Below are 57,671 nucleotides of genomic sequence, written 5' to 3'. Positions count from 1 at the left end.
TACGGTATATTATCAAGGTCATCAAGAGAGGCTACACTATCTTTTTGATTTGATACGTAAAATGAATGTTTAATAATATTACCGGTAAGTATTTCGGAAATTGCTTCTCTAGTTACTTTATCCATCTTTTTAACTTTTTGTAGAAGTGAAAAATCTTTTACATAATTTTCCGGTCTTAATAAAATCTTCTCTAAAGGATCAAGATAATCAACAAAATTTAAGTTTGCTTTTTCTACGAATTCATATAACTCAGGAACGGAATAGGCTCTATCCTGTTTGTGCAGGAACATATCATAAACTCCGACGTCACCGTAATTTTGGTAATCTGAAAATAACTCCCAACCTCTTTTATACCAGTTAGTAGCAGGCAAATTATCTAGAATTAGCTTCCCGTTCATTACTTCTTCGACACGGCTTTTAGTATCTTTATTTATCATTTTCATTAAATCCTGAATTTGATAAACACCGGTACGTCCGTATTTAGCATATACCATTAAACCCATACCGCCGGTCGGCTTTAAAGAATCTTTTAGATTTTTTAAACCTTCATCAGGATTTGCTAAATGATGAAGCACGCCGGTACAATTTATATAATCAAATTTTCCAAGTTTTAGATTAGGTATATTTAATATTGAATCATTAATCCATTTAATATTTTTAAAACCTCGTACTTCTGCACGTTTTTGTGCTACTTCCATGCTAGGTTTGCTGAAATCTAGATATATTATTTCGGCATTTTTATCTTTTAACTGCTCGGCAAGATAAATAGTCGAATCACCGGTGCCGCCGCCTGCTATTAAGCATCTAAAATTATTATTAAAATTTTCTTTTCCTTGATATAGAAAATGGTTTAATTCTCCTAAGGACTCACCGCACGTTGCAAGTAAACGTTCTTTTTCTTGATTTGGGTCTCTGAAAGGATAAGGATAATCTTGATAATGCTCTTGTACTTCTGCTAAGTCTTTAGAAATTGTAGTATTTTTTGTTTTCTTTAAATTGCTCATAAATTATTATTCACAAATTATTATTTTTTAAGTTGTTATTATATATACTTGTCTATCTACTCTTTTAGAAGTATATCTTTTATAATTAATTGAATAGTATAATTATCTTGCCAATTATTAGTTTTTAACGTTCCTATTGCGGCAATATTTTTTGCTTTAGGGCTTAATAAAACATCTTCAAATGCAGTTCCTACCGAATTAAAAGCAATAGCAGATAAGGCTTTATTACCAAAGCCTCGCTTATTTGGAACAAGCATACATTTAATATGCTTACTTCCAACGATATCCGCTTTTAATACAAATAAATCATCGAATTTAAATATAGGCTCATGATTTCCTTGACCGAAAGGCTCTAAAGTGTTTAATTCCTCCATTAAAGGGAAATTCACACTATTAACCGTTAAATCAATATCATATTCCGCATGCTTATAATTTTCTAGTTTATTTATACTAATTCTAAAAGCATTATTAAAAAAATTCTGCAATGCTTGTAATTTTTCAGCAGTTACGGTAAAACCTGCCGCCATAGCATGACCTCCGCCTGCTATTAGCAAATCTTTGCTTTTAGCATTGATAATTTCAGCACCAAAATCAATACCTAAAATAGAACGGCATGAAGCTTTACCAATCCCGTCATTTAAAGCTATAACTGCCACCGGCTTATCAAATTTTTCTTTTAATTTGCCGGCAACGATTCCTATAACGCCTGGATGCCATCCTTCTTTTACGATAAATAATAAACTACTATCTTGTTGTGTCAAAGCAATTTCCATCGCTTCTTCTATCATTAATAACTCAATTACTTTACGCTCATTATTATGTTTTTCAAGTTCTTTAGCTAATTTATTTGCCTCATTAGAACAATTAGTAGATAGGAGATTAGCCCCTAAACTTGACTTTCCTACTCTACCGCCCGCATTGATACGCGGACCTAGAATAAACCCTAAATGATAACATTTTGGTATTTCATTAAGCCCTGCCATATCATATAATGTTTTAATCCCTATATTGTGCCTTTGTTGCATTACTTTCAATCCGCTTGCAACAAATGCACGATTTAAGCCTGTTAATTTCATCATATCGCAAACAGTACCAAGAGCCACTAAATCTAGATACTTCATGAGATTAGGCTGAAGCATTGTTTGCGTGAAATAATTTTGCTTCTTTAAAGTCGATAATATTGCAGTTGCAAATAAGAAAGCAACTCCTACGGCTGCCAAATGTTTATATTCGCTTTTTTCATCAATACGATTTGGATTTACTATAGCTACTGCATCCGGTAATATTTCCGTAGCTATATGATGATCGATTACTATAACATCAAGGTTAACATCTTTTGCGTATTTTAGGGCTTCATGTGCCATAGCACCGCAATCAACCGTAATTAATAATTCTGTGCCGTTATCTTTAATTTTTTGCATAGCAAAAGGAGTTGGACCGTATCCTTCAGCTATACGATCGGGAACATAAATATCACATAGTATATTTAAATCTCTAAAAATATTTTTAAGTAAAGCGGCTGAAGTAGCACCGTCTACATCATAATCGGCAAAGATACATATTTTTTGGTTATTTAAAATAGCTGTAACGGTTCTATCTACAGCCTTTTCCATATCAAGTAGATGAAAAGGATCAGGTAATAAATTTTTGATTTTCGGTATCAAAAAATTTTCTACTTCCTCTAGATCATTTACTCTTAATGATACTATCCTAGCAAGTAAATCACTAATTTTGAAACTACGACATAACTCGGTGACTATATCTTCGTTAATCAGTTTTTGCTGCCAGATTTTACCGCTTATAGATGCTTGTGGTTTCATTTGTTTATTAGGCTGTATTTTTGCTGTATATCTCCAAAAGTTTTTGAGCTTCATCATCCGCAATTAAAGCTTCAACAAACTCATCTAATTGTCCGTTTTTAACTACTTCGTCTATCTTATGAAGTGTTAAGTTTATTCTATGGTCGGATACTCTTCCCTGTGGGAAATTATAAGTACGTATCCGCTCCGAACGATCTCCCGAACCTACCTGCCCTCTTCTGCTATCGGCTCTTTCTTGTTCCTTTTTACGTCGTTCTTCTTCATAAATTCTAGCACGTAGAATTTTTAACGCCTTTGCTTTATTTTTATGCTGTGACTTCTCATCTTGCAATGCTACGGTAATACCGGTAGGGATATGAGTTATACGTACGGCAGAATCGGTAGTATTAACGTGCTGTCCACCAGCCCCTGAAGCTCTATAAGTATCGATTCTTAAGTCTTTATCTTCAATTTTAATATCAACCTCTTCAGCCTCAGGAAGTACTGCAACCGTTGCTGCCGAAGTATGAATACGTCCTTGTGATTCCGTTTCCGGTACTCTCTGTACTCTATGAACGCCTGACTCAAATTTGAGCTTAGAGAACACATCTTTGCCTTTTATTGACGCTGATGCTTCTTTATAACCGCCTATTCCCGTATCGGAAATTGCTAATATCTCAAAACGCCATCCTTTTAACTCAGCATATCTTTGATACATATTAAAAAGTACGGCAGCAAAAAGTGCAGCTTCTTCTCCGCCGCTTCCTGCTCTAACTTCAATAATAGCACTTTTACTATCCGCATCATCTTTCGGTAATAAAGCAATTTTTACGGCTCTTTCAAGTTTTGGTAACGAATTTTCAAGAGTGTGTATTTCGTCTTTAATCATTTCTAAAGTGGCATTATCAAGTCCCACTTCTAGCTTAAAATTATTTGCTTCTTCAAGGTCAGATTTAGCCTTATTATATTTTTTAATTTTTGCTACAACATCTTCAAGTTCTGCATATTCTTTAGATGCCTTAACAAACGCGTCTCCCATAATGCCGGAAGATAGTTTGTTGCCTAAATTTTCGTATTTATCTAAAATTTTTGCTAAATTATCTGAAAAACGCATGTTATTTTATTGTGATTTGTTTATGGATGAAATTTCAACGTTATTGCGAGAAGAAACTGAAAGTTTCGACGAAGCAATCTCAGAGATTGCCACGCAGCCTATGGCTGCTCGCAATGACGACTTATATCAACATCAAAGCGGGACGCTCTATAAACTTTTTAAATGCTCCCAAGAACTCAGCACCGACTGCTCCGTCTACTACTCGGTGATCGGCAGAAAGAGTTACGTCCATAATTGTTGCTATAGTTATTTGATCATGCTTGACTATAGCACGTTTTGCACTAGCTCCGACGCCCATTATACAACTTTGCGGTGGGTTAATTATAGCATTGAAATTCTTAATACCGTACATACCGAGGTTAGAAATGGTAAACCCTCCGCCCTGAAATTCTTCAGGGGTTAATTTATTATCTTTTGCTTTCTTTATTAATTCTTTCATTTCACGAGATAGTTCTAGAATATTTTTTTGATTGGCATTTTTAACTATTGGCGTGATAAGCCCGTTCTCAATCGCTACCGCTACTGAAATATCGACATTATTGTAATATCTAATTGCATCTTCTCCCCAGCTAGCATTGGCATTTGGCACTTCTTGTAAAGCTTTGGCTACTGCTAAAATAATAAAATCATTAACCGATATCCTTGTTGATTTATCTTCAGAAAAAGATTTATTAATGTCTTCTCTTATATCTAACAATTTATCGACATTACATTCTATAGATAAATAAAAATGTGGAACTGTTTGTTTAGATTCAAGCAGACGCTTGGCTATAATCTTGCGGACATTATTATTTGGTACTAAACGATATTCTTCAGGATTTCTGCTAACTATTTTATTATGAGCAGTGCTAGAAGTATATGATAAGATATCTTGTTTGACTATTCTACCGTGCGGGCCGCTACCTTTCACGCTCTCAAATCTAATATTTCCCATTTTTGCAAGTCTTTTTGCAAGCGGTGAGGCGAATATTTTACTAGCATCATGTTTTATAACTGTTACCTGTTCTTCTACATTAGCTATATCCTCGTAGGGTTTCGGAAGATTAGCATCTGTTTTCGGTGACGGTGATACACTATTATTTTTTGCAATAAACGCATCAATGTCCGTTTTTTCTTCCCCCTCTTCACTTAACACGGCAATTAAAGAGTTAACAGGTACATTTTGACTATTTTGTGGGATAACTATTTTGGCAAGTATACCTTCGTCTACTGCCTCTACTTCCATCGTTGCTTTATCGGTTTCAATTTCAGCAATTACTTCTCCAGGATTAACTTTGTCCCCTTCTTTTTTTAACCACCTAGCTAGATTTCCTTCCGTCATAGTTGGAGATAAAGCAGGCATTAAAATTTTAATCGGCATAACTTATTTAGATTTGATTTTTTATTGTTGTTATTACACGTCATTGCGAGGAGAGGCAAAGCCTCGACGCGGCAACCTCATGAAACAGTAAAATTCCTGAGATTGTCACACTCTCTACGTTCGCGCGTAATGACGATTTGAGTAGCTATTGCACCTTAATATCAGGGCTAACGATCATTATCATCTGCTTACCTTCCATTTTAGCATGCTGATCGATTTTAACGAGTCCTTCGAGCCCTACTTCTATACGTTTAAATAGTTCTTGACCGACCTCTTTATGAAGAATCTCTCGTCCCTTAAACCATAAAGAAATTTTTACTTTATCTCCGTCTTTTAAAAATTCTTTTATTTTTCTTAGCTTAGTTTCAAAATCACCTATACTAATATTAGGTTTAAATTTCATTTCTTTAAGTACGACGATTTTTTGCTTTTTGCGTGCTTCATGCAAACGTTTTTTGCTTTCGTACTTAAACTTACCAAAATCTAGAATTTTACAGACAGGGGGTACAGCATTCGGTGATATCTCGACTAAGTCAAGACCGGCTCTTTCCGCCATATCTAATGCTTCTCTAATATTTACGACGCCGTGCATTTCGCCGTTTCCGCCTATTAAACGAACTTCTCTAGCTCTGATTTCTCTATTAGCCTTAGGAAAATTATTTTTAGAAATAAAATTTCTCCGTATTATGTTTATAAATAAATATATATTGCATTTAACTTATTTTATTTAAAATTACAAGTAAATAAAATATTTTATCTTTAATTTTATTTAGAAAGCTTTTAAAAAAATTGAAACTACAAGGCAAATTCCAAATATTAATAAACAGATTCGTGTTAATTTAGCGACTCTTGCCTGTATTTTCAAGTTTTTTAGGTCTATAGCATGCTTATGAGCTTGTTCTTTTTGTGCCATATGCATTAATTCCTGTAAAGTACCGGGATAAATACTCTCATACTCACTGATTAAATCAATTGGCGGTAATATATGTTCAAATTTTTTACGGTAAAAATTATTATCAGGTTCGTTTACACTAAAAGTCTTAGCATAACCTTTATTTAATCTATTATTTTTGTTAAAAAAACGTTTAGTCTCTTTCATATTTCTTTTTTATTTTTTGAAATGTATATGATATATTACTTTCAACTATTTTAAAATAATCAATTAATTGCGTTTCTTTTTTTTGCTGTTGTTTGGAGCTTTTCATATTTATTATATTCTTTAGCTCTGCATATACTAGTTTTATAAAACTTTGTTTCATTGATTATACTAAATTTATAAAATCTGTTTTTGGCATTAGCGGTTTGTCCCTAAAATTTATAGCATTATTAAATTTATTGCAACAGGTTATAAAATTTTTATCACATCCGGCAGTAATTTTTACTTCCTCGGCATCTTTAACATAATCCGGTATAATATCCTCTAATATAATCAAATCACCGAAATTGCTTAGAACTTTACTGTTAAAACAATTTTCGCTGAATATAATTTGACCGCCGTTATAATAGCCGTTTTCTTTATCTAAATCTAGTATTTTTAAACTTTCCTTGAGCATTTCTTTAACCTTATATATGCCACTATATAAACTTTATCTATTTTACATTGACTATCTCCGAAAATTGCTCTACATGTTTTGCCATATCGATTAATTATAGTCTGATTATATTTTACCGTTTCGGGTTTTAAATGTATTTTAAAGTTTAAATCGTATTTTGTATATAAAGTGCAATAATATGTAACGAAATGCTCAAAAACCTTGTCAGTATGTATTATTATTTTAACAATAGCATTATTTAAGTCCATTGTCGTCGTAATGCTGTTTTCCTCAAAAATACCTTCAATGATTATATATGGTTTTGTGCGGAATCGTTAAATTCCGCTTCTTTTAAATCTAAACCGGAATTCGGTAAAAACACTCTCTCTTCACTTTTTATAGCATGATCGTTATTTGTTAAGTGTAATTCCTCACCGCTCGCTCGCTCAATTTGAAAACAATAAACAAAATTCGTAAGCTTTGTAATTACCTCTTCAATCGCAATACTCATATAATCCCTCCACTAACTCTATGTTGGATAACGCTATAGAACCGTCATTACAAAGCTATCTATACTAAATCTAACTGCTACGTCAAAAGTAAAATCAGCAGTTAAAATTACATCTTGACCTAAGGGACTTGGTAAGGTCACTATACCATCGTTGTAATCTACAATGCCCATAGTTCTTACATTATTAATATATAGAATTACACTATTATTAACCGGTTTAGTGATAACTCGTTCGTAAGGAGCAATAGGATCGCTATATATCTTCCTTAGCTGAAATTTATTTAAATTACCGTCCCCTTTAGCAATAACTTCGTTAATGCCTCTATAATCTGCATAATTCCTAAATCTCAAAGCAAAATTACTTCCACGTCTTGCTTTAAAAAAGCTATTAAATTGCTCAAATTCCGTACTGCTTAACCTTGCATTTTTGATTAAATATTTCTGACAGTCATAGTTGCGATCTAAATGTCTTGCTTCTCTACCGGATTTAGTTATAGCGTGAGAAGTAGACAATTCCGGCTTCCCAACTGCAAAACTTTCAATAAATTCCGGCATGCGTATATCGTGAAAATTCATAAGATACCTGAGCTGTTAATTAAAAAGGATAAGATCATTTTTAATTAAAGAGCGAAAATCTTCATTCATATCTATATTCCATCTTTTTATATCTATATGTATTGATATATCAGATTCGTCTAGTGCTTCCCTAATTTCAAGCAAAACTTCATAATTAATATCAAATACAAAGATCAAGATCGGAGAATTTTTTTGCATTACCTTTAATCCTTGAACCTTAGGCATAAAATTTATAAGGATATTTCCCAAGTATAGAACGTAATATTAACAAATCTTGCTTTTCAATCTGAACCACTATATTTCTCCAAATTATTTATAAGCTCATTTAAAGCATCAGAAAAATCATCAAAAATACTAATTACTAGTTCTAAATTTTTTTCATTATAAGTATGAACCGTAATGTTACGAATCTCTATAAATTTAAACCATATTCTAGGGTCGGAAATCAACCCGCTAACCGCTGCTTCCCGAAATACATCCTTTAAAATATAAGGTGTTTTGCCGGATTTTTCACAAAAGCGTTTCATTGTTTTCCAAGCTAGTTCATAACAAAATTCAAAAGATTGGATACTGCCGGCTTTATTCTGCTCAGTATGTATCTAAATGTTTACGAAACTCTTTGAATTTCTTCCTTGATTTTAATAGACTACTTATATCTAGCCCTGCGATTAAATGCATTTTATACTCCTATTTTTTGCTTTAATAATGCCTGATAATTCATTACCAGTTTTGTACTGACTAAGTCTTGGCTAGTTTGAAATTCTATTTTATTTGTTTTTATACCAGCAACATTTTCAAATGAGTGATGTTCTATTTTATCGCTTATTTTACTAGCAAGGCTTAGAGCAATATTACGGTTTTTATCATTAGTAAAAATACATATTTCAAATTCCAGTTGCATTATATTTTGTACATTAGTAGATATATTATTAACATTCAATATATTAACAAGTAAGAACGGACATTTTGCATCCTGAACAACAGAAAAATATATTTTATTAATTTTAGTTTTGATTTCATTATCGTTTATAAGTAATTTATACAAACTTAGCTGCAAATTATAGATAAAATCATGATACATATATTTCCAACGCTATTATATTTAAAAATTTACTCTTTTCTTCAACGTTAATAATTCGTTTAATTTCAAATTCCCGTTCTTTAAATAAAATACGCATTTTAGTAGTGATATTTTTAATAAATCTTATTTTAAATAAAAAATATCCTTCTGTTATTATACGTCCTAAGATTATATTTTCTAGAGCAAGGAATTTACTATCACATAGTGGTTTAATTTCGGCATAGCTTGTTAATTTCTCTACCCATCTATCCTCTTCCATTTCTTCTCCTGCGATATTTTTTAAAAATTTAACTTGATGCTGAAAATTTTTAACGACTGTTTTTGTCATTTTATTACCTTTTAAATTAAGTAAGATGTCATCCTAGCTCACTTGTAGGCGTTGCCTGCATGGATCGTTTATGTCATTTCCGCGAAGGCGGGAATTCAGTGACATAATAAAAAGGTATAAATATATTGAATTTTTAATATTAAAAGCTCGATTTATCTCGCTTTACCATGGATTCCCGCCTTCGCAGGAATGACATACAAGTATATCTAATTAATACCCCACTCTTAATAGCTTCTTGGTTCACCACATCATCACCTCCTACTCTCTTTACGGCATAAAACTTTACAAAAGGCTTTTCAGTGTAAGGATCACGTATAATATTAATACCGCTTCTATCTACTATTTTATAACCTGCTTTAAAGTCACCTATCGCTATAGCATTGCCCTTTTTATCTATAGGAGGCATAGCGGAGCTACAAACTACCAGTACTCCAAATATAGTTTGTTTAAAGGAATCGGATGGTGAAGACTGCCAAATAAAACGTCCTTGGTGATCTTTAAGCTTCTGAATTTCGGATAAAGTAATACGATTCATGAGCAAAGTTGCATTCACTAAATATTCTTCTTTAAGGGAGTTTATAAAATCAAGCAGCCCATCGGCGGTAATTTTATTATCCATCTTAATCTTCTCGATTTTATCATGGTCAGGTGATAAAATATCTCTAGGTTTTTTATACCGTCACCATTGATAAACGCATTATTTTCCATTTTAACGACACTATCACGCAATCTTTCACCGAACCAATTTTCAACTCTAATAGTCGTATCCTCAAGTAATGCCTGGCTAGCTTTAGACTGTGCATATAGTTCATGAACAAAAATACGCTGCTGCTTTAACTTCGTTGCCGGAGTCTCTTCTCGAGCTTCTACTTCCCCAATCTAGCCACTGCTAAATTTGCCATCCTCGCTTATTATATCAAGTGCATTCGTAGAAATTGTTTCAATCGAAGCTAACTGCCTCATTGGTGATCTAGCATTTATTTCGGTGATGATACTGTTATATAAAGTCTGTAATATTAAAACGCCCCCTGCTTCCGTACTACTATTTATTTAGAGATGACTTGTGCATAAGCCCATTATCTTCGCCTTTACGTACGTAATTAATAAACGAGTTTTTTTGTTCCTGATTTTCTATATTAATACTATTTGATCTTTCTAAAATATTTTGCATATTATATAGCTTTGCCTCTAACTCATTGATTTTATCTTGATATTCTACATCTTGACTTTTAGTAATATATAAAATTTTAGCACTTTGATTAGCTGGAAAAGTAACAATGCTTATCTCTAAAAGCTCTGCTTCAGTAATGACTCTTTGCCTTGCATCATTATAAAAGTAATAGTAATAGCGAGACTATCTAACTGCTTTTCTAAACACTTAGTATTAGTAATCATTCTTAAAGAAATATTTTGGCATGATTTATATCCAAGTTTTTGACCTATTAAAATAATATAATGACCAAAAACTAAATCTGGTAAAGTATCGTAAATAGCACCGCTATAATAAAGCCGCGATAGAGGCAATATTGCCTCTTCTTCACCAAGTAGCATAGCACAGGTCAAATTTTCTACTGCCGACTCAAACAATAGATTAACTGCTTTTTTAGTATAAAAAGGCCATTTATCGTGAAAAACAAAAAACATTTCTTGTTGTCTTAAACCTGCCTTAAGCACGGTGATAGATAAAAGATTTTATTGTTTTTTATAGAATTAAACATTTTTTAACGAAGCAATTATTATTTTTTTCTGTATCTTCGCCTAACCCAAGAATCTCTATTTATTGTGCGGTATTTAATTCTGTCTGTTGTAAGGTGATAGGTGGTGGAGGTTCTTTATTATCAGCATTATTATATTTTGTTGGTTCATTTACTTTAGAAAGCAGCATTAACATGCTTAAACTATCATTTTTTTTAGGCTTATCTAATGGTCCACTTAATTCTAACGATGTATCAGGTTGCGTTAATAGCTCCGGAGTATTAGATATATTGTGTGACGTGTTATCGATAATACTGAATATGTCTTTTATTTCAGTATCTTTTATACATTCAATAATAGCAGATTCAGCTTCCTTTTTTATTGCATCGGTTATTTCTGATTTATATTTTGACTTGGAGCTTATAATAACTCTAGTACATTTTACAGCCAAAACTTTAAGCCCTTCAGACATTTTTATAATCCAAAACCATACAATTTTGATCACCGCATTTTTTCCCTATTGAAAGAATAAAATCTCCCTTAATAATATCTTTTTTAATTGACCAGCCGTTATAATAAAATTGAGATAAATAGTAAGCTGCCTCCCCTTGTCCGCAAGAGAATGTTTCTTTTAATTTTTTGATGTAATTCACATATAAATATAATGTTTTCGTTCTTAGGTGTCATTTCTAATGTATTAGTTTCTGATCTAATAAGTAGCCGGTTGATGTCTGTTAGATATTGATCTCGTGCTGCTGTAAACATTGCATCAGAAGTTAATTTTTTATCTTGGTTATTTATCATTATTTTTATCCCTTTATTTTTTTAATATATAGTGCAGTGTGTTGCGCCTGTTAGCCCGTAATCATCATTCTTAACATACTCTCTATATTCTTCTATTGGTTTTGAAGTTATAGATTGAGATTGGGCGTTAGTAGGCTTTATTATTGCTTCTTTACATTCGAAAACACTTTCATCGGTAATTAAATGTTACTCAGTGGGTAAAGTGCCATTAAAATCTGTTATAATTGATTTTAAATTAGAAAGAATTAAGTATTCAGGAACGGGAATTTTACGCCATTCTCCCTGTACTGCATTCATATATCCATTTTTTATTATAACTAGCTCTTTAAGTTCAGAGTAAGCAGATATCCCAAAATCTTTTAAACATACAGAATTTGTTAACTTGCTATGATGTAAAGATTTTCCTATATTAATTACAATTTTTATTAAATTAATTAGTTGTTCATTATTAATTCCAAGGTGATTTCCATTTTTATAAAATTCTGATAAATATGCACAAGCATCATTACTTCCTAAAAACATAGCACATTGAAAATATAATATGGTATCTACAAATTTTTCTTGTCGCTTAGAAATCTCTTCTTCCAGTAAAGCATCTTGATAAGATTTTTTAACTTTTTCATATAAATATTCAGGAGTTAGTTGTATAAATTTTTGAGCTGAAATAGGATTTGCTTTCATAATCCATATCCCTATAACACATAAATTATATTCTGAGGTTATTATTTTATCTCATCTTCGTCTATAGTTATTGAGGATACAAGCCCTGAATAGTCTATTGTTACAAATATACGGAGGCTATCAAGAGTGAGATTAAAATTTTCAATAATTTCATCCTCGTTAATTGCGAAAGGATCTTCACTATTTTGCTGTTGACATATTTCAATAGTTTTTACGTGAGTAACAACACTTGGTTTGAGAAATTTTTCATTAATATTTACTGACAATAAGGAGGTATTTATACATTTTTCATGCTTAAGTTCTCTTCCGACTAAGACCATAATATCTCTAAATTGTGTTATATTTATATTTTGAAGTCCATAATTAAGCATTTTTTTATTACTTCGTCATATAATTCTACTAAACTTTCACATGCGTTATTATTACCCGTAAATTTTTATAAAAATTTTGCATTAATGTAAGAATGTTATTAGAAGAAAGTTTTTTAAATTCGTTTAATTGCTCATATGTATTTGTTAAAAACGCTTGAGACAGATAACTTGGGTCGGGCATATATTTATCACCTTGTTAAATTGGAGCTTAAGTATAAGTTAACAAAAATTAAATCTAAAATTTAAATTTAGTAATATTTTTGCTAAAAAAAAGTTCGGCAGTGGAAAAAGAGATTATTTTTTTGGAAGGCAGTTGCAATATTATTCTGCCGGTATTATCGATATCTTTAAAAAGACCGGTTACTATATCATTTTGATATTTAACGCTAATATTTTCATATAACTTATAAGCATGTTCTAACCATTTTTTTCTAATAAAAGGAAAACCGTTATTATGCCAAATTTGATAATATTCTTCAAAATTTTCTATTAATATCTCAAGTAAAGCTTGCGGTTCTATAGGTGGTAGATTTTCGCTTATTAAGCTAGTAGTAGGCTGGTCGATATTATCAGGGTGATAGGTAATATTAATGCCGATACCGATAATAAGGTAATAATTATTTTCTACTTTAACAGATTCAAGAAGTATACCGGCAATTTTCCGACCGTTAATTAATACATCATTGGGCCATTTTAGTTGTATAGTGTTATTTTCGTTCTCTATGTCATTCCCGCTTTTGCGGGAATGACATAGAAAACTATGGGAGTGACATAAAGAGGTTATACTATCATAAACACTAAGTGCCGTAACAAAAGATAATTGCGGCAATAATTCTAGCTCCTTATCAGGCTTTATTAGTAAACTTACATGTAAGTTACCTGACCTAGACTGCCAGTTTTTGCCGCTTCTACCACGTCCGTTAGTTTGAGATTTGGCAAGTACTGCATAGTTTGAATCAACTTTAGCATTCTGAGCCATTCTCATAGCCTCAGAGTTTGTACTGTCTAGCTTGTCAAAAACAATTAGTTTAAATTTACCGATATTCATTTTTTTTAGTAGCCGTCATTGCGAGGAAAGGCGAGCTTTGTTGCATGGCTCGAAAAACCCGCTCGATGTCATTCCCGCTTTCGTGGGAATGACATAAAAACACCTAACTCACCCCCACTGACATGACTTGTAGCTACACTATGTTTTCTTTGAATTTTTGGTGCCTCGCTTTTACTCTTAGTTATAAAGCTTTCTAAATCTTGTTTAGTAAATTTAAACTTAGCAATATTTTCATCAAAGGTTTTAGTTTTATCAAATCTTACATCTTTATTTTTATCTATTCCAAGTACCTCAATGAAACTATCTTTTATTTTACTTGAAGCAGCAGTATCGTTTAAGGTATACAACAAAGCGTTCAATGAGTTTGTATTGGCTTTTAGTGTATTATTACGACTAGTTGCAGCAACAACTACATATTCTTTAAGCTTTTCATTTAATTCTTTTTCGTTTAATGCTCCGGCTTTACAAAATGATAATAACATCTTTGCTTTATCATCATGATTTTCAATAACTCTTTCTTGCCATTTAGAAGTATTATTTTCTTTTGACGGAATAAACATTTCTAATAATTTAGTGCCAAATGTTTTATGTAGATTTTTATTATCATAAACTTCATAAACATTTAGTAGAAATTTTTGATGGTCAAATATTTTATCTGCTTCTTTGCCAAGGTCATGATTATTCAAATGTTCTCTAGTTTGACAATATCCTTTAATATGCAAATAATCAGAATATTTTTGTGCATCTTTGAAATCCAAAGTATCTATTCCGGCAGTATCTAAAACAACAGTGTTTAAAGCATTTTCACGTAACTGCTCATTAGTTGCTCTTAGGGTTTCAGTATATTTAAATTTTCCTCCTACTTTTGCAAGCATCTTAAATAATATATCAGCTAAAAACTTTACGATATCACTTGGGCTTTCGAATTTTTTTGCACTATATATGGCAATATTTGCATCAGCTTCCATACCCGTACCAAAAGCCATAGCTAAAGTTCTACCTTGCTTTTTAGCTAAGGTAATCTCCTCCATATTATCAGTTACTGCTTTTGTATCAAATTCCGGTTCATTGCCTTTAAAATATTTTGTCGGTATATTATCTCTATATCCACCATCGACATATTTTTTACCGTCAATTTCTACCGGCTTAAAAACAAGCGGTATAGAGGCAGAAGCACGGCAAGCTAAAGCAATTTCAACATTTGGCGTATCAAAGCTATTGAAAATAGTTAGTTCACTTGTCTCTCGTTGAGTTGCCGTAATTACTAAATCCTTATACTGCACTGGATCGTATTTTCGCAGTAACGCTATATCCTTAAAATATATTTTACCGTCTTTTTGGTTGTATCTTGCTCTTAATTCATCAAGAGCTTTATCATCTTTAACATTTACTATATCTGATCTCTGTAAAAAATTTCCTATATTTTCTTTAATAACAAGTTCTAATAGAGCATATAAAGGTTTACCGTCTTTATTTAACTGTACTATACCCGCAGAAAATCCTTTTTTTCCAAGTAAAGTTTGCAGATTTGTATTTTTAGAAATTTCTTCAAATCGCTCAGGCGGTGTCCCAAGAGCTACCACTGTGGCAGTTATAGCACCAGCGGAAGAACCTGCTACCGCCTTGACATTATCTAAAATACCAGCTTTTTTTACTGCCTCATAAGCTCCGGAATATATTGCTCCCTTAGCTCCTCCTCCACTAAAAGCTATATATTCGATAGGAGCTTTCTGTGCTTGCTCTAACTCCTGCAATGTTTTTGTTTGATTGCTAGAAAATTGTTGAATTTTTTTTAGGTCTTTTAACTCCTCTAATATATCAGATTGCTCATTAACTACAGGAGTTTTTGACTCTTGCTTCAGATTATTAATAATAGGATGTTTTCTTACCTTTATATCAGCCATAGTTTTATTTTATTAAGTTATCTTCTACAAACTTCCAGTTAATCATGTGCTCAATAAACATGTCAACATAATCAGGTCGTTTGTTACGATAATCAATATAATAAGCGTGTTCCCATACATCACATGCAAGAAGCGGCTTCATACCGTTTGCTATAGGTATATCGGCATTAGCAGTTTTTATAATTTGTAACCTATTATCGTGATATACAAGCCATGCCCAGCCGCTACCGAACTGCCCTACTGCCTCTTGCTTAAACTGTTCGCAAAACTCTTCAAAACTACCGAAATCTTTATTAATTTGTTCTAATATTTTACCGCTTGGCTTACCTCCGCCCTGCGGCTTTATTGAATGCCAAAAAAAGGTATGATTCCATATTTGGGCTGCGTTATTAAAAATAGCCGCATTTGAGTTTTGTGATGACCATTCTATTATTTCTTCTAAATCTTTTTTTTGTAATTCTTCTTTATCTTTGAGTAAATTGTTTAGCTTTTGTACATAAGCATTATGATGCTTACCATGATGATAATCAAAAGTCTCAAGAGTAAAATATGGTTTAAAACTTTCTTTCTCATAAGGTAAATCAGGTAAGATAAAAGGATATGAGGTTTGATTAGATTTGTTGCAATAGGTCATGTTATTTTCTCCTATGTTGGTTTTTATATATTTATAGCGAGAATCAATACGTCATTGCGAGGAAAAATTGAAAATTTTGACGCAGCAACAATCTCAGGAGTCCTACTTGTATGAGATTGCCACGCTCCTTGCAGTTGCTCGCAATGACGATTTAGTATCCACGCAGGAATGACATCATAGTAACCTATGAAAGTCGGAAGCTAAATAAAGCGATCCGGTTATTATAATATTTGCTTTATTATCGCCGTTTATCTTCTTTATATCACTAATCGCTTCTTCGAGTGAATCGCTTTCGCTAAAATCAATACCACTCTTTCTGCCTTCCAAATTTATTGTTTCTGCACTATGGCTTAGCGGTTCGGATAAAACTTTAACGCCGTAACCTTTAATTGTCAAACCCTTAAAGTAAGAGCAAAATTCCTCGATATTTCTATTTTTAGTCATACCGAGTATTAAATATATAGATGATTTTAAATTATCACGCATCCAATTTGCCAAAACTTGAGCTCCGCTATTATTGTGAGCTGCGTCTATCCAAATTTGAACATTATCACCTATTAATTTAGAATATTTTTTCGGTTCTATTTTTTCGATTCTAGCAGGCCAAATAGTATTTTGTAATCCTTTAGCAATAACCTCATTATTAATATTAAATTGTTTGTTAATAAGGCTTATTAAGGCAATAACGCTTGCAGCATTTATTAATTGATGATCACCAGGCAGCGAAGGAGTCGGAAACTCATAGGTAAAATTTCGTGATGAATAAATAAATCCGTTGTCCGTCTTTTTAATATCGAAATCATATTCATAACAGAAACTTGGTACTTCTAACTCTTCAGCCTTTGCAAATAATGTTTCATAAACTTCCAAAGCTTGCATACTTATAACGCAAGGAACGCAAGACTTCATAATACCAGCTTTCTCAACTGCTATTAGGGGTAATGTATTACCCAGCATATGCATATGATCATATGAAATAGGTGTAATTAAAGTAATTAACGGTCGTTCTACTATATTTGTTGCGTCTAACCGACCGCCTAGTCCCGTTTCTAAAATTAATATATCGGCTTTTGTTTTCTCAAATGCTAGAAACGCTGCTGCCGTAGTACCCTCAAAGAAGCTAGGTTCAATATTAAATTTTTCGCTTGCTACCCTCACCTGCTCACAAACCTGCCATAATTCATTATCTGAGATTTGCTCACCTGCTACTACGATTCGTTCATTAAATTCTAATAAATGAGGAGATGTATAGCAATGTACCTTATAACCGGCAAGCGTAAAGATGCTTTTAAGCATAGCACTGCTTGAACCTTTACCGTTTGTACCTGCTATATGTATGACGGGAGGAAGCCTTAAATGAGAGTTACCTAAGGCTCTTAAAAGTCTTGCTATATTTTCAAGATCATATTTAATGTTATTTTTCCAGGTCGGCACCGGAAAATGCGGCATTAGCATTGTTATTGATTTTTTTCATGAATGATAGAGTTATACCATATTTGTTGTCAACTTAAAGATCGATGCCATTTCTGCAAAGGTGGTGTTTTTGCATGGCTCGCAAAACCTACTCGATGTCATTCCCGCGCAAGCGGGAATCCAGGGTAAAGCGAGATAAATCGAGCTTTTAAAAAGCTTAAAAGTAGCGGATTCCCGCTTGCGCGGGAATGACATCGAAACTTTAGATCAACTGTTTTTAGGTAATACTGAAGTTCATCGAGTTTTTGGTTTTACTGCATTGATAAGTCCAATTAATAATACTGATTTAATTATTCCCGGTATTATAAAAGGTAATACGCCGCCGTAAAATGCACCGCCTGCTCCTAAGAGTGTAGAGAGCCACATCCAGCCTAAACTCATAATAATTATATTACCGATCAAACATAAAGATATCTGATTTAACCATTTATTAGAAGTAAAAATTTTATCTTTTAAGCTAGCCATAACATATGCGGCAATTACAAAACCTGCTAGATATCCTCCGGTAGGACCGAATAATATTCGTAAACCGCTTGAAAATTCTCCGAACACAGGGATTCCCATTGCTCCAAGAGTTATGAAAGATAATATTGTTAAAGGTGCGGTAGTCTTATTATATGTAAGTCCGATGAATATCACTGCAACGGTTTGCAATGAAATAAATATAGGCTTTATAGGTATTACTATTTGTGAACAAATAGTAAGTAATGCCACTCCTAAAACTATTTCTATTGCTTGCCTTGTGGTTAACGGTAGTGAGATTGAATTAAGTTGCATAAAATTACCGCATGATTTATTTTTAAGTAATTACACTAAATAGAATTATATAATGTCCTTGTCAAGAATATAAAAATGAAAATAAAAATTTATAATGATCTAGGAGTTTCAAAAGAAAGTATTAAGCATTGCGTGCATACCTTAAGACTTTATGCTCCAAAGTATAACGTAGATTATATTACTGCACAAGAAATTATAGACGAAAAGTGGGTTCAAAACACCTTATTACTTATTTTACTCGGTGGAAGAGATTTGTACTATGTACAAAAATTGCAAGGCAAAGGAAATGCTAATATAAAGAATTATATTAAAAACGGTGGTAATTTTCTTGGGATATGTGCAGGTAGTTACTACAGCGGTAACTATATAGAATTCGCTAAAGGAACAAATATAGAGATTATAAGTAAAAGAGAATTAAAGATTTTCAATGGAACGGTTAGAGGACCATTGCTTGCTCCTTATTATTACAACTCACATAAAGGAGCAAGAGCCGCTTATCTAAAAATAAATCCAACACTTAATTTAAATATTAAGGATTGTTATGCTTTTTATAATGGCGGTGGATATTTTATTGATGCAGAAAATACCAAAGATACTGAAATAATAGCAAGTTATGAGGATTCTCAGGCTGCAATAATAAAATGTACTTACGGCGACGGGACAGCTATTTTAAGTGGAGTGCATCTTGAATATGAGCCTGCACTCATAAAAAATCAATCCCTTAATAATATTCGTAAAATACTAAAAGCTCATGATACGGAAAGAATCAAATTATTAAATTATATATTAGACTTCTGCGGAAACTCGCTATAGAGAGGAATTTGTAGGAAACACGCAGCACAGCACCGCAGCGTACATAGAAGTACGTGAGGATGCGAGCAGCGAATTGACGCACAAATTACCTCTAGAAGTAGAGTTTCCGCAGAAGTCTATTCAAAAATCTAAATCTGTATAATAGTTTGGAGGGGTAAAGCCAGGGATTCTATCTTGTAGTAACAACCTAAAAGCCGGTCTTGATTTAATTAGTGAATACCAATGTTTAATAAGCGTCCATTTATCCCAATAAATCTCACCGAAATAATCAAGTACCGATAAGTGACAACTTGCGGCAATATCGGCAATAGTTAGTGAATCCGATACAAGATAACTTCTTTTTTCTAGTAAAGAAGTTATATATTCTAAGTGATAATTTAAATTATTTTTTGCAGCACGTAAAAACTCGGTTCGTGGGCTGCTCATTTTAGCAATTGATCTTATAACTTTTTCATCGATAATAATCTTAGTAACTTCACGATAAAATTTATCGTTAAACCAAAAGAATAATCGTCTAATTTCGCAACAAATATCAATATCTTCATCTAAAAAATTAAAATTCGGATATTTGCTATTAAGATATTCAACAAAAGGATAAATACCTACCACAAATAAGCCGTATGATTCTGCTAAAATAGGTAAAGTTCCGGCAGGATTTATTTTTAAGAAATCTTTATTGAATTGCCAATAATCTTCTTTAATCGTAGTAAATTCTATATCTAATTCTTTTAAGAAGACACGGGCTTGTCTTGCAAGAGGACAAATAGGATAATGATATAACTTTTTCATTAAATTGTGTTACAGTCCTAGTCATGCCGCGACTTGATCGCAGGATCTATCAATATTTAATATTTATTAAGCTGTTTTCTAAGCTCCCGCGATCAAGTCGCGGGATGACAATAAGGTCTATAAGCCGGATTCTGTATGAATATAAATTCATTGCAGTTATTTATCTAGGATAAACGTTACCGTTTACCTCAAGCGATCTACCCGCATTACAAGCCGGCTAGAGATAATCCGGGAACTTGATAAGTTCTGTAACGCCTATTTGATCTTGCTCTTGGTGGGGTTTACCATGCGTAATTTGTTACCAACTTACCGGTACGCTCTTACCGTACCTTTTCACCCTTACCAAAAATACTCGATCAATTTCAAAAATTGGCTGCGTCATTCCACAAGTACTACGGTACTCACGTATTAAGTATACACTCCGTTCCTCGTCTTGTGAACTCCTAGCTCTTTTTGAAGTTGATCTTCGTATTCATACTTGGCGGTGTATTTTCTGTGGTACTGTCCCTAAAGTAATAATACTCTGCCGGAGGTTAACCGGCACCATACCTCTATAGAGTCCGGACTTTCCTCGTGATCTATAGCTTTGCTATATCATCACGCAACTGCACGACCATTTAGGATTATGGTCAATTTTCTTAAATTAGTCAACAACATTTAGAATAAGTTCAATTAACTTATTAGGTTCTGTGAAGGTTTCTAATTGATTTGCTATTTTGAGATATTTTTTAGCGAAAATTAATAAGATTTTTTTTGAAAATTTGACTTTTGTACACAGAATATAATTAAATTAGTAAGTATAATAACAAATTTATTAAAAAATTTAAAATTTCAACTATTTCATTAAAGATATTCTTAATTTAACGTTGCTACTATTTTTTTCATACTGTATAAATATGTATTTAATGCTCCTAAACACATAAATTGTTAGCAAATTTTGATATATGATATGAAAAAATTAATTTATTATTTTGGCAGTAATGGTAGTGATGGAAACGCTAGCATGAAAAATATACTTGGTAACAAAGGTGCCGGTCTTGCCGAAATGTCCAACCTAAAACTACCTATTCCTGATGGTTTTACAATAACTACAGAGCTATGTAATTACTTTTATACCCACAATAATAACTTTCCTAAAAACTTTCAAAACGACTTAAAAAAAGCTATCACCGAACTTGAAATAACTACCGGTAAAATTTTCGGCAGTACAAGTAATCCTTTGTTATTATCGGTGCGTTCGGGCTCTACGATTTCAATGCCTGGAATGATGGATACTATCCTTAATCTTGGAATGAATAACGAAGTGTGTAATGCGCTTGCGGATTCCTGCGGTGATAAACGATTTGCTCTTGATAGTTACAAAAGATTTTTAGAAATGTACGGTTCAACAGTATTATCTATACCTAGTGATCTATTTGAACAAATTTACGAAAAGCACAAGATGCAAGCCGATATTCATAAAGATAGCGATATTACCGTAGAATTATTAGAAAAAATTATTGATGATTTCAAACGGTTGCATATTAAGTATACTAAGCAGCTAATTAATGATCCTTATGAACAGTTAGAATCGGCAATTAAAGTAGTGCTACATTCTTGGATGAGTAATAGAGCGGTTATATATAGAAAAATCAATAATATTTCGGAGGATTTCGGTACGGCTATTAATATCCAAGCAATGGTTTTCGGTAATTTAGGTAAAACTTCAGCTACGGGAGTTGCTTTTACTAGATCACCTTCTACAGGAGAAAAAAAGCTCTTTGGAGAGTTTTTAATAAATGCTCAAGGTGAAGACATAGTATCGGGAACTAGAACACCTATGCCTATTATTGCAAATGATTCAAATTCTATGCAAGCAATGATGCCGGAAGTGTTTAAGGAGTTATCACAAATTGCGCAAAAGCTTGAAGAACATTACTTAGATATGCAGGATATAGAATTCACTATAGAAAATAATAAGCTATATATTTTGCAAACACGTACTGCAAAAAGAACAGCCATCGCTGCTATTAATATTGCCGTACAAATGGTAGAAGAAAAGCTTATTTCTAAAGAACAAGCCTTAATGCGAATCGATCCAGAATCATTAAATCAATTATTACATACAAGAATTGATTACAGTAAGGGGTTTACTTCTATTGCTGAGGGGCTCCCTGCTTCTCCTGGAGCTGCAACAGGTATTGCAGTATTTTCACCTTATGATGCCGAAAAATTATCTCATCATCATAAAGTAATTTTAGTACGCCATGATACTAGTCCTGAGGATATTAACGGAATGCATGTTTCTTCAGGTATTTTAACTATTAGAGGGGGAATGACTTCACATGCCGCAGTTGTGGCAAGAGGTATGGGGAAGCCTTGTGTTTGCGGGATAAGTAATTTATCTATAGATGAGAAAAAGCAAATATTAACAGCAGGCGACATAGTTATTAAACAAGGTGATATTATAACGATTGACGGAGGTAGCGGTAAAATCTTCTTAGGTGAAATGCCGTTAATTCAACCTACTTTCAGTGAGGAATCAAAATTAATTTTAGATTGGGCAGACGAGATTAGTAGCTTAAAAGTTCGTGCAAATGCTGAAACAGTTAACGATGCTTTAGTATCTATAAAATTTGGAGCTCAAGGTATAGGTTTGTGTCGTAGCGAACACATGTTTTTTGATAAAAATAAAATTCCTTTAGTAAGAGAAATGATTATTGCTCCTGATATAGAACGGAGAAAGCTTGCCGTGCAGAAATTATTACCTCTGCAAACTGAGGATTTTAAAGCTTTATTCAGAGTAATGAAAGATAAACCGATAAATATTAGATTACTTGATCCGCCGTTACATGAGTTTTTACCTACCACCGAAGAAGATAAAAAGAATTTGGCCAATAGCTTAAATCTACCTTTATCCATGATTAATCAACGTCTTCATGCTATGCATGAAGTAAATCCTATGCTCGGTCACCGTGGATGTAGACTTGGTATATGTTCGCCGGAAATTTACCAAATGCAAATTGAAGCAATTTTTACAGCTATTTTTGAGTTACATAAAAAAGAACATATAGAATGTAACTTAGAATTAATGATTCCTTTAATTAGCAATGTAGGTGAAATAAAAAAGCTTAAAATGGATATTTATGCGGTAATAGAGGAATTAGAACAACGTTATAGATATAAGTTTTCCTTTACGCTCGGTACTATGATAGAACTACCCAGGGCAGCACTCGGCAGTAAGAAAGTAGCTAAGGAAGTTGACTATTTTAGTTTTGGTACTAATGATTTAACTCAGACTACATATGGAATTTCTAGAGATGATATTGCCTCTTTTCTTCCATATTATTTAGAAGAAAAGATTTTTGAATCCGATCCATTTACTACTCTCGATGAAGAAGGAGTAGGAGAATTAATTGAAATTGCTATAAAACGCGGAAAAAGCAGTAATGCTAATTTGAAACTCGGAGCTTGCGGAGAACATGCAGGGAACCCTGCCTCTATAGAATTTTTTCATAGAATGAATTTAAACTATGTTTCTTGTTCTCCATACCGTATTCCTATAGCAAGAATCGCCGCAGCACAAGCTAAAATTAAACACGGGTGATAAAGGCGTTGTTGCGAGCGGGTATTGATACCTATAGTACCGGACATTTTCGTTCTATGTCATTCCCGTGTGGCCTTGTTGTGTGAATCAATTTCACCTCTGTCATCCCGTGGCTTGACCACGGGATCCAGTTAAAAATACTAAAATTATTAGTATTTTTTATTGTTTTTTGGACCCCGTGGTCAAGCCACGGGGTAACACAGTGGGTTTACCGATCCACGCAATGACCAAAAAATTATTTACAAATTAATATGATCATAATACCGATATTAAGCATTTTTGGGTTTTCGTCTTTTTTTGCCAAATATTTCAAAACAAAATTGACTTTCGCTATTCCCGTAACAATCAGCATATTAGTACCGATTTTATATTGTTTTGCTATGTTAAAGCTATTACCGGCTGCAACATATATATGTTATTTCATCGGTATATTTTTAGCTTTCATGTCATTCCTGCATTTCATAGGCGTTATTGTAGGGGTTGGCTCCGCTCCTGTCATCCCGCAACTTGATCGCGGGGTCCAGTTAAAAATGTTTAGTATTTTTAAGTTATATTTTTGGATACCGTGGTCAAGCCACGGTATGACACCGCACACATTTCTTGATCTACGCAATAATACCTCCTTCATGTCATTTCTGTGGAAGCAGGAATCTAGAAAAAATATAATTGAAATCATTGTATTTACTTTATTGATTCTTTTGTTTTTTCTTTATACCAGAGATGCATTGCTGCATGCTTATGATGATTTCTCACATTGGGGAATATTTACTAAAGAATTATTATATTTCGGTGTTTTTGAAAATCAGTCTTCGTTAACTTCCATTATTACTACTCATGCCCATTATCCAAGGGGAGCTGCCGTTTATCATTATTTTATGCTGCTACTTTCAGGTTATTCGGACGGTAACGTATTATTTGCTCATTTCTTATTACATTTAGCATTTCTAGCTCCTTTAGCCGCAAATAAGAAATTGTGGCAAACCGGAATGTTGTTTTCACTTTTACTTTGCGGCGTAGTATTATATACGACCGGAATTCGTTCAATATATAACGATAGTACTATTGGCTTAATGTTCGGAGCTATTTTTGCAATTTATATCCTTGCGGAAGACAAGAAAAAAGCATTATTGCTTATTTTACCTATTACGATATTACTTGCCTCTTTCCGAGAAATTGGAACATGGCTTGCTAGTTTTGCTTCGATAATTCTTATAGCTCATTATACAATTTTTTATAAAAAGCCTAAAAAATCAAGTGATTATATTACGTATCTGATTTTACTTACTTTACCTATTTTGTGTAATTTTATTTGGATGAGTTATTTTAAAAATACCCATGATTTTTTTGACAGATGCGAACATAGTTTTAGCAATTTAGTATATATTGCTGAAAATTTTAATGAACAGCATAGATCATTATTACTAAATTACGGTAAATTTCTCTTGTTATTCTTATTAAAAGAAGGAAGTTTGGTTGTATATACTATTTGTATAGCTGCATGGTACGGAATTCGTAAATATAAACCGGATTTGAAAGAATATAAATTTTTCCTGATAAGTACGTTTGCGTGTTTTATAATTTTTGCTTTGTGGCGGTTATATTTATATTTCTTTAACTTTAGTTATGAAGAGGCAATTAGAGGAGCATCGTTACTTAGATATCTTGGATGTTATGTTATAGCTATCGGAATGATTGCAGCTTCGTATGTTAAAAATAGTATTTTCTTACACAAGCAAAGTAATAAAGAGTTATTTATATTCCTTCTGCTTCTTGCTGTTTCTACGTTTTCCGTAGTAAAAAATATACTAAGAATCAAACACTTAAACTTAGAACAAAAGAATTTTATCCAGCAAACAACAGAAGTTAAAAAGCTATTGGAGCAAGGCAATAAAATTGAATTTAACTTTAGCGGTAAGAAAGATAATTTACAATGTTATATATTAAATTATAATCTAGTACCGTATTTAGGTAAGAAATCCTTACAAGAATGCATAAAAGCTCCTAAAGAAGCGATTATAGAAACGAAGGAAGAAGCGGTATACGCTCCTTTTAAATAGCGTTGAGGATTTGTTGCACAGCTCCTATGTCATTCCTGTGTGGCCTTGTTGTGTAGATATTACCCCATCATTGCGAGCAGTCGTAGTACTTGCGTGGCAATCTCATAAAATAATAACAGACTTCTGAGATTGCTTCGTCAATTGCTATGCAATTTCCGTAGCTCAGACGGGAAAGCTGATTCACGCAACAACATCACGCGAGAATAACATAAAACCAATATAGATTTTAACAATTATGGATATAAAATATAATTTAGCTGCCGCTTACCGAATAATGGCGTATTTATCGCTGGATGATCATACTTATACGCATCTATCCGCAAGACCTAAAAATGCCGATTTTTACTATATTTATCCTTTTGGACTAGTATTTGAAGAAGTAACTACAGAGAATCTTTTAAAAGTTAGTTTAGACGGACAAATTTTAGAAGGGGAAGAATATCAATATAATAAAACCGGTTACTTTATTCATGGTAGTATTTATAAAACACGCCCTGATATTTCTGCCATTTTTCATTATCATACTCCTGCAGCTATTGCCGTTTCTGCTTTAAAATGCGGGCTTTTACCGATCAGTCAATGGGCATTACATTTTTACGACAAAATATCATATCATAATTATAATTCTCTAGTACTAGATGCCGACAAACAGAGTAGTAGACTTGTTACTGACCTTAAACAGAATTATGTGATGTTACTTCGTAATCACGGTGCTATTACCTGCGGCAAAACTATTCATGAAGCTATGTTTTATACTTACCATTTAGAACAAGCTTGTAAAACGCAATGCCTACTAAATTCTACAAAAGAACAAGAGCTTATAATCCCTTCCGTAGAAATATGTAAGCAGACGGTAAAAGACTTATTATCGTTTGAAGAAGATTTAGGCAAACGTGACTGGGCAGCTTGGCTACGACTTGTGAAGGTGTGATCACAATACTACGACCCCAGCGGCTTTACTTGCTTGTTTTAAGGATTTATCAAGTGTTGCTATTGGTAACCCACAGCGTAATGCTAGCTCTAAATAGCTAGCATCATAAAGTGTTAATCCATATTGTACGGCTAAATCCATTGTCTCAAACCATATATGTTCCAGTGTTATTTGATCAATTTTGATGTAAAGATCCTTTAAAGTATAAATTGCTTGGTGACGTTGATTTGCAGTAAGACGTTTTGCACGCTCTGCACATAATAATACATTTCCAATCTCAAGACCCCAAATAGCAGGGACAATTGCTCCTTCTGTTATGGTTTTATCTAGTATATCCAAGCTTGCTACTTCATTAGGCATAAGCCATGATAAAGTGATTGAAGAATCTAAAACAAAAGAGACCATTTTACTTCTTACCCTCATTTTTGTAATTTAGCCATACTTCTAAATCCGATGGTTGTAAATTAATTTCTTTTGCAAGTTTTCGAAGTCTAAGAGCTGCAATCTTTGCTATTTCAATATTATTATGAGAATCAATAGGAACAATTTTTGCAGCAGCTTTCCCTCTTTTAGTAATTAAAATTTCTTCACCTTTACTAGCTCGGTCTAATAATTTAGAAAAATGGGTTTTAGCATCAAAGGCTGTAATTGTGTTTTTCATATAATTAACTAGTTAATTAACTAGTCAGTTATAACATATTTTAAATTTAAATGTCAAAAACTTTAATAGACATCTTTCCAAACGCTTATAGAGAGGAATTTAAAGGAGACACGGAAGCACTTGTCACCGCAGCTTACACACTAGTACGTGAGGATACGAGTCTAGGCTCGATGTATAAATTACCTCTAGAAGCGAAGTTTGAGAAAATGTCTAATGCCTACAACCGCTACCGTGAATATGTGGAGGATGGAGTTTTATATGCTTTAGCATCTTTTTAAGTAGTGTATCACGCTTAAGTTTTGATAAATAATCTAAGAAAGTCTTGCCGTTTAAATAATCTATTTCATGCTGAATTACAGTTGCTAAAAAGCCTTCTGCTGCTAGTTCTTGCTTATTACCGTTATAATCAAGATATTTTACCTTGATTGCTTTTGATCGTGTAATAGATGCTTCAATACCTGGAAACGATAAAGAACCCTCAATAAAAGTTTGTTTTTCTTCCGAAAAATAAGTTATGTCCGGATTAATAAAAACTATAGGCGATGATTTATTATTTTCATGTAGGTCAACTACTGCTATACGCTTTAATATTCCTACCATATTAGCACCCAAGCCCACTGCCCTTTCTATATGTAAATTCTTAAGCATTTTATCGACAATAGTACGAATATTATCATCAACAATGTCTATATATTCTGCTTGTTTTTTAAAAATATCGTTTGGTGCATAAACTATTTGATAGTAAGGTTTATCTTGATTCATTAATATACTCCGATAAATGAAGAGTTATTTTGGCATTGCTAAATAAAGATAGATATCGTTATTGCGAGCGAGCATTGTTGCTTAGACCGGTTTTCCCGTCATTGCGAGGAAATTACAAAGTAATTGACGAAGCAATCCAGTAAAAAATTCTAATTTACAGAATTTTTTTAATTATTTTCTAGATTGCCACGCAGCCTATGGCTGCTCACAATGATGACTCAGTGTCCATGCAACAACGCCTCCTTGCAATGGTGTCGCTTTTTCAAACCATCAATATTTATTTAGCAATGCCATTATTTCATTACGATAGCTGATAATATATTCTGATTATAAGGTTCTTGCAAATGATATGAGCGTCTTTTACTTGGATATTTTAACGGATTTGTGTAAGTATCTTCAGCAATATTTTTTATATCTTTGACGCCTGCTTCTTTAAGTTTTAACTCTACAAAAGCCGGTAAATCAAACATATAATGATTTTCTTTTATAGAGTTTATAAAAAACTGTTTATTGTTAATATCCTTACTTAAGAAAGCTTTATAATATTCATCATCAACTTCATATGAACTTTGAGCTATAGCAGGCCCTATCACTGCTATTAAATTCTTTGCTCCTTTTTCTGTTATTTTAGTAACTATATTACTAATAATATTATTTATACTTCCTTTCCAACCTGCATGTGCCGCTCCGATTATTTTACCGTCGCCGCTTGCAAGTAATACCGGTACACAATCTGCCGATTGTACCGCTAATACTAAATTTTTCTTAGTTGTAATGCTGCCATCTGCTTCAGGTACGGCAATTATGGACTCATCAGCATTAACAATTTGATTGCCATGTACTTGGTTTAAAATTAAAATATCTTGTGCTTTAAAATAAGTAGTAATAGATTTTTTGTTTTCAACTATTTCTGTTTCATTTATAGAGTTATTTTTTTTTATATATCTATGACTAGAATTATTGAATGTTTTGTCAAAAATTTTATAATAAACTGATCCGTTTATTAATCCTTCCATGAAAATACCACATATTAATTATAATAGTTTTATTAATACTTTATCCGGTCGTTTACAAAAAAATAAACAGCTAGAAAAAATAATAGCACAATTTCATCAAGACTATAACCTAATCCCTATTATCGGCGTAGAAATAGAGTTTTATTTAAGTCACAATATTGATATAGCTAAATTTGAAATACTTTCAAGAAAATACTTAGCTAGATTTAAAATTGCTAAAATAAAAAAAGAAAAAGGCAATAACCAATTTGAAATAGATCTTCCCCCTTCTGTAAATTTAATACAATATATAAAAAATATATTAGAGGTTAAAACTATTTTAAAAAAAATGGCACAGCAATTAAACGGTTATATAGATTTTTCGCCTAAGCCGTTTTTGGATGATTATGGTAATAGTATGCATTTTCATATTAATTTTAATCCCGAGTTCAATGATTATTATATAATTTTAGCAGCACAAGGGCTATGTCACTATATGTTAAACACTCTACTCGCTTTTATGCCTACTACTCTAGATTATTCACGGATAAATAAAAAATTTATGGCTCCTACGCATATATCGTACGGTGGAAATAATAGAAGCGTAGCCGTACGAACTCCAAATGCTTTTCCCAAACGTTTAGAACATCGCTTATCTTCCCCCGAAACCGATCCATATATAGCAATTTTTACTATTTTAAAGTCAATATTGTTGGCTTTAAAATCTCCAAGTTCGCTCCAAACAATAGAAAAAATTTACGGGAATGCTTTCGATCCACAATATAATTTAACTCCATTACCGACATCATCTCAGGAGAGCTTTATGTTATTTAAACCGGATTTTTTTAAATAATTTGTATTTTGTTCACAAAACCTAAAAACTAAACAATAATTGTTTTTTACAACTAAAATAAAGATTGATATAAAATATTAAATATAAAACTGCCGAAATTGTTTCAATTAATTATTTTATTTTTGTAAAACTAAGTACTAATGAAGTGCTTTAAGCTGCACTTTACTCTATATTTTCATAATTTTTCATTAGATAATTAAATTCCGCACCATAGATAAATATCATATTTATAATATAGAAGAATATTAATGTAACTATTATATTACCAAGGGAACCATACATTAGATTTAATTGATTATAGTAGACTATGTAAGTTGAAAGCAAATAGCCGCTTATTATCCATAATATCACAGTTAATAAAGCCCCTGGAAATACATCAATAAAATTTAGTTTTACATTAGGTAATATATAATACAAAGACGAGGCACCTAAAAATAATAAAATTAAAATTAAAGAATATCTTATAAAATTTAAAATGACCTTATATTTTTCAATGGTCTCTAATATTATCGGAATTTTTGTAAATAATATTGGAATCACCACTAAAAGAAACATAGTAAAGGTAATCAAGGCACTAATTATAAGAAACTGTATAATACTAAGTAATCTTCTTCTTATATAAGGGGGTGGAGATTTTATTTGATATACACGATTTAAAATAGTCCTTAAACATTCTACAAAAGAAGAAGCAGTCCAAATACTGCCTACTATGGCAAGATTCATTAAACTTTGAGGCGGAGCACTTAGTAATTCTCGTATTCTTTTTTCTATTGATTCCGTTGCTTGTTCCGGAAGACTCTCTAGAAAAATTTGTATAAAATTTTGACCAAGTTCTGAAGCTCCTAAAAAGCTTGTTAAAGCTAATAAGAATACTAGGAAAGGGAAAATAGATAAAAGTATCATGAATGACATATATCCCGAATGTTCAACGCCATCATCTTCTATTGTTCTAAATAAGGCTACGTAAAGACAATTAAAAATTTTTCTCATTATAAAAGCTAAGTTGTTATTGTTAATTTTATATTTAATCTTAAATAAGTTCGCTTTTTAAAAATAATTTTAAAGTTCTTATGATATTTTTATTTGATAAGAAATAATTTTGCACGATTCTTTAATAATTATTTACCAAATGATTACAAAAAACTTAAAAAATGTTATTTCATAGTTGCTTATAATATTAATTTATGGTATTATTTCTACTTACACTTGGATAAGTTTAATGGTATAAAATTATTAATAACCACATGTTTTATAATAATATATGATAATATCATTTTTGTTCAAAGAAAATTTTTAAATATAGATATAATAGTAACCAAGGAGAGGATAATGGGTAGAAAAAACGATATTATACAAAAAATCGATAGTTTTATCGGCAAGAAAATTTATTCTTTAAGACTCGCTAAGGGGTTGTCTCGTCAACAACTTGCTGAAGTAATTGATGTTACGCATCAACAATTACAAAAATACGAAAAAGCAATTAATAGAATTTCTGTAGGAAGGTTAGTACTAATCGCAGAAGCTTTAGATAGGAATATTGATTATTTCTTTGAAGGTTTAGAAGAAGCTAATAGACCGCAGCCCGTACATACTCAACATCAACGTATGTGCATTGAAGTTTCAAGAAATTTTATGAAAATTAATAGCACGGAAGAACAACAAGCCATTAATAATTTAGTAAAATGTTTAGCTGGAAAAGAAAAACTAAAAACTAATGCATAAAGGCAAGCTGCCATCCTTATTATGTTGTGATATCATTTATGTCATCCCCGCAGAAGCGGGAATCCAGAAAATAATTTTAATATTGATACGAAGTTACATATTTGATAAAATAAACATATAAAAAATAAGTTTTTTATATGTTTTACTAGATTCCCGCTTTTAGCTAGGAATAACATTGCTTGCCTTGATAATATACAGAATACAAATCTTGATCAGCGTTGTGGAGGGGAAGACTCTCTTTTAATAGGTGTTGATTTGTTTAAATTTTCCGACTGAATGCTATCTCTTGCATTCATTAATGCTCCCATAATTTTTATATTCTCTTCGATATTAACTCTACCTCTTCCTACTACCATTTTAGCTTTTTCAATATCCGGCTTATCTTTACTTATAGGTTTTAATTTAGACTTTCCTGATACTACCCTTACATCTTCCGTTTTAACACTAGGGTTTTCAATTGCTTCTGCTCGTTTTTGTGTTTGTTCTTGTAATAACTTATCTATAGTTTGTAAACGTACCTCTTTAGATAAAGTTTTATCATCAATTAAATTAGCTTTAATGAAACTTTGCTGTTCTGCAGTAGAAGATTTAGTACCAAATTCCTTTACCAGCTTATCTACTTTTTTTATTGATTCCTCTTTTTTTTCTTCAAGAGTTTTAAGGTTACCATTTGGAGAAAACATAGCACGAAAATTATTGACTTTCTCAACTGCAAGCTTAGAGATATTATTTAATATACTAGAAGTTTCTTGTACAATTCTTTCTTCTGACGACACTACCGGTTCTTTAGATTTTTCTAATGCTTCTATAACAGGATTAACAGCGTTAATTACTTCCTGAGCTTTGTTATATATATCATCGCGAGGCTTGTGTGCTTCTATATTCTGTCCTTTTAACCCTTCAGTTAAATTTTGAGTTTCTCTATCTAAAGCTGCCTCACTCGCTGCATCTTTAGCTTTTTTAAGTGCCTCTTTCTCAGAGTCATTAATATTACTATTATCGATCCCGCTAGAAACTGCCTTAGTTATTTCAGGACCTCCTTTGCCTTCATAAATACCGTCTACTAACACTTTAGTCATTAGCTCTCTATCAGGTGAATTAGTCTTACTTTCTGCAATACCTTTTTCCGCTGATGCCATAATAAGTGCTTTATTAGGTAAGGATAAAGAGGTATCACTATGAGTAGCTATAGTCTCGCCTACCCCTTTAACAATCTCTGCTTTGTCTTGAGCTTCAAGCGAGCTTCCTGCAACTGTGTTAGTAATTTCTTGAATTATTTCGCCTTTGACTTCTGCTGTAGCCGGACCATCTAAAACATTAGACGTAATGGCTTGTATGTTTGTTGTTTTTAATTTAGTATTACTTAGAGGATCAAACAAAATATCATTTACTTTTTTTATTGTATCTTTTTTAGTTTGTTCCGCCGTAATCTTATCTAAATTCTGCTGCATCAATTGTTGTTGTGCTGGACTGAGAACTTGGGCTTCTACACCTGTCTTTAATACAGAACCTAATAATCTTTGTTTTTCCGCATCGCTTAATTCAGAGACATTAACCTTATCACCTGCTGCTATAAGCATTATTCCTTTATCTTCAGTAGAAAGGTTACTTTTTATTACAACATCCGTAATACCGTCAATTGCTGCAGCTCTACTTGCATCATCTTTAAGACTTAAACCGACATCTACTGCTTTTTCTAACATCTGCTGTTTTTGCTTCGGCTCAAGATTCTCTGAATTTAAAGCGATAGCTACTGTAGCTTCAAGCATTTTTGATTTTTCTAGGTCTGGGGTATTTTGATCATTTTTTATGGTTTCTAATACTGCATTGACTCCAGCTACTTTTGCGTCCGGTGTGAGGTTTTTATTATTGACCGTATTTTCAGCTAAAGCAATGATATTAGCCTGCTTTTCAGCAATATCACTTTTCTCATTATTAAGAATTGTCGTGGCTGCTTCTTTAATTAAATAAATTTGTTTATTGCTATCAATTTCTTTTGTTAAACCTGCATTTACATAATTTAGTAAATCTTGCATGCTGCCTGATAAAGTCGTAGCTGCATTAAGAAGGTTTAGATTCACTTGTTGCGACTGTGGCATTTGTGAAGTCCCAGGTTGCAGTGGTTGGTTAGTAGGAGTAATTGGCGGTACTTGTTGTTTATACTGAGGTGGTTCAACCGATGAACTTGCTGTTTGCTGTGGAGTTATTAGCGGTTCTTCCTTACTTTGTCCTTGTCCTATTATAATATCTTCAGCTTGCGATAAATCAACGCTCTGCCCTTGGTTTAGTTCTACCTCTTTCATCATTTCTTTATATTTACCGCGTGTTACCGCAAGTGTATAAATTTCTCCACCATGCTCTATATAAGCTATTGCGTCATCTCCGGTTCCGGCAAATTTTAAAGGTTTTGGTGAGCTTATTTCTTTAAGTTGAGGTTTACCGTTTGGTCCTTCTTCGTAGTGGGCAGTGAAATATACGGCTTTATCTTTGGAGGGCTTTGTGCCATCAGCTTTTAATGCTACTATCGATAAATGCATTGACCCATCGGCTTTATCAAGTTTTATAGGAAAATCTATTTCCCTATATGAGCTGATCTGAACCTGAGTACCGTCTTGTTTAGCTACAGTAAAAGGCTTAGTTTTAACAGTTGTTTCATGTAAGGTACAAAGTTCATCACCTGCATCATTTTTAACTACTGTTGCTCTAAGATCGCTTGCACTTACTTGATTTTCCCACTGTACCGGTTTAAATCCACCAGGGTATCCACTAGCGGCACTAAATATATTATGAACATTTTTATAGCCGGCTATTTCTATTGATTCTAATTTCTTTTTAAGCTCAGGATTTTCTAAAGCCTTATCAATAAATTCTCTATTAGCCGGATTACCGAAAAAAGTACTTAATGTTTTATCTTTTTCTTCTTCTATTTCTTTTCTTTTTTGTTCAGCTAAATCACGGTCTGTAAGGGCTGCTAGGTCTTTTAATATTTGTTCTATTAAATTATCTTTTTGCGGTTGTATAATTATTTCTCTTACAGTCTTGGTTATTGGGTCTGATGTCTGACTGTCAGGAGAGATATTGCCCGATAAAGCACTAATTGAAGGGGTAGATTGAACAGAAGATGCAGAAGTAACGATAAAACCATCGTCAGCTTCTAGTTCTGGGGTTGTAGTTTGAGATAAAAATTCTTTTTGCTTTTGTTCTTCTGTATATTTCTTATTTGCTAAAGGATCAAATTCACTTGTATCTAGGTTACCGTCTTTACTCATAAAACCTCTCATTTAACCAAAAATTAATTAGCACAAACTGTAAGTGATGCGTAGTCAAGCCGATGTTGTTACGTTGATCTTTACCCTCTATGTCATTCCCGCGTAGGCGGGTATCCAGTCACTAATAAAGTCTAAGCACACTAGATTTTTAAATTAAAAGCTCGATTTATTTCGCTTTTTTCTGGATTCCCGCCTACGCGGGAATGACATAACATATCCTTTTTTCACAGTTTGTATTATACTGTCAAAGATAGTATATAGAGATTTTAATAATATCAAGAAAAAACTAATATTATTATTGAGAAAATTTAATAGAATTTTTATATTCTTTATTGAGTGCTTTAGTTGCCCAAAGCCAGGTTAAGCAAGTAATTATAAATATAATCATTAAACAGATGGAAATAGATTGATAACTAGTGGAAGGTAATATTATAAATACCAATGATTGTAAAAATGCACTACCAGATTTACCGAGTTTTGTACCTATCACGTCGGCAGCAGCTTTGCCTTTTATTTTTATTTCCGGATCTAAAGGAACATAGGCCATTTCTTTTGTTGAATCAAATAAGGTATATTTGCTTGATTTACTAAGCACATTTTGAATAGCACCTATTGTTATAGCAATTAAAGCAGGATCGGTTAGAATAAAATTTGCTATTATTAAGCCGGCAAATCTTTCAAAATTATTAACGGCAAAAAATAATATACCGGTAATAAAAACTATTAAAGGGGTGATAACAGCCGCCGTAAACCAGCCAAGTCTTCTAACTATATTTGAACCAAGTACGACAAATAAAATAGTAAATACTCCGGTATAGCTCAAATAACTTCCTATAAAAGCTGCATATTCGGTTGGAGTTTTATAAATTTTAGTAGCTGCTGCTTTCCAAGGACCTTCTACTAAATTAATGGCAATGCCATAGCAGATAAGCAAAGTTGCAATTAATCTAATATGTCTTGACGATAGAAGCATCTGAAAACTTTCGGCAATAGTCATAGATTTTTTCTTTGCTTTAAACCTGAGTAACGCCATATGCTCTTTGCCTAGTACTTTATGATTAAGCAACCAAAAAGTTTTAATAGCTATTATTCCTAAAATTAATACTATAGTTAGTATAATTTGTATAGAAAGTGTATGAAAAGACGATTGCAATGCAAATTTATTAGTTACGTAATCATTAATATTACTTAGATTTTCTAAAAATTGTCCTGCTAAATAAATACCTGTTTGACTAAGTAAACCGAATAACGGATAAAATCTTTTAGATTCTTCCACTGTAGTAATATTATTAACAAACTGCCAAAAAAGTAATGCGAAAACTACGTTTGGCCATAATTCGGCTATTATATAAAATAACGAAAAACTCCATTTTGATAAAAGCAATATAAACCATTTTAAATTAGGTAAACTTGCCGTTAAATTTTGAACGGTTACAGGGCTTAAATGCAGCATTTCATGATTTGGAAAAATAACGTAAGCAAAAAGAGCAAAGAATGTTAAAAATATTGATATAATAAGATAAAATATATTTTCTGCTTTCATCTTATTAACAAGCTTTACATATATAGCAGTCATTAAAAAAGCTGACGGCATCACTCCCCAAAACTTCAAAAACGAGATAGTCTCGGCACCGATCATAGTAGTAACAATACTATCTTTTAAAGCTCTGATGAGATTTTGGATAAATAAAATACAGAACATTAATAAAGTGATGAATAAAAATTTAGAAACTTCATGGCGTTTTATAGGCCAGATATAATCGGTAAGTTTGGAAAAATAGCTATTGATTTTAGAGGAAGAATTTTCTATATTGCTGGGGTTAATCGTCATTATTTGGTCTAACCTATCTTGCTATTGGCTAGAGTTGTATGTTAAAGATTTTCTAAATTTAAGTCAAGTTAAAATCAAATTAAAATGAGTAATTATTGGTTAAATATTTATAAACCAAGAGGTATAAGTTCTACTCAACTTGTTAGCATAGTAAAAAAAATACTTGGTAAAAACAAGATAGGACATGCCGGTACTTTAGACGTAGAAGCGGAAGGAATATTACCGCTTGCCGTAGGTGAAGCTACAAAGCTGATACATCTGCTAATTGATGCTAGAAAGACCTATATTTTTACCGTAAAATTCGGAACGCAAACCAATAGCGGCGATTATGCTGGTAAAGTAATAGCAACGAAAGATTGTATTCCTTCTCAAGAAGAAGCTTATGTCGTATGTTCTAAATTTATCGGTAATGTAACACAAATACCGCCGGCTTTTTCAGCTCTTAAAGTTAACGGTGTAAGAGCTTATAAATTGGCTAGAGAGGGAAAAAAAGTAGAATTAAAGCCACGAAATATAACTATTTATGATCTAAAATGTTTAAATTTTGATGAGAAAAATGCTACCGCTACATACTATACGGAATGCTCAAAAGGTACTTATATAAGGACTTTAGCAGAAGATTTGGCATTGTCCTTGCAAAGTTTGGGATTTGTGATAGAATTGCGCCGTACTCAGGTTGGAATATTTAAAGAAGAAAATGCTATCCGAATTAAATCGCCTTACGAAATTACCAAAAATTCCCTAGAGGAAAAAAGTATAAAGATAGAAGCAATACTGGACGACATCCTGGTTCTTGATGCAACTGACAGCCAAGCACAGCAAATTAAATATGGACAGAAATGTTTATTTAATTATGAAAAAGACTTTAGACATCTTGCCAAATTACCTCTAGAAGTAGAGTTTGGCAAGATGTCTGTTGATCTTTTATGGGTTCGCTATAAAGGCACTTTGCTTGCAATAGGTAGCTTAAACAAGAGTTGCTTTAATTCTTTACGAGTATTTAATTTAACATAAAACTTCTTTTAAAACTGGAAGTCTATATATTTAAGGAGAAATTATCGATGTCGATTACTACAGAACGTAAACAACAATTAATTAAAGAATATGCTATAACGGAAAATGATACCGGTTCAAGTGCAGTGCAATGTGCTATCTTAACTGAAAGAATCAATAATTTAACCGAGCATTTTAAATCTAACCATAAAGATCATACTTCAAGACGCGGATTATTAATTTTAGTCGGGCGTCGCCGCAGATTACTTAACTATATTAAAAAAAATAATGTTAGCAAATATTTAGATTTAATAAGTAAGCTAGGAATTAGAAAGATTAAGTAGTTGGATAATCGTCATTGCGAGCAGCCGTAGATTGCATGGCGATCTCGTCAAATATCCTGATATTGCTTCGTCGAATTACTTCGTAATTTTCCTCGCAATGACGTGGTAGAATACAATAAAATATAAATTATGAAATGAGATAAATAGATGTTTAACGAAATAACTAAGAGTGTTACATGGAACGGGAAAGTTCTTGAGCTTAGTACAGGTAAAATAGCAAGGCAAGCTGACGGGGCAGTTACGGTAAAAATGGGTAATTCCGTTTTATTATGTACGGCAGTAGTAGCTAACAAAGCAAAAGAGGGTATAGGTTTTTTTCCTTTAACAATTAATTATAGAGAAATGGCATATGCTGCCGGTAAGATACCAGGGGGATTTTTTAAACTTGAGGGAAAAGCATCAGATAGAGAAGTTTTAGTATCTCGTTTAATAGATAGACCGATTAGACCATTATTTCATCCGGCTTTTGTGAATGAAACGCATGTAACTTGCAGTGTGCTTTCATATGATCCTGAAACTCCGGTAGATATACTTGCAATTATCGGTGCATCGGCTGCACTTAGCCTATCCCCTGCTCCTTATCTAGAAATAGTTGCGGCAAGTAAAGTGGGTTTAATCAATGGTGAATTTGTTTTAAATCCGACACTTGAATTATTGAAAACAAGTCAGCTTGATTTAGTAGTTGCAGGAACATCAGATTCAGTAATGATGGTTGAATCGGAAGCTCATGTACTCTCTGAAGAACAAATGTTAGAAGCCGTAAAATTGGGATTTGAAAGCTTTCAGCCGGTAATAAAGATAATTAAAGAACTAGCAGAAGAAGCTAAAAAACCAAAACTTGAAATGCAAGATTTATATCCTGCTTCATTAAAGAAAGAAATTGAGAAGTTATTTGTAAAAGAAATTGAACAAGCTTTTGCAATTAAATCTAAACAAGAACGTAGCACTAATTTAGATTTAATACCTGAAAAAGTTCTTACACGTTTTGTAAGCGACATAGAAAATAAAAAATATAGTAATTATCAAATCGAATCAGCTTTAAAAGCTATTGAATCAGATATATTACGTAACGAGATTTTAGAAAAAAATAGACGTATCGATGGAAGAAGTACCACGGATATAAGACAAATTGCTTGTGAAATAGGTTTACTACCTTCCGCACATGGTTCAGCTTTATTTACTAGAGGTGAAACGCAAAGCTTAGTTAGTACTACATTCGGTACTAGTTTAGATGAGCAGATAGTTGACAGTTTAGAGGGTGAGTATAAAGAGCGTTTTATGCTCCATTATATCTTTCCGCCCTACTCTGTAAATGAAGCAATGCCGATGAAAGCACCTAGTCGTCGTGAAGTCGGACACGGTAAACTCGCATGGCGTGCTATTAATCCAATATTACCTAATAAAGTACAATTTCCTTATTCTATTAGAGTAGTTGCCGAAACTACGGAGTCTAACGGTTCTTCTTCAATGGCAACTGTTTGCGGTAGTTCTCTTGCTTTAATGTATGCCGGCGTACCGATAAAAGCACCGGTTGCGGGTATTGCTATGGGACTTGTTAAGGAAGGCAAAAAATTTGCCGTATTATCGGATATTCTCGGCGATGAAGATTATTTCGGTGATATGGACTTTAAGGTTGCAGGAACTAGCGAAGGGATTACTGCATTACAAATGGATATCAAAATATCCGGAGTAGATTTTAAAATAATGAAAGTAGCTTTAGAGCAAGCACGACTCGGTCGTTTGCATATACTGGAGCAAATGAATAAAGTCATCAGTAAACCAAATAACGAACTAAGTAAAAATGCTCCTTCTATTACTACTATAAAAATAGATAAGGATAAAATTAGAGATATTATAGGACCGGGCGGTAAAGTAATAAAGGAAATTTGTGAAACTAGCAGTGCTAAAATAGATATAAGCGATGACGGTACGGTGTCTGTTTATGCTTCAGATAGAGATAAGCTAAAAGTTGCCTTAGATAAAATTAAAGCTATTGCCGTTGAACCTGAAATCGGTGAAATATTTAACGGTACGGTAATGAAAGTCTTAGATTCCGGTGCTTTTATTAATTATTTAGGTAATAAAGACGGCTTTGTTCATATTAGTGAAGTTTCAGAAGAAAGAATAGAAACGGTTAGCAGTGTTTTAAAACAAGGCGATATAGTAAAAGTTAAGCTAATAGGCTTTGATAATAAAGGCAAAGCAAAATTAACTATTAAAAATGCCGATAAAGATAAATCTTCAAATAATACAAAGCCAAAAACTAATGTTAATAATGCTAAGGACAATTCAGAACCTGAGCAGCGGCGTGATTCTAGTAAAAAACGAGCTTGGAATGAAGATAATAATGTTGAAACTGTTGAAGTAATTACAGAACGTAAGTATTTTAATTGATATGAAGTTTAATCGTCATTGCGAGGAAATTACGAAGTAATTGACGAAGCAATTTCAGGAGTTTGTTATTATTTCATGAGATTGCCGTGCAACCTACGGTCACGATGACGGTTCGGGTATCCACAAAAATAGCTCATAATACTAATAATTTACTGGATGCCGTGGACAAGCCACGGTATGACAATGAGTAAATAAATGACCGACACAAATAATTACCAAATTATCGCAAAGAGGGTTATTTCTAGTGAGGCAAGTGCTTTAGAAAAATTATCCGAAAATATCCCTGAAGACTTTAACAGAATTATAGAATTTTTACTGTCTTTCAAAGGACGGATAATCCTAACCGGCATAGGCAAAAGCGGTTATATTGCAAGAAAAATAGCTGCTAGCTTTTCTTCAACCGGTATGCCTGCTTTTTATTTACATCCGGCAGAAGCCAGTCACGGCGATTTAGGTATGGTGACGAGAAATGATCTAGTAATTATGTTATCTAATTCCGGTGAAACTAAAGAACTATTTAATATAATTGAATATTGCAAGAACTCTTCCATAAAAATTGCTGCAATGACAATGAATAAAAATTCTACTTTAGCTAAAAGAAGCGATTTTTTATTAATAGTACCTGAATACCCGGAAGCTTCTGTAATTGGAGCTCCTACTATATCATCTTTAATCATGCTATCACTCGGTGATGCTTTAATGACTGTTATACATGAAAAACGAGGCTTTACTAAAGATGATTTTAAAATTTATCATCCGGGAGGTACAATTGGTGCTAATTTAACAAAAATTAAAAACCTAATGCGTAGCGGTGATGCAATACCTTTAGTATATGAAGATACTTCCTTTGCCGAAACTATAATTATTATGAATAAAAAACGTTTAGGTTGTACGCTTGTAACAGATAAAAACCAAAATTTGGTGGGAATTATAACCGATGGGGATTTACGTCGTCATGTTAACGATCAAATCCACTTAAAAACAGCATCAAGCATTATGACCAAAAACCCTATTCATATCTCATCGGAAATATTTGCAAAAGAGGCTTTAAATTTAATGAAAGCCAAGAATATCACTAATATACCGATTGTTGATGATAATATTATTATAGGCATTATTCATATTCATGATTTACTACGCATAGGGGTTAGCTAAAATCTATGCCCTCTTCTTATAAACGGCGAAAAAAAATTTGGAAATCTATATATCTTTTAATAACAGTTGGAATTTTGTACATAGGATATATATTAATTAAAAGCGGTTATATTAATGCAGAAAACGATATTAATGTTACAAAAAAAAGTTTAAAAGATAATAAAAATTTTGATTTAAAGTATAATATTATATTGAAAGATTCAATTTTTGAAGGAGTAAATAAAAATTTAAATGCGTATAAGATTAAAACTGAACGAGCTATAAAAGAGTCGGATAACAAATATAAACTAGATATAATAAATGCTATTTATAACGTAAATCAAGACCAAACTCTTATTATCAATGCGAAAGAAGGCTTTTTAGATGAAGAATCAAACATATTAGATTTAAAAAACGATGTAAAACTTTTTTTTGATGAGATCATATTTAACACTAACGATGCAAGGATTGATTTAGTAAATAAGAATATAACCGGTCATTCCCCTGCTAAGTTACTTTACAAAAACTCTTCAATTACTTCGGATAGTTTTAATACGAAAGATGAAAATAATATTATAATTTTTAAAGGCAATGTCTCTACAATCATCGATTTATCGGGTTAGACATCTTTCCAAACCAGCTTATAGAGAGAAATTTAAAGGAGACATGGAACGCAGCACCGCAGCGTACAAAGAAGTACGTGAGGATACGAGTACCGATTCGACGTCTAAATTACCTCTAGAAGCAAAGTTTGGAAAGATGTCTATTATTAAACTTGTTTTACTCCTTATAATTAGTACCATAATATATGCTAATGATAAAAATATTTCAAATTTACATATCATATCTGATAGTTTAATTATTGATAGAACCAAACAAAAAGCAGCATATCTTGGAAATGTTATTGTTTACTTCGATAATGCGATACTTAGAACGAAAGAATTATATATTTTTTATAAAACAATAGATGAAAAGCAAACTATTGATCATATAGTTGTCCCTACTAAATTGACTGTAGAAAGAAAAATAAATAATGAATTATTACTTGCAGATAGTGCTAAATATTTTTTCGATAATAAACAACTTATTCTACTTGGTAATGTAATATTACAGCGTGACGATAATGTTTTAAAAACTAATAAACTAATCTACTATGTAGATATTATTAAGAAATAGAGCTATTTACCGTTGGTACATCATTGCACGCGATTGCAAGAAGTGTGACAATCCAGAAAATAATTAAAAAAAATGCTAAAGATTAGTATTTTTAACTGGATTGCTTCGTCAATTACTTACGTAATTTTCTCGCAATGACGTTGCAAATTAATCCACGCAACAAAATCTTAACAAATAAAAAAGATGGACAGCTTACACGTTAAAAATATATCAAAATCCTACAAAAAAAGGAATATATTAACTGATATATCTCTGAATATAAAACAAGGAGAGATAGTTGGTTTATTCGGTCCGAATGGAGCCGGCAAAACAACTTGCTTTAACCTTATTATCGGTTTAATGAAACCGGACTCAGGGCAATTACTTTTAAATGATATAAATATTACCAACTTGCCTATTTATTTACGAGCAAGGCTTGGAATCGGCTATCTTCTTCAAGAACCTTCGATATTCCGGGGATTGTCGGTTGAAGATAATATTAAGGCTGTAGTTGAGATATCTGAAAATGATAAAGAAGTAATTGAACAAAAAACCCATAATTTGTTAGAGAAGTTTTCGATAGTTCATTTAAAAGGTTTATCTGCTGCTAGCTTATCAGGCGGTGAAAGGCGTAGGCTTGAGATTGCACGTGCACTTGCAATAGAGCCTAAATTTATCATGCTTGATGAACCGCTTGCCGGTATTGACCCGCTTGCTATTTCCGATATCAAAAATCTAATTACTTATTTACGTGAATTTAATATAGGTATATTAATTACCGACCATAACGTACGTGATACTCTAGATATAGTCGACCGCGCTTATGTTATTTTTGAAGGTAAAGTATTATTAGAAGGAAGTGCCAAGGAAATAGCAAATAGCAAGAAAGTTAAGGAAGTGTATTTAGGTGAGAGCTTTAGTTTCTAGACTATGCAAATTCGTCATTGCGAGCGACTTGCAGGTGTTGTTGCCTGGATTGTTTTATGTCATTCCCGCGTAGGTGGGAATCCAGTAAAACCTATAAAAACTTGTTTTTTATAGGTTTATTTTATCACACTATGTAGCTTCTATATAAATATTGAAGTTATTTTTCTGGATCCCCGACGCGGGGATGACATCGAGTAGGTTTTCCGAGCCATGCAACAAGGCTCTTTTGCAGGAATGACATAAGAGCCATGTAATAATATTCAAAATATTCAAAACAGTTTTCTATGCAAATTAACAAAGAAATTTTTAGGGTTTATGATATAAGAGGCAATAGCCTTAAAGATTTAACGGAAGAAGTAGCTTATAAAATCGGCTTTGGTTTTGCCGAGATGACTATAACGAAAGATAACGATAAAATCTGTGTCGGCTTAGACGGTCGGCTTAGCTCCCCTACCATTTGTAAAGCTTTAGAACTAGGATTAACTAATGCAGGGGCTGAAATCATAAATATTGGCGTAGTTCCAACGCCGGTTTTATATTTTGCCGATAAACACTTTACGCCCGCCGGTAGTATTATGGTCACGGGGTCACACAATCCTCGTGACGATAACGGCTTTAAAATGCTACAAAACGGTAAACCTTTTTTCGGTGATCAGATACAGGAGTTATTGACTAAGATTTTGGATAACTACTCCAATACCACACCAGCATCTCCTTATGTCATTCCTGCGAAAGCAGGAATCCATAATATACAATCTAAATACCTAAAACGTATTTTAGATGGAATAAACATGAATCCAAAATTAAAAGTAGCTTGGGATTGCGGCAATGGAGCAACCGGCGATATTGTTGAAGAACTTAAAAAGCATCTCTCAAACAAGAATATAATCATACATAGTAAGATTGACGGGAATTTTCCAAATCATCATCCTGATCCTACAAATCCTGCTAATTTGCAGGAGCTAATAAAAGTGGTTAAAGAACAAAATTGTGACCTTGGTATAGCTTTTGACGGTGACGGTGATAGAATCGGCATTATAAGCTCAAGCGGTAAAATATTATTCGGTGATCAAATTTTATGCATTTTTGCTGAGGATATTTTAAAGGACAATCCAAACGCAACTATAATAGTTGATGTAAAAGTCAGCCAATTTATAGTCGCTAAAATAAAATCATATGGAGGACACCCTATAATATGGCGAACAGGTCATCCTTTTATTAAAAGCAAAATGCTTGAGACAAAGGCTTTACTCGCCGGCGAAATGAGCGGGCATATATTCTTTGCCGATAAATATTTTGGTTTTGACGATGCAATTTATGCAGCTCTTAGATTTTTAGATTTACTTAGTAGATCAAGTAAAACTCTAGATGAGATAATAGAGGATGTACCGAAAAGCTATAGTACACCGGAAATTAAAATTCTTGTTCCTTCAGAGTTAAAATTACAAATTATTGAAGAGATTAAAGAAAAATCATTAGAAGAGAAAATAGAGTTTAATGATATAGACGGTGTACGGGTAAATACTGCACATGGTTGGTGGCTCTTGCGTAGCTCTAATACCGAATCTATTATAGTTGCAAGGGCTGAATCAGATAGTAAGAATGGTTTAGAGGAAATAATCACTATAATTAATAAATATCTTGAAAAATACGGGTTATTAATTAATTATTAAAACATTATTGCTTTCTAAAATATTATTTTATATGTTTTTCTTACATTAAATTAATATAAAGAAAAATAATATGTTAAAAATCTCAGATATCAATCACTCATTTGTTGATACTAAATTAGTTACAATAACGCCAATAGGTGCAAATACATTAAATATTAACATTGAGGCACCATTAGTAATAAAACATAAAGATCTTGAGCCTACTGATAATCCTCTCATTTTTAAACAGTGACGTAGCCGCATCTAACGGTTTAAATAGTCTGACCATTGACTACAGTGATACAGGCTTATTTAGTGGTCCAACTATTAGTTATGACAACAAACTTGGTACAATAACATTTAGTGGACCGGCAGATAGTAATGCTAATACTGAGACTTTAGGAAATACTATTAATACTGATGAAACCGTTTAAGGGTATGAGGTCATTCCTGCGAGGCGTTGTTACATAGATAGGTTTTTTCGTCATTGCGAGGAGTTACGTTAGCAACGATGCGGCAATCTCATAAGATAATATAAAAAAACTCCCGAGATTGCCACGCCAGCATAAATGCTGGCTCGCAATGACGATACAAGTTCGTATTTATTAGTTAAACAAGTGACAAAGAAAGAAATATACTCAAATGATTTGGAGAATGGGAATGTAAAACGAGGAGCGAGTACGCACAGCCTATATTTAATAGGTGATCCGAAGTTTTGCAGAAACAATTCTTCAAAGCAGAAGAGTATAATTATATTATGCGGGCCGACTGCTAGCGGGAAGTCTTATTTAGGTCATGAACTGGCTAAAGCTTATAACGGCGAAATCATTAATATCGACTCAATGCAGGTTTATAAGGAAATTCCTATTATTACCGCCTCCCCTCCGAAAAGCTACAAAACTGAAATCTTGTATCACTTATATAACTTCTTATCAATGACAGAAGATTTCTCGGTAATAAAATATCTAAAACTTGTGACAGAAAAAATAAAAGAAATAACCGACAGGGATAAGCTACCTATATTAATAGGTGGAACGGGTTTATATATCAATTCTTTAGTTTTTGGCTATAATAATATTCCTGATATATCAGAAGATTTACGAGAACAGGTAAGAAACTTACACGCTAAAATAGGCAATATAGAATTATGGGGTAAATTAGAGAAGCTTGACCCGCTTGCTGCTTCTAAAATAAACCAAAATGATACTCAGCGTTTAATTAGAGCTTATGAAGTATTCATGCAAACCGGTAAATCTATTTTTTCTTTTCAAACTTTGCCAAAAGAACAAATCTTATCTGATTTTAATTTCAAAATTATTTTCTTAAATCCTGAGCGAAAATTTTTATATAAAACATGTAATGAGCGTTTAGATAAGATATTTAAAGAAGGGGCAATTGACGAAATAGCTTTAATAAAAAAGCAATTTGCTCCTAAAGATTATACGAATCTGAAAGCTGTAGGGATAAAAGAAATTTTAGCTTATTTAAACGGCAATCTCACTTTAGATGAGGCTTTAAATGCAGCTCAAATACGAACCCGTCAGTATGCTAAAAGACAAGTTACTTGGTTTAAAAATCAGATACAAGATAAAATCACATTGGAATATGCTAACCAAGAAGAATTTACTCAAACTTTAAAAAACCCTTTTAAAACTATATAGCTTATCTACGTATTTCTTCTTTCTTTTTATTATTGGCAATAGGAGTAATGGAAAGTGTATTTGTCTTAGGTCCTACAATATTAATCTTACTATTTAAATTTGAGACGATACTTTGTGCTTCTTTTAATACATCAGCCGGAACTTTATTTTCTAATTCTGGTTTCTTATCAGATTTTTGATTAAAATAACCAACTCCCGCTTTAACAACATTTAGTATTTGTTTAATAATATTCAGTGCTTGCCCTTCTTTCAAAACTAAACTACCTATACTAGTAGCAACATTAATATATTTTTTATTTTCAATATTTTCTAAGATTTGAATCAGCTTATCCGGTTGATTGAGCATAGGTGTTAGTATACTATATAATTCTTTCTTATCGAGCTTATTTATACCGGGTACATCTTTTAAAGTTTTATCTAAAATATCTGTAAATATTTCCTTATTATCGTTTAAATATTTTTTGATCTCGGGATTATCTTTAGTTAACATTACCAATTCTTTAGCTATTCCCGTATAATCACCTTTAACAAATCCATCAAAAACCTTTTTTAATGATTCAGGATTATCAAGTAATATAGGCATTACATTCGTAAGTTTTGTAGTATCTTTTGTTTCTAGTCCATAATTTTCAAGCTGCTGTTTTATAGTTTGGCTATTTTTTTCATCTTGCTCTAAAATGCCTTTAATTAAATTATCGAATAAACCCTCTTTACTTTGCTCTACTAATATATTTTTAACTTAAATGAAGGTTCGTTAAAAGCAGTAATTACACGGCTTGTTACGGTCATATCATAGCCTTTATTTATATCTGTAATAATAGCATGTGCAATTTTCGGTTTTGACATAACTTCACCTACTATACTAAGCATTTGTTTATCGAAATTATATTCTTTCGTCATGCTTTGTATATTCGGAGTATTTTCAATAATAGCTGAGGCAATATCTGGTAAGACTGTTTTATTATCAGCAAAAAAACTTTTTAATTTATCGTCACCCACTACCATTTCTAAAGATTTCTCAAGAGCCACCATTACTCCTTGATTTGCATTCAGAGTATCAAAAATCTCTGTTGTTTCAGGCATTTTATTTAATAAAGTAGGAATAGTATCTACAATACTCAGATCAACTTTATAGCTTTCAAAATATTCTTTTAAGAAAGGTTTAGCTTGTTCTTTAGTTTCTATTAAGAAACCTTCTATAATTATTTATTTTTCAGGAGATAATTTATTAAACCTTTTTAGAGCATTAGGATTGTTTATATTTTCAGCCAGCTCTTGTTTAAACTCAGGATGTTCATTAAATATTTTTATAACTTTTGCATATATGTCATTACTTTGAGGTTTTTGTAATATATCTCAAAAGCTTTTATATAGTCGCTTGGAAGTATTTCAGTTATGTAATTCGCAATATCGTTACCTTTTTCATTAAAAAATTTTAAGCAATTTTTATCCGTGGATAACATTTCTAATGTTTTAGAAGTTACTTTATTATAGTCCGGTACTTCTTGCTTTATCTCAAGTGCAATTTCTTGAAGGCTTTTAAGTAAAGCATCATTTTTAAAATATTCTTTTAATGTTGTAAGACCCTTGTGATCTAGAAAACTACCTTCTTGAAATTTTCTAAAACCTGCTTTTGCTAAGATTTGTCCTATTTTTGGTAAATCATCGGCATGCTTTTTTAGAAAATCCTATATTTTGGATTTTTCAAGAACAGATTTTTGAAACTTTGAATCAAGATATATATCAGAGGAGCTTGCAAGTTTAACAAGATTATAACTCGGGATTAGTTAAGGCAAACTTTGTACCTTTTAATAATGCTCCTATACTAACTGGTAATATTTTTTTCTTTGGAGATGCAAGGTCATAAATAAAGCTTGTTAATGCCTTGTCTGCATCAGGAGAAGATAATGTCCTTTTAACAGTTTTATTAAAATTCTTTAATGAAATTTGTAACTGCCATAAAAATAATGAAATATATTTAATTACATAAACATTAAATTATCTTAAAATTGATTCAAAGAAATAAATTAAGCACTACTTAAATATTTTAATTTATATTACATAATATGGTAATTAAATCAATTTGATCTAAGATTTATGGGATCATCTGTGTATTTGTTTACTTTTTGTAGGTAATGATGCGTAAGTATGTGATTTATCGTGATTATCTACTATATGCACTTTACTATCTAAATTTGAAACTATATTTTTTGCTTCTTTTAAAACATTTAATTTATTAATATTTTCAAACTCATTTTTAAAGTTATCTTTTAACTGTTCATTGAAGATTTCTTTTGGTAAATAAATTCCACCGGTAATAGTGCCTGCCCCAGTATATTTAGATTTAGAATTTAAAGTAGAGGCAATATTACTTGCTAACTTTTCTAGATTTTTTGGTTCTAAAAAATTATTTATATTATCAGGATTTTCTTTAGAATATTCAGAAACGATAGGTTTTAGCATCTGATTCATCATGTAAAAATCTTCACCTCTATTATCACCTTTATCAAAAAGTTTTTGTGATATTTTCTCGCTTAAAATATTTGCCAATAAATTACTCTTAATATTTTGTTTATTTGCAATGTTTTCATATAAAGGGTTCAATACTTGTAATGGAGAATTTACATAATTTGTAATATGTTTATATTGATTTGTTTTAGGAGTAGCTAGGTTAGTAACCATATTCATAGGTAGTGAATTTAGTTTTTCTATAATATAGTCTTTAATCGTTTGATTTTCTTCATATAATCTTTTTACTTGTTGAGCAATTTTTTTTTTACTAAGTACATTTCTTTTTCCTTCAGCTTGTATTTGTAAAAATACTTTATCAATTGCCTTATCAATTAATTTTGCTTGTTGTTCTTTAATTAGTTTAGGTACTAAAGGAGGGATAGCCTTATCAAGATTATAAGTATCAGTAAGTAGCATTAAATTATCAGGTAATTTAGCCCCTGCTAAATTAATATTTTTAAAATTACAATCTTTTAAAGAAGTTACTTTAGTTAAATCTGCATTTTTTAATGATACGCCTGAGAAGTCGATATTAGATAAATTACCTACTAATATAGCTCCCTCTAAGCTGAATTTTCCATTTTGTATTTTATGTAAATTATTTCTAAGAGTAATTTCATCTATAGTTTTATCTTTAAAATCTTGTGATGAACTAAATACATCTTTTACTTTTTCAATAGCATAGCTAAAACCTACTTTTATAATATTCGGCAATTGCCCTTCCAAATAATTTGTTTTTTGAACTAGATTATATATAGCACTAGTAGCCCCACGATAATTACTTTTTTCAACCTCTTCTATAACTTTAACTAATTCATTAGGATGGTTTAACATTGATGGAAGTACATTATATAATTCTTGCTTATCAAGGTTATTTATACCTGGTATGTCTACTAAAGTTTTATCTAAAATACTTGCAAATATTTCTCTATTATTGTTTAAATATTTTTTAATTTCAGGATTGTCTTTAGTTAAAGCTATTAACTCTTTTGCCATTCCCGTATAATCACCTTTAATAAAATCTTGAAAAACCTTTTTTAATGATTCAGATTTATCAAGTAATATAGGCATTATGCTCGTTAGCTTTGTAACATCACTCGCTTCCAGACCATAACTTATAAGTTGTTGTTTTATAGTTTGGCTATTTTTTGCATCTTGTTCTAGAACTCCTGTAATTAAATTATCAAATAGACCTTCTTTACTTTGCTCTACTAATATATCTTTTAATTTAAATGAAGGATCATTAAGGGCGGAGATTATATTACCGGTTAAACTCATATAATCGCCTTTATTTAAGTCTGCAATAATCTCATGAGCAATTTCTGGTTTTGACATAATTTCGCCTACAATATTAAGCATTTGTTTATCAAAATTATATTCTTTTGTTATGCTTTGTACGCTAGGAGTATTTTCAATAATACCTAAAGCAATATTTGGTAAGATTGTTTTATTATTAGCAAAAAAACTTTTTAATTTATCATCACCAACTACCATTTCTAAGGATTTCTCAAGAGATATCATTACACCTTGATTTGGAGCATTAAGAGTATCAAAAATCTCTGTTGTTTCAGGTATTTTATTTAATAAAGTAGGAATAATATCTAAAATTTTAAGATCAATTTTGTAGATTTCAAAACGTTCTTTTAAGAAAGGTTTAGCTTGTTCTTTTGCTTCTTCTAAGAAATTTTCAATAATTATTTGTTTTTCAGGAGATAACTTATTAAATCTTTTTAGAGTATTAGGATTGTTTATCTTTTTAGCCAGTTCTTGCTTAAAACCAGGATGTTCATTAAATATTTTTAATAAATTTTTCTTTTCGGGCTTTTGTAATATATCATCAAAAGTTTTTATATAATCGCTTGGAAGTATTTCAGTTGCTCCTGTACGTATGTATTTCGTAATATCTTCACTCTTTTCGTTAAAGAATTTTTGGAAGTTTTTATCGGTAACCAGCATATCTAAAGTTCTAGAAGTCACTTTATTCCAGTCCGGTAGCTCTTGCTTTACTTCAACCGCAATTTCTTGAAGTTTTTTAAGTACTTGTTCATTTTTAAAACATTCTTTTAGTATTTCGAGTCCCTTTTCATCTAAAACACTCTTATCTTGAAATTCTCTAAAGCCCGCATTTGCTAAGATTTGACCTATTTTAGGCAAATCATCCGAATGTTTTTTTAAAAATTCCCATATTGGAGATTTTTCAAGAAGTGATTTTTGAAATTCCGGATCAAGATATATCTTAGAAGAGTTAGCAAGCTTAACAAGATTATAAGTATTTACAGGATTAGTTAAAATAAATCTTGCTCCGAGTAACATCGTTCTTAAGCTTATACTCTTTGAAGATGATAAGTCCTTAATTGCACTCTTTAGTACTTTATTAGCTTTAGAAGAAGATAAAACTTTTTCTACAACTTTTTGATAGTTTTTATTATTTATAATAACCATGAAATTACTCAATTTTTAAATATTCTAAATCTATTTTAAAAAACGACACAACATGTTCAGCATCCGAGGACTTACAAAGACATGGCTGCCAATTTTTCAAGTTCTATTTGAGTTATTATTTAGCCTCCGCTTTTGGCGTCCATCTCAGTGAATACTTCTTCCCATGAACCGGTAGTCGCTGCTTTTGAATATTCAGTTGCTCTATTTTCAAAAAAGTTCGTATGTTCGACTCCGTTTAGCATTTCATCAAGCCAAGGAAGGGGGTTATGATTTACCAAATACACATCTTTGAGTCCTAGCTGCATTAAACGGCGGTCGGCAATATAACGAATATATTGTCTTACTTCATATGCCGTTAATCCCTCAATACCGCCAACTTCAAAAGCAAGTTCAATAAAGGCATCTTCAAAATGCACAATAGTCGTACAAGCTTCATAAATACGTTTACGTAAAGTTTCTGTCCAAACTTCAGGGTTTTCTCTTACAAAAGTCTTAAACAGAGTAATAATTGAGTTAGTATGAAGTGTTTCATCACGCACTGACCAAGCAATAATCTGTCCCATACCTTTCATTTTATTAAAACGAGGGAAATTAAGCATGATCGCAAAAGAAGCAAATAGCTGTAATCCTTCAGTAAAAGCTCCAAATACTGCGAGTGTAGTTGCTATATTTTCTTTGGCATCCACTCCGAATTGCTGCATATAATCATACTTGTCTTTCATTTCCTTATATTTAAGAAATGCTGAATATTCTACTTCCGGCATGCCTACCGTATCAAGTAAATGTGAATATGCTGCGATATGTACCGTTTCCATATTAGAAAATGCCGATAACATCATTAATATTTCAGTCGGTTTAAATACTCGTGAATAATGCTTCATATAGCAATTATTCACTTCAATATCTGCCTGTGTAAAAAAACGAAATATTTGCATTAATAGATGTTTTTCCCCTGGAGTTAAGTTATATTTCCAATCTTTAACATCGTCGGCAAGCGGTACTTCTTCCGGTAGCCAATGAATTTTTTGTTGAGTGTGCCAAGCTTCATATGCCCATGGATATGAAAACGGTTTATAAATTGGACTTGCATCAAGTAGTGACATAATTTTTCTATTTCTTCTTTTGAAAGCTTAGTATATTTAATTATTTTCTCTATCGGCTCATTATCCGCTAACATTTCTTTTACTATTTCTGTATTTCTTCTAGTTTCTCCAATTTCAATACCATCAGCTTTCTCATCAGCTTTCCCCTCATTATATTTACTTTTTTGATTTTACTCTTCCGTTTGAGCAGCAAGCATCGCTTTAATATAATTATCATATTCTGCTTCGCTCCAGTTAAATTATTCAATAGTTTTATAGACTGATAATACTATTTCATCTTTTGTATATTGTTTGCTCTATCGAATTTAGTCATCATATATAACCAATCATCTTCTAAGCTTTCTAACTTATCTGCTTCTTTGGTAAATTTGTCTAATTCAACAAATACGTAAGACAAGCATTTAAGTTGATGCTTACCGTTGCCGACATTAATAGTTTGATGATAGCTAATACATTCTTTTTCCTCGGGCAATGCCTGAAACCCAGCAGTAATTACTACCATTACTACAGGAGCTAGATCAGCATATTCTTTTCCTCTTTTTAATTGCGAAGAAAATGCTATACAACTGTAAAATTGTACTCTTGATAAAAAAGCACCGGCATAGCCGTTTTGCATCTCAACAATATAAATATTGCCGGAGTTATCTCTAACTTTTACGTCTACTATACTCCTTTTATTCTGCCCTAAATCCGGTACTTATTCGTTTGAAATATATTCAAGGTTGATAATCCAACTCTTCAGGTAACCTCGTAATATTATTGAGAAAGCTTAGTAACCTTATTTTATCCGTAAACAATTTTTTAAATGCTACATCATTTGTTGGGTCTAAATATCTTTGCATAGTTATATTATACTTACTGGCAAGCCAAGCATTCTTCGTAGTTACCGGCTTCTGCCAACTTATCGTTTTGTTCCTCTAAATCTTTAAAATCGGCCTTTAATACGTCATGCGAGACCTTATCGGCTCGCTGTATTGATGTCGATCTGCAGTAATATAAACTTTTTACTCCTTTTTTCCAGGCTTTAAAATGAATATTATTTAAATATTTCTTACTAACATTCCCCGGTAAAAAGATGTTTAAAGATTGTGCTTGCGTAATGTAAGGAGTACGATCGCTTGCCAGTTCAATTAGCCAATTCTGATCAATTTCGTAAGCGGTTTTGAAAACCTGTTTTTCTTCTTCGGATAAAAATGTTAAATGTTGTACTGATCCTTCATGTGTTGCAATCGAAGACCAAACTTGATCATTATTAAATCCTTTCTCCTCTAATAACTTTTCTAAATGTTTGTTACGCACGTTAAAAGAACCGGTTAAAGTCTTTTGTACAAAACTATTAGCAGCAAACGGCTCTATTCCGGGTGAGGCATTACCTGCTATTACCGAAATTGAGGCGGTAGGTGCTATTGCGGTTTTATTGCTAAATCGTTCATTACTTCCTGCATCTAGAGCATCAGGACATGCTCCTTTTTCTTTACCGATTTCTATTGAGGCTTTATCAGCTTTAGCAGATATATATTCAAATATTTTTTTATTCCAAACTTTTGCCATAACCGATTCTATCGGTACTTTTTTCATTTGCAAAAATGAGTGGAAGCCCATTACGCCAAGTCCAACGCTTCGCTCACGTAAAGCCGAATATTTAGCTCTTGCCATAGTATCCGGTGCTTTATTAATAAAGTCTTCTAAAACATTATCAAGGAACAACATAATAGAATGGATAAATTCTTTATCATCTTTCCACTCTTCGTAATACTCTAAATTTAAAGAGGAAAGGCAGCAAACAGCAGTTCTTGACTTTCCTAGATGGTCAATTCCCGTCGGCAATGTAATTTCACTACAAAGATTAGACATTTTAACTTGAAGCCCTAATTTTTTATGATGCTCAGGGATAGATTTATTAACACTATCGATAAATAACAAGTAAGGCTCACCTGTTTCTATTCTAGTAGTTAATAACTTAACCCATAAATCTCTTGCTCTAACTTTATTTACGACTTTTTTGGTAGCAGGACTAATAAGGTCAAAATCCGTATTGTTTTCAACTGCTTTCATAAATTCATCGGTTATAGCTATACCGTGATGAATATTAAGAGTTTTACGGTTAACATCCCCACCTGTCGGACGTCTTATATCGATAAATTCTTCAATTTCAGGGTGATTAATAGGCAAATATACAGCCGATGAACCTCGTCTAATAGAACCTTGCGAAATAGCAAGAGTCATAGAATCCATTACTTTAATAAACGGTATAATACCGGATGAATGACCTTTATCACGAATCCCTTCATTAATAGCACGAACATTACCCCAATAACTGCCAATCCCGCCACCGCGTGCAGCAAGCCAAACATTTTCTGTCCATAAATTTACTATATCATCTAAGCTATCATCGGTCTCATTCAAGAAGCATGAAATAGGAAGTCCCCTATCCGTTCCGCCGTTACTTAAGATTGGTGTTGCTGGCATAAACCACATTTTACTCATATATTCATATAACTTCTGAGCATGCTGTTTATTTTCGGCATAATAACTAGAAACTCTTGCAAATAAATCTTGAAAATCCTCACCTTTCATAAGATATCGATCTCGCAGAATAGCTTTACCGAAAGGAGTAAGTAAATTGTTATGGTTGTTGTTTATAGTTATTTGAAATTTATTTTTTTTAAGCGTGTTCATTATAGGTACTAATGGGGTTGTAGGCGTTATTTATAATGCTTATTTTGAAAAAATGACACCATATTCAGTGTATAGAATCTTCACCTAAGTAGACACGAGAATAATAATTTATTCAATATAAATATTTATTTTTTTTTTAGATTTTTGACTTGACACAAATCACTCTTGATTACTATATGGAATAGTTTTTACAAATATTATGCTTGCTTAAGGCACAAGCAGTCTTATCTTGCGGAAGTAAGGCAACGTTGCGTGGTTCCCGGTTGCATTTTTGCGTAGACATAAGTTTAAGAATCGATTCCATCTCTGTCATCTCACGATCAAGTCACAGCGTAACAGAAAGAAAACCGATCCATGCAACAAGACCTTATCTATGCGGGAATAACGTTCAAGACATTCTCCATCATTCGTATTAAGGTATACTATTTGAAAATATCTCTCTATACTGCTTGGAAGTTCTGATTTCCCTTTAAAATCCAGTAACGGATAGGTAACTAAATTCTAACTGCAAAATTATTAGCATACTGAATACCGGCAAATCTAGTTGAATTAGACCAAGAAGACGCTTTAATTATGCTACCCCCTACCCACCAATTATATCTTATCCATATTCTCACATTTCCAATTTGTGTCTAAACGTGTAAATTTATTTTGGTTTTTTGTGGTATTTGTGATTTTAGAAAAATTTGATTTAACGGCTTCAGTTTGAAATAAGAAACTATAACTATATACACCGTTTTCAGTGAAATAATTGAGTTCCTCTACTCCGGCTAAATAATTAATATCATCATTTGGACTAAGAGTCACATCATAGTTTAAATATACCCTACTAATAAGTTTAGTATCGACGTTCTTCATAGGACCACCCGAGGCATCAAATGATTGAGGTTGCATTTTTCCCGCTGGGAAAGTGATATTTAAATCTAAATTCTCAAAGTTTAAATCATATTTAGTACCCTCACAAGCAAATCTAAATTAATATATGCAGTATCATGATAATTCACTAAACCCTGCTTAAGATAATTTTCTTGAACATCAAAATGTTCTATATCTTCAAGAGGAATTAAACAATGACCTTGAGCATTTTGCACTATAGTCGGCAATATATCGGTTTCGGTATAATTAACTTTTAACGAAACAATCAATTCACTCTTACCCGCAATTTCATTAGCGCTATTCTCAAATTCTACTGCTAGAGGTAATTGGGGCAATAACCCTAACTCCTTATCCTCATGTACGTTTGTATCAGCTGCGATTCAAGGCAAAGTATCGCCAAGAGATTCAGAGATAACTCCATCTGCAAAACTCTCACCGGCATAAAAAAATAATACCTATAAAAACCGATATTATTGTATTTAAAAAGCACATTGCTTTAATTTATTTAGTCTTAAAGATTTTTAACCTGATATTGTTATAGGTATACTATGCTGAACAACAAGATCTACGGTAGAGGCAACACTATTCTCTAACTTCACTCTACGAGGTAATTCTTTTATAAAAATTCTATAGTCTTTTGCTTTGGTAGAATAATTCTGTGTGTTTTTTAAAGCTACCCGTATCAATTGTATTTTACCGTCGTGTAAGGTAAATGTTACCGGAGTTGCCACTAAATCTTTAGTTTCTTTATATTCTTCTATACCATCTTTATATGTACGCTTTAAAAGAATTAATTGAAACTTTTTAGGTGCATAATCATTATTTTGCACCGTCATAGT

Annotated in this window: 54 protein-coding genes, 1 other RNA gene and 8 pseudogenes (1 of these 63 only partly in view); 17 read left to right on the top strand and 46 right to left on the bottom strand. The window is 32.2% G+C overall.

The genetic code is table 11. The features are described from left to right. The 26 genes and pseudogenes from MCI_RS00600 to MCI_RS00480 all read right to left on the bottom strand — a co-directional run. Window positions 1-1,004 carry the 5' portion of a class I SAM-dependent methyltransferase gene (locus tag MCI_RS00600; RefSeq protein WP_014409237.1) on the bottom strand. The gene continues 319 nt to the left of window position 1, outside the view, so 1,004 of the gene's 1,323 nt are visible here — the first part of the coding sequence; the start codon lies at window positions 1,002-1,004; the stop codon falls past the left edge of the window. A gap of 56 nt (window positions 1,005-1,060) precedes the next feature. Then, window positions 1,061-2,824, bottom strand: coding sequence for a single-stranded-DNA-specific exonuclease RecJ (recJ, locus tag MCI_RS00595; RefSeq protein ID WP_014409236.1), 1,764 nt, complete (start codon window positions 2,822-2,824; stop codon window positions 1,061-1,063). Between the two features lie 7 nt (window positions 2,825-2,831). Beyond that, window positions 2,832-3,917 (bottom strand): peptide chain release factor 1, encoded by a 1,086-nt coding sequence (gene prfA / locus MCI_RS00590; RefSeq protein WP_014409235.1) that lies wholly within the window; start codon window positions 3,915-3,917, stop codon window positions 2,832-2,834. A gap of 121 nt (window positions 3,918-4,038) precedes the next feature. Then, window positions 4,039-5,277, bottom strand: coding sequence for a pyruvate dehydrogenase complex dihydrolipoamide acetyltransferase (locus tag MCI_RS00585; RefSeq protein WP_014409234.1), 1,239 nt, complete (start codon window positions 5,275-5,277; stop codon window positions 4,039-4,041). Window positions 5,278-5,422: 145 nt separating this feature from the next. Then, a complete protein-coding gene (gene infC / locus MCI_RS00580) occupies window positions 5,423-5,983 on the bottom strand; it encodes a translation initiation factor IF-3 (RefSeq protein WP_083837055.1) in 561 nt (186 codons plus the stop codon). 63 nt (window positions 5,984-6,046) lie between these two features. Beyond that, a complete protein-coding gene (locus MCI_RS00575; protein WP_014409233.1) occupies window positions 6,047-6,376 on the bottom strand; it encodes a DUF2335 domain-containing protein in 330 nt (109 codons plus the stop codon). Beyond that, a complete protein-coding gene (locus MCI_RS08760) occupies window positions 6,363-6,536 on the bottom strand; it encodes a hypothetical protein (RefSeq protein WP_014409232.1) in 174 nt (57 codons plus the stop codon). Before MCI_RS08760 ends, MCI_RS00575 begins: the two co-directional genes overlap by 14 nt. Before the next feature lie 3 nt (window positions 6,537-6,539). Then, window positions 6,540-6,830 (bottom strand): phage BR0599 family protein, encoded by a 291-nt coding sequence (locus MCI_RS00570; RefSeq protein WP_041404087.1) that lies wholly within the window; start codon window positions 6,828-6,830, stop codon window positions 6,540-6,542. Between the two features lie 263 nt (window positions 6,831-7,093). Continuing rightward, window positions 7,094-7,320, bottom strand: a pseudogene (locus MCI_RS00560) (hypothetical protein); the annotation flags it as partial. Then, window positions 7,304-7,896, bottom strand: a pseudogene (locus MCI_RS00555) (TIGR02217 family protein). The pseudogenes MCI_RS00560 and MCI_RS00555, both read right to left, overlap by 17 nt. Before the next feature lie 15 nt (window positions 7,897-7,911). Further along, window positions 7,912-8,094 (bottom strand): hypothetical protein, encoded by a 183-nt coding sequence (locus tag MCI_RS00550; protein ID WP_232202672.1) that lies wholly within the window; start codon window positions 8,092-8,094, stop codon window positions 7,912-7,914. Window positions 8,095-8,177: 83 nt separating this feature from the next. After that, window positions 8,178-8,465, bottom strand: a complete 288-nt coding sequence (locus MCI_RS00545; RefSeq protein ID WP_232202738.1) for an HI0074 family nucleotidyltransferase substrate-binding subunit — start codon at window positions 8,463-8,465, stop codon at window positions 8,178-8,180. Between the two features lie 110 nt (window positions 8,466-8,575). Continuing rightward, window positions 8,576-8,977: a hypothetical protein gene (locus MCI_RS00540; RefSeq protein ID WP_014409225.1), complete on the bottom strand. Its 402-nt coding sequence runs from the start codon at window positions 8,975-8,977 to the stop codon at window positions 8,576-8,578. Continuing rightward, window positions 8,967-9,305 carry a phage head closure protein gene (locus MCI_RS00535; RefSeq protein WP_014409224.1) on the bottom strand — a complete coding sequence of 113 codons (339 nt, stop codon included), beginning with the start codon at window positions 9,303-9,305 and terminating at the stop codon, window positions 8,967-8,969. Before MCI_RS00535 ends, MCI_RS00540 begins: the two co-directional genes overlap by 11 nt. Window positions 9,306-9,582: 277 nt before the next feature. Next, window positions 9,583-9,924: pseudogene (locus MCI_RS10195) on the bottom strand (phage major capsid protein); the annotation flags it as partial. Then, window positions 9,882-10,295 (bottom strand): annotated as a pseudogene (locus tag MCI_RS10190) (phage major capsid protein). The pseudogenes MCI_RS10190 and MCI_RS10195, both read right to left, overlap by 43 nt. 52 nt (window positions 10,296-10,347) lie before the next feature. Beyond that, window positions 10,348-10,476, bottom strand: a complete 129-nt coding sequence (locus MCI_RS10185) for a hypothetical protein (protein WP_269479126.1) — start codon at window positions 10,474-10,476, stop codon at window positions 10,348-10,350. A gap of 116 nt (window positions 10,477-10,592) precedes the next feature. Then, entirely contained in the window at window positions 10,593-10,979 is a 387-nt protein-coding gene (locus MCI_RS08250; protein WP_014409223.1) for a hypothetical protein, read from the bottom strand. Window positions 10,980-11,082: 103 nt separating this feature from the next. Beyond that, window positions 11,083-11,505: a hypothetical protein gene (locus MCI_RS09265; protein ID WP_232202671.1), complete on the bottom strand. Its 423-nt coding sequence runs from the start codon at window positions 11,503-11,505 to the stop codon at window positions 11,083-11,085. Window positions 11,506-11,990: 485 nt separating this feature from the next. Further along, window positions 11,991-12,485 (bottom strand): hypothetical protein, encoded by a 495-nt coding sequence (locus MCI_RS09260; RefSeq protein ID WP_014409219.1) that lies wholly within the window; start codon window positions 12,483-12,485, stop codon window positions 11,991-11,993. A 41-nt stretch (window positions 12,486-12,526) separates the two neighbouring features. Next, a complete protein-coding gene (locus tag MCI_RS00505; protein WP_014409218.1) occupies window positions 12,527-12,856 on the bottom strand; it encodes a hypothetical protein in 330 nt (109 codons plus the stop codon). Between the two features lie 235 nt (window positions 12,857-13,091). Then, window positions 13,092-13,904 (bottom strand): biotin--[acetyl-CoA-carboxylase] ligase, encoded by an 813-nt coding sequence (locus MCI_RS00500; protein ID WP_014409217.1) that lies wholly within the window; start codon window positions 13,902-13,904, stop codon window positions 13,092-13,094. Window positions 13,905-13,972: 68 nt separating this feature from the next. After that, entirely contained in the window at window positions 13,973-15,808 is a 1,836-nt protein-coding gene (locus MCI_RS00495) for a patatin-like phospholipase family protein (RefSeq protein WP_014409216.1), read from the bottom strand. A gap of 4 nt (window positions 15,809-15,812) precedes the next feature. Then, window positions 15,813-16,442, bottom strand: a complete 630-nt coding sequence (locus MCI_RS00490; protein ID WP_014409215.1) for a superoxide dismutase — start codon at window positions 16,440-16,442, stop codon at window positions 15,813-15,815. Between the two features lie 174 nt (window positions 16,443-16,616). Continuing rightward, a complete protein-coding gene (locus MCI_RS00485) occupies window positions 16,617-17,897 on the bottom strand; it encodes a folylpolyglutamate synthase/dihydrofolate synthase family protein (RefSeq protein ID WP_014409214.1) in 1,281 nt (426 codons plus the stop codon). A gap of 252 nt (window positions 17,898-18,149) precedes the next feature. After that, the gene (locus MCI_RS00480) at window positions 18,150-18,692 is read right to left on the bottom strand and encodes a biotin transporter BioY (RefSeq protein ID WP_014409213.1); all 543 of its coding nucleotides are present in this window, start codon (window positions 18,690-18,692) and stop codon (window positions 18,150-18,152) included. A 75-nt stretch (window positions 18,693-18,767) separates the two neighbouring features. Here MCI_RS00480 and MCI_RS00475 point away from each other — a divergent pair. Both MCI_RS00475 and MCI_RS07115 read left to right on the top strand, forming a co-directional pair. Further along, a pseudogene (locus tag MCI_RS00475) lies at window positions 18,768-19,519 on the top strand (BPL-N domain-containing protein). Next, a pseudogene (locus MCI_RS07115) lies at window positions 19,501-19,638 on the top strand (palindromic element RPE1 domain-containing protein); the annotation flags it as partial. The pseudogenes MCI_RS00475 and MCI_RS07115, both read left to right, overlap by 19 nt. On the opposite strand, the gene MCI_RS00470 reads toward MCI_RS07115, so the two are convergent. Further along, entirely contained in the window at window positions 19,626-20,294 is a 669-nt protein-coding gene (locus tag MCI_RS00470) for a glutathione S-transferase family protein (protein WP_014409212.1), read from the bottom strand. The pseudogene MCI_RS07115 and the gene MCI_RS00470 overlap by 13 nt on opposite strands. Window positions 20,295-20,398: 104 nt before the next feature. Continuing rightward, window positions 20,399-20,915, bottom strand: an RNA gene (gene rnpB / locus MCI_RS07055) — RNase P RNA component class A. Window positions 20,916-21,243: 328 nt separating this feature from the next. On the opposite strand from rnpB, the gene ppdK reads away from it, so the two are divergent. After that, complete coding sequence (ppdK, locus tag MCI_RS00465; RefSeq protein WP_014409211.1) at window positions 21,244-23,880, top strand: pyruvate, phosphate dikinase; 2,637 nt, start codon at window positions 21,244-21,246, stop codon at window positions 23,878-23,880. A gap of 235 nt (window positions 23,881-24,115) precedes the next feature. Here ppdK and MCI_RS10420 read toward each other — a convergent pair whose 3' ends face one another. Continuing rightward, the gene (locus tag MCI_RS10420) at window positions 24,116-24,232 is read right to left on the bottom strand and encodes a hypothetical protein (RefSeq protein ID WP_014408648.1); all 117 of its coding nucleotides are present in this window, start codon (window positions 24,230-24,232) and stop codon (window positions 24,116-24,118) included. A 28-nt stretch (window positions 24,233-24,260) separates the two neighbouring features. Between MCI_RS10420 and MCI_RS00460 the strand changes: the two genes are divergently transcribed. Both MCI_RS00460 and MCI_RS00455 read left to right on the top strand, forming a co-directional pair. Continuing rightward, on the top strand, window positions 24,261-25,937 hold the full coding sequence (locus MCI_RS00460; protein WP_332248932.1) for a hypothetical protein: 1,677 nt from the start codon (window positions 24,261-24,263) through the stop codon (window positions 25,935-25,937). A gap of 235 nt (window positions 25,938-26,172) precedes the next feature. Further along, complete coding sequence (locus MCI_RS00455) at window positions 26,173-26,868, top strand: class II aldolase/adducin family protein (protein ID WP_014409209.1); 696 nt, start codon at window positions 26,173-26,175, stop codon at window positions 26,866-26,868. On the opposite strand, the gene MCI_RS00450 is transcribed toward MCI_RS00455, so the two are convergent. The 5 genes and pseudogenes from MCI_RS00450 to pgeF form a co-directional block, all read right to left on the bottom strand. Further along, on the bottom strand, window positions 26,869-27,273 hold the full coding sequence (locus MCI_RS00450; RefSeq protein WP_041404085.1) for a type II toxin-antitoxin system VapC family toxin: 405 nt from the start codon (window positions 27,271-27,273) through the stop codon (window positions 26,869-26,871). A 1-nt stretch (window position 27,274) separates the two neighbouring features. Then, window positions 27,275-27,529, bottom strand: a complete 255-nt coding sequence (locus MCI_RS00445) for a type II toxin-antitoxin system Phd/YefM family antitoxin (protein ID WP_014409207.1) — start codon at window positions 27,527-27,529, stop codon at window positions 27,275-27,277. 210 nt (window positions 27,530-27,739) lie between these two features. Then, entirely contained in the window at window positions 27,740-28,291 is a 552-nt protein-coding gene (def, locus tag MCI_RS00440) for a peptide deformylase (protein WP_014409205.1), read from the bottom strand. 88 nt (window positions 28,292-28,379) lie between these two features. Then, window positions 28,380-28,513, bottom strand: a pseudogene (locus tag MCI_RS10415) (lytic transglycosylase domain-containing protein); the annotation flags it as partial. Between the two features lie 71 nt (window positions 28,514-28,584). Continuing rightward, window positions 28,585-29,307 (bottom strand): peptidoglycan editing factor PgeF, encoded by a 723-nt coding sequence (pgeF, locus tag MCI_RS00435; RefSeq protein ID WP_012150859.1) that lies wholly within the window; start codon window positions 29,305-29,307, stop codon window positions 28,585-28,587. On the opposite strand from pgeF, the gene MCI_RS00430 reads away from it, so the two are divergent. Beyond that, window positions 29,306-30,139, top strand: a complete 834-nt coding sequence (locus MCI_RS00430) for a glutamine synthetase family protein (RefSeq protein WP_014409204.1) — start codon at window positions 29,306-29,308, stop codon at window positions 30,137-30,139. The genes pgeF and MCI_RS00430 overlap by 2 nt on opposite strands. 162 nt (window positions 30,140-30,301) lie before the next feature. Here MCI_RS00430 and MCI_RS00425 read toward each other — a convergent pair whose 3' ends face one another. After that, window positions 30,302-31,129, bottom strand: a complete 828-nt coding sequence (locus MCI_RS00425) for a YihY/virulence factor BrkB family protein (RefSeq protein ID WP_014409203.1) — start codon at window positions 31,127-31,129, stop codon at window positions 30,302-30,304. Window positions 31,130-31,468: 339 nt separating this feature from the next. Here MCI_RS00425 and MCI_RS00420 point away from each other — a divergent pair, with 339 nt between their 5' ends. Then, window positions 31,469-31,861 (top strand): helix-turn-helix domain-containing protein, encoded by a 393-nt coding sequence (locus tag MCI_RS00420; RefSeq protein WP_014409202.1) that lies wholly within the window; start codon window positions 31,469-31,471, stop codon window positions 31,859-31,861. A gap of 212 nt (window positions 31,862-32,073) precedes the next feature. On the opposite strand, the gene MCI_RS00415 is transcribed toward MCI_RS00420, so the two are convergent. Next, window positions 32,074-35,130 (bottom strand): Sca4 family spreading effector, encoded by a 3,057-nt coding sequence (locus tag MCI_RS00415; protein ID WP_014409201.1) that lies wholly within the window; start codon window positions 35,128-35,130, stop codon window positions 32,074-32,076. Window positions 35,131-35,425: 295 nt separating this feature from the next. Continuing rightward, window positions 35,426-36,961 carry an NTP/NDP exchange transporter Tlc4 gene (gene tlc4 / locus MCI_RS00410; RefSeq protein ID WP_014409200.1) on the bottom strand — a complete coding sequence of 512 codons (1,536 nt, stop codon included), beginning with the start codon at window positions 36,959-36,961 and terminating at the stop codon, window positions 35,426-35,428. An 84-nt stretch (window positions 36,962-37,045) separates the two neighbouring features. Between tlc4 and truB the strand changes: the two genes are divergently transcribed. The 10 genes and pseudogenes from truB to miaA all read left to right on the top strand — a co-directional run bounded on the left by truB (window position 37,046) and on the right by miaA (window position 47,221). Then, window positions 37,046-37,975: a tRNA pseudouridine(55) synthase TruB gene (gene truB / locus MCI_RS00405; protein ID WP_014409199.1), complete on the top strand. Its 930-nt coding sequence runs from the start codon at window positions 37,046-37,048 to the stop codon at window positions 37,973-37,975. Window positions 37,976-38,022: 47 nt separating this feature from the next. Beyond that, window positions 38,023-38,298, top strand: coding sequence for a 30S ribosomal protein S15 (gene rpsO / locus MCI_RS00400; protein WP_004995678.1), 276 nt, complete (start codon window positions 38,023-38,025; stop codon window positions 38,296-38,298). 147 nt (window positions 38,299-38,445) lie between these two features. Continuing rightward, on the top strand, window positions 38,446-40,692 hold the full coding sequence (gene pnp, locus MCI_RS00395; protein WP_014409198.1) for a polyribonucleotide nucleotidyltransferase: 2,247 nt from the start codon (window positions 38,446-38,448) through the stop codon (window positions 40,690-40,692). Between the two features lie 195 nt (window positions 40,693-40,887). After that, window positions 40,888-41,847: an SIS domain-containing protein gene (locus MCI_RS00390; RefSeq protein ID WP_014409197.1), complete on the top strand. Its 960-nt coding sequence runs from the start codon at window positions 40,888-40,890 to the stop codon at window positions 41,845-41,847. A gap of 5 nt (window positions 41,848-41,852) precedes the next feature. Then, window positions 41,853-42,449 carry an LPS export ABC transporter periplasmic protein LptC gene (lptC, locus tag MCI_RS00385; RefSeq protein ID WP_014409196.1) on the top strand — a complete coding sequence of 199 codons (597 nt, stop codon included), beginning with the start codon at window positions 41,853-41,855 and terminating at the stop codon, window positions 42,447-42,449. A 136-nt stretch (window positions 42,450-42,585) separates the two neighbouring features. After that, on the top strand, window positions 42,586-43,002 hold the full coding sequence (locus MCI_RS00380; RefSeq protein ID WP_410526320.1) for an LptA/OstA family protein: 417 nt from the start codon (window positions 42,586-42,588) through the stop codon (window positions 43,000-43,002). 183 nt (window positions 43,003-43,185) lie between these two features. Next, window positions 43,186-43,908 (top strand): LPS export ABC transporter ATP-binding protein, encoded by a 723-nt coding sequence (gene lptB, locus MCI_RS00375; RefSeq protein WP_014409194.1) that lies wholly within the window; start codon window positions 43,186-43,188, stop codon window positions 43,906-43,908. A 284-nt stretch (window positions 43,909-44,192) separates the two neighbouring features. After that, the gene (locus MCI_RS00370; RefSeq protein ID WP_014409193.1) at window positions 44,193-45,581 is read left to right on the top strand and encodes a phosphomannomutase/phosphoglucomutase; all 1,389 of its coding nucleotides are present in this window, start codon (window positions 44,193-44,195) and stop codon (window positions 45,579-45,581) included. A gap of 70 nt (window positions 45,582-45,651) precedes the next feature. Continuing rightward, a pseudogene (locus MCI_RS10410) lies at window positions 45,652-45,994 on the top strand (hypothetical protein). Between the two features lie 135 nt (window positions 45,995-46,129). Next, window positions 46,130-47,221, top strand: coding sequence for a tRNA (adenosine(37)-N6)-dimethylallyltransferase MiaA (miaA, locus tag MCI_RS00360; protein WP_014409191.1), 1,092 nt, complete (start codon window positions 46,130-46,132; stop codon window positions 47,219-47,221). Window position 47,222: 1 nt separating this feature from the next. Here the strand turns inward: miaA and MCI_RS10405 are convergent, their stop codons facing one another. The 9 genes from MCI_RS10405 to MCI_RS00310 all read right to left on the bottom strand — a co-directional run bounded on the left by MCI_RS10405 (window position 47,223) and on the right by MCI_RS00310 (window position 57,668). Then, window positions 47,223-47,711, bottom strand: coding sequence for a hypothetical protein (locus MCI_RS10405; RefSeq protein ID WP_041404139.1), 489 nt, complete (start codon window positions 47,709-47,711; stop codon window positions 47,223-47,225). A gap of 233 nt (window positions 47,712-47,944) precedes the next feature. Beyond that, window positions 47,945-48,304: a hypothetical protein gene (locus MCI_RS10400; protein ID WP_014409189.1), complete on the bottom strand. Its 360-nt coding sequence runs from the start codon at window positions 48,302-48,304 to the stop codon at window positions 47,945-47,947. A gap of 1,020 nt (window positions 48,305-49,324) precedes the next feature. Further along, complete coding sequence (locus MCI_RS00345; RefSeq protein ID WP_014409187.1) at window positions 49,325-52,174, bottom strand: pentapeptide repeat-containing protein; 2,850 nt, start codon at window positions 52,172-52,174, stop codon at window positions 49,325-49,327. Between the two features lie 119 nt (window positions 52,175-52,293). Beyond that, entirely contained in the window at window positions 52,294-53,277 is a 984-nt protein-coding gene (locus MCI_RS00340) for a ribonucleotide-diphosphate reductase subunit beta (protein ID WP_014409186.1), read from the bottom strand. Window positions 53,278-53,545: 268 nt separating this feature from the next. Beyond that, on the bottom strand, window positions 53,546-53,902 hold the full coding sequence (locus MCI_RS09245) for an Rpn family recombination-promoting nuclease/putative transposase (RefSeq protein WP_232202772.1): 357 nt from the start codon (window positions 53,900-53,902) through the stop codon (window positions 53,546-53,548). A 230-nt stretch (window positions 53,903-54,132) separates the two neighbouring features. Next, entirely contained in the window at window positions 54,133-55,956 is a 1,824-nt protein-coding gene (locus MCI_RS00330; RefSeq protein WP_014409184.1) for a ribonucleoside-diphosphate reductase subunit alpha, read from the bottom strand. A gap of 594 nt (window positions 55,957-56,550) precedes the next feature. Continuing rightward, window positions 56,551-56,850: a hypothetical protein gene (locus MCI_RS09240; protein ID WP_232202670.1), complete on the bottom strand. Its 300-nt coding sequence runs from the start codon at window positions 56,848-56,850 to the stop codon at window positions 56,551-56,553. A gap of 44 nt (window positions 56,851-56,894) precedes the next feature. Continuing rightward, entirely contained in the window at window positions 56,895-57,167 is a 273-nt protein-coding gene (locus MCI_RS00315; protein ID WP_232202669.1) for a hypothetical protein, read from the bottom strand. Between the two features lie 186 nt (window positions 57,168-57,353). After that, window positions 57,354-57,668 (bottom strand): fimbria/pilus periplasmic chaperone, encoded by a 315-nt coding sequence (locus tag MCI_RS00310; RefSeq protein WP_041404136.1) that lies wholly within the window; start codon window positions 57,666-57,668, stop codon window positions 57,354-57,356. Window positions 57,669-57,671 lie beyond the last annotated feature (3 nt).

Origin of the sequence: Rickettsia montanensis str. OSU 85-930, from assembly GCF_000284175.1 — a bacterium.
GTDB lineage: Bacteria > Pseudomonadota > Alphaproteobacteria > Rickettsiales > Rickettsiaceae > Rickettsia > Rickettsia rickettsii.
Note: the sequence above shows the minus strand (reverse complement) of the source record. Positions and strands in the feature narration are given on the sequence as shown.

Bases quoted from the DNA above. Each gene is read 5' to 3' on its own strand.
- rpsO (WP_004995678.1), top strand. From the start codon at position 38,023: ATGTCGATTACTACAGAACGTAAACAACAATTAATTAAAGAATATGCT.
- MCI_RS00345 (WP_014409187.1), bottom strand. From the start codon at position 52,174: ATGGTTATTATAAATAATAAAAACTATCAAAAAGTTGTAGAAAAAGTT.
- lptC (WP_014409196.1), top strand. From the start codon at position 41,853: ATGCCCTCTTCTTATAAACGGCGAAAAAAAATTTGGAAATCTATATAT.
- MCI_RS00575 (WP_014409233.1), bottom strand. From the start codon at position 6,376: ATGAAAGAGACTAAACGTTTTTTTAACAAAAATAATAGATTAAATAAA.
- MCI_RS00390 (WP_014409197.1), top strand. From the start codon at position 40,888: ATGACCGACACAAATAATTACCAAATTATCGCAAAGAGGGTTATTTCT.
- MCI_RS00445 (WP_014409207.1), bottom strand. From the start codon at position 27,529: ATGAAAAACACAATTACAGCCTTTGATGCTAAAACCCATTTTTCTAAA.
- MCI_RS00425 (WP_014409203.1), bottom strand. From the start codon at position 31,129: ATGAGAAAAATTTTTAATTGTCTTTACGTAGCCTTATTTAGAACAATA.
- MCI_RS00455 (WP_014409209.1), top strand. From the start codon at position 26,173: ATGGATATAAAATATAATTTAGCTGCCGCTTACCGAATAATGGCGTAT.
- MCI_RS00340 (WP_014409186.1), bottom strand. From the start codon at position 53,277: ATGTCACTACTTGATGCAAGTCCAATTTATAAACCGTTTTCATATCCA.
- MCI_RS00450 (WP_041404085.1), bottom strand. From the start codon at position 27,273: ATGGTCTCTTTTGTTTTAGATTCTTCAATCACTTTATCATGGCTTATG.
- lptB (WP_014409194.1), top strand. From the start codon at position 43,186: ATGGACAGCTTACACGTTAAAAATATATCAAAATCCTACAAAAAAAGG.
- MCI_RS10420 (WP_014408648.1), bottom strand. From the start codon at position 24,232: ATGCTGATTGTTACGGGAATAGCGAAAGTCAATTTTGTTTTGAAATAT.
- MCI_RS00500 (WP_014409217.1), bottom strand. From the start codon at position 13,904: ATGAATATCGGTAAATTTAAACTAATTGTTTTTGACAAGCTAGACAGT.
- MCI_RS10400 (WP_014409189.1), bottom strand. From the start codon at position 48,304: ATGCCTGAAACAACAGAGATTTTTGATACTCTGAATGCAAATCAAGGA.
- MCI_RS00370 (WP_014409193.1), top strand. From the start codon at position 44,193: ATGCAAATTAACAAAGAAATTTTTAGGGTTTATGATATAAGAGGCAAT.
- ppdK (WP_014409211.1), top strand. From the start codon at position 21,244: ATGAAAAAATTAATTTATTATTTTGGCAGTAATGGTAGTGATGGAAAC.
- MCI_RS00380 (WP_410526320.1), top strand. From the start codon at position 42,586: ATGTCTATTATTAAACTTGTTTTACTCCTTATAATTAGTACCATAATA.
- MCI_RS00430 (WP_014409204.1), top strand. From the start codon at position 29,306: ATGAAAATACCACATATTAATTATAATAGTTTTATTAATACTTTATCC.
- MCI_RS00415 (WP_014409201.1), bottom strand. From the start codon at position 35,130: ATGAGTAAAGACGGTAACCTAGATACAAGTGAATTTGATCCTTTAGCA.
- truB (WP_014409199.1), top strand. From the start codon at position 37,046: ATGAGTAATTATTGGTTAAATATTTATAAACCAAGAGGTATAAGTTCT.
- MCI_RS00550 (WP_232202672.1), bottom strand. From the start codon at position 8,094: ATGCAAAAAAATTCTCCGATCTTGATCTTTGTATTTGATATTAATTAT.
- MCI_RS00330 (WP_014409184.1), bottom strand. From the start codon at position 55,956: ATGAACACGCTTAAAAAAAATAAATTTCAAATAACTATAAACAACAAC.
- MCI_RS00485 (WP_014409214.1), bottom strand. From the start codon at position 17,897: ATGCTAATGCCGCATTTTCCGGTGCCGACCTGGAAAAATAACATTAAA.
- MCI_RS10185 (WP_269479126.1), bottom strand. From the start codon at position 10,476: ATGCAAAATATTTTAGAAAGATCAAATAGTATTAATATAGAAAATCAG.
- miaA (WP_014409191.1), top strand. From the start codon at position 46,130: ATGCTGGCTCGCAATGACGATACAAGTTCGTATTTATTAGTTAAACAA.
- MCI_RS00490 (WP_014409215.1), bottom strand. From the start codon at position 16,442: ATGACCTATTGCAACAAATCTAATCAAACCTCATATCCTTTTATCTTA.
- MCI_RS09260 (WP_014409219.1), bottom strand. From the start codon at position 12,485: ATGAAAGCAAATCCTATTTCAGCTCAAAAATTTATACAACTAACTCCT.
- MCI_RS10405 (WP_041404139.1), bottom strand. From the start codon at position 47,711: ATGTTAACTAAAGATAATCCCGAGATCAAAAAATATTTAAACGATAAT.
- def (WP_014409205.1), bottom strand. From the start codon at position 28,291: ATGAATCAAGATAAACCTTACTATCAAATAGTTTATGCACCAAACGAT.
- tlc4 (WP_014409200.1), bottom strand. From the start codon at position 36,961: ATGACGATTAACCCCAGCAATATAGAAAATTCTTCCTCTAAAATCAAT.
- prfA (WP_014409235.1), bottom strand. From the start codon at position 3,917: ATGCGTTTTTCAGATAATTTAGCAAAAATTTTAGATAAATACGAAAAT.
- MCI_RS09240 (WP_232202670.1), bottom strand. From the start codon at position 56,850: ATGCAACCTCAATCATTTGATGCCTCGGGTGGTCCTATGAAGAACGTC.
- MCI_RS08760 (WP_014409232.1), bottom strand. From the start codon at position 6,536: ATGAAACAAAGTTTTATAAAACTAGTATATGCAGAGCTAAAGAATATA.
- recJ (WP_014409236.1), bottom strand. From the start codon at position 2,824: ATGAAACCACAAGCATCTATAAGCGGTAAAATCTGGCAGCAAAAACTG.
- MCI_RS00420 (WP_014409202.1), top strand. From the start codon at position 31,469: ATGGGTAGAAAAAACGATATTATACAAAAAATCGATAGTTTTATCGGC.
- MCI_RS00570 (WP_041404087.1), bottom strand. From the start codon at position 6,830: ATGCTCAAGGAAAGTTTAAAAATACTAGATTTAGATAAAGAAAACGGC.
- MCI_RS00460 (WP_332248932.1), top strand. From the start codon at position 24,261: ATGTTAAAGCTATTACCGGCTGCAACATATATATGTTATTTCATCGGT.
- MCI_RS00310 (WP_041404136.1), bottom strand. From the start codon at position 57,668: ATGACGGTGCAAAATAATGATTATGCACCTAAAAAGTTTCAATTAATT.
- MCI_RS00540 (WP_014409225.1), bottom strand. From the start codon at position 8,977: ATGTATCATGATTTTATCTATAATTTGCAGCTAAGTTTGTATAAATTA.
- MCI_RS00480 (WP_014409213.1), bottom strand. From the start codon at position 18,692: ATGCAACTTAATTCAATCTCACTACCGTTAACCACAAGGCAAGCAATA.
- pnp (WP_014409198.1), top strand. From the start codon at position 38,446: ATGTTTAACGAAATAACTAAGAGTGTTACATGGAACGGGAAAGTTCTT.
- pgeF (WP_012150859.1), bottom strand. From the start codon at position 29,307: ATGGAAGGATTAATAAACGGATCAGTTTATTATAAAATTTTTGACAAA.
- MCI_RS00495 (WP_014409216.1), bottom strand. From the start codon at position 15,808: ATGGCTGATATAAAGGTAAGAAAACATCCTATTATTAATAATCTGAAG.
- MCI_RS00535 (WP_014409224.1), bottom strand. From the start codon at position 9,305: ATGACAAAAACAGTCGTTAAAAATTTTCAGCATCAAGTTAAATTTTTA.
- MCI_RS00470 (WP_014409212.1), bottom strand. From the start codon at position 20,294: ATGAAAAAGTTATATCATTATCCTATTTGTCCTCTTGCAAGACAAGCC.
- MCI_RS00505 (WP_014409218.1), bottom strand. From the start codon at position 12,856: ATGCTTAATTATGGACTTCAAAATATAAATATAACACAATTTAGAGAT.
- MCI_RS00585 (WP_014409234.1), bottom strand. From the start codon at position 5,277: ATGCCGATTAAAATTTTAATGCCTGCTTTATCTCCAACTATGACGGAA.